The sequence below is a fragment of the Nocardiopsis sp. iso_40 genome (assembly GCF_056173285.1).
On record NZ_CM149666.1, the window covers coordinates 5159746 to 5217416 of the forward strand.

Sequence of the window (57671 nt, forward strand, 5' to 3'; positions counted from 1 at the left end):
ATATTCCATGGCATCTGCCGCATACACCCGGGGAAGAGAAATTCCATGCTGTCCCTCACTAGGGCAAGCCTTGCCAACAGACCTCTGTTAATAATCATCACCATCGCCCTAATATTCACCGGGGTTTATGCGGCAGCGAACATCCGACAGGATCTCTTCCCGCCCACCGAACCCCCGATGGCACAGATCCAGGTCTCGTTTCCGGGCGCCTCACCGAACGTCGTCGAGAGTGAAATATCCGCCCCCCTGGAGAGTGCCGCGCAAAATATCGAGGAGGTCCGAAACACCTCCTCCGTGAGCTCCAACAGCCATGCCGTCGTCAACGCGTGGTTCCTGGAAGGACGCGGCGGCAACGAAGGCGTGGAGGCTCTGGACGAAGCCGTGCGCGATATCGGCCTGCCCTCAGGAGCGCGGATGGAGATCGTTCCGGGCGGGGACGGCGATGCGCCGGCCGTGACCTTGGCTGCGACCGCCGACGTGGACGACATCGTCCTCACCCGCAATCTGGAGCGGCATGTGGTTCCAGGCCTTGAAGCCATCCCGGGCGTGCGAACCGCAGCCGTGTTCGGCCACCGGCCTGAAATAGTGCAAATAGTCCTCAACAATGCAAAGATGTCCGAGTACGGTCTGACTCCACAGGACATCAGCCAATCCCTGGACTTGAACGGTGTCGTGCTCCCCGGCGGGGAACTCGACAACAGTCAGCACTCGTTCTCCGTCGATGTGGGACGCGAGTTCGACACCTTGGACGAGCTCGGCGACCTCCGCCTGGCGGCGGCTCCCTCGGCTGAGGATCCCGGCCCGGTACGCCTGTCCGAGGTGGCCGAGATTCGCGAAACGGTGAATTCACCGCGTTCCATCAGCAGGGTCAACGGGCGCGAATCGGTCAGTGTCATGGTCTACCCGACCCCCGACGCAAACCCCGTCGAGGTCTCCACCGCGATCCGTCAGGCGATCCCGGGGCTCGCGGACGGCTTGGGCGAATCCGGAGAGTTGCTCATCACTCTCGACACGGCCCCCTATATCCAGGACTCCATCCGGAGCCTGGCCGAGAGCGGGGTTTTCGGACTCGTGATCGCCGTCGCGATCATCCTGCTCTTCCTGCTGTCCGCGCGCGCCACGATCGTTACCGCGGTGTCGATCCCCTTGTCGCTGTTGATCGCGATCGCCGGTCTCTGGGCAGGAGGTCAGACCCTCAACATCCTGACGCTCGCGGCCCTGGCGATGGCGATCGGACGCCTCGTCGACGACTCGATCGTGGTCGTGGAGAACATCAAACGCCACCTCGGCTACGGGGCTCCCAGATATGAGGCCGTCCTGACCGGGGTACGCGAGGTCGCGACATCCGTCTGCTCGTCGACCTTGATCACCATCGCGGCCTTCGTGCCGGTGGCTTTCCTCGGCGGCACGGTCGGCGCCCTGTTCCGTCCCTTCGCGATCACCATGATGATCGCGCTGCTCGCCTCGCTCATCGTGGCGCTCACCATCGTTCCGGTCCTGGCCTATTGGTTCATCACCGGTAGGACGGCTCCCGAAGGGGAAGCCGATCGTGTCCGAGCGGAGACCGAGGCCGCAGAACGCAGACAATGGTGGCAGCGCGGCTACATCGCTCTCCTCAGCTGGATCACGCGTCGCTCCGCACGGGGGTGGCGCACTTGGCGGCGTTGGAGCGTCGTCGCTATCGGCCTCGTGGTGTTGGCGTTCACCGTGCTGCTCTCCGAAGGGCTCCGCTTCACCCTGTTGGAGGATGACGGCCAGAACAACATCGTCGTTCAACAGGAACTGCCCGTGGGAACGTCCCTCTCAGTGACGAACGAGTCCGTCGAACGGGCGGAGGCTGTCCTCGACTCGATTCCGGACATCAGCTCCTACGAAGCGGTCATCGGTGGCGACGGGGCCCGGGAAGAGTCTCACAAGGCCTCCTACTGGATCAGCGCGTCGGCCGAAGCGGACATGCAAGAGCTTCGGAGCGACGTCCTGGAACGCCTTGAACGGGTGGACGGCATCGGAGAACTGAGGATGGAGGACCTGAGCGGCAACAGTGTCGGCGGAGGTTCCAGCACCTCCTCGGTCGAGGTGGTCCTTCGTTCCAACGACACCGAGGCACTGAGGGAAGCCGTCGACACGGTCTCGGACATGATGTCCTCGATCGGCGGGACATCGGACGTCACCAGTGACCTCACCGTCTCCGAGCCGGGTATCAAGGTCACCCCCCGTCCCGAGAAGGCCGCCGAACACGCCCTGAGCGACCACCAACTCGCTGAGGCAGTGGACCGACTGTTCCGAGGTCCGACAGACCAGACGGTGCTCATTGGGGAGTTCGAGCGCAACACCGCCATCGTGACCGGTGAGGACGTTCCGGTCTCATTGGAGGAACTGCGTGAAGCGGAGATCTCCACGCCCGTCGGCAACGTGAAACTCTCCGAAGTCGCCGTGATCGAGGAGGAGGACCGACCCGCCGAGATCATCCGCAACGGGGGCGAACGTAGTGTGACCGTACAGGCCGAGGTGGATTCAAGCGCGCTCGGCGAGGTCGCCGCGGAGATCAACCGCACGCTCCCCGGACTCGACACCCCCGCCGGAGTGTCCGCGGAGGTCGCTGGTCAGGCCGAGGAACTGGGGCAGGCCCAGGACGATCTCCTATTCGCCTGCCTGGTGTCACTGGTCATCTGCTTCCTGCTCATGGTCGCGCAGTTCCGGAGTATCGCCCAGGCACTCGTCCTGCTTGCCGCGGTTCCCTTCACCTTCACCGGGGTGATTGTCGCACTACTGCTGACCGGGACCCCGATGAGTGTTTCCGGTGGCATCGGCTTCCTCATGCTGATCGGCATCGTCGTAACCAACACCATCGTGTTGATCGACCTGGTCAACCAGTACCGCCAACGCGGTCTGACAGTCTCCGAAGCGGTGGTGGAGGGCGGTCGTCTGCGTGCGCGGCCCATCATCATGACCGCGATCTCGACCATCGGTGCCCTGACCCCCATAGCCCTCGGTCTGGGGTCGAACGGCATGCTCATCGCCCAGTCGCTGGCGATCGTGACCATCGGCGGGCTGGTGAGCTCGACACTGCTGTCCCTGGCCGTCGTCCCCGCCCTCTACACGGTGGTGGAGGAGACCAAGGAACGATGGTCCGCACGGCTCAGCGGACGCACGAACGCCGGGACCAGGACCGAAGCAGAGAACTCCTCGACAAAACCGCGGCCTGACCGGGGTCCGGATCAGAAGCGTCCTGCCGGGCAAGCCCGGGAGATGGTGAAGACCCCCTCCCACGACAGGGCGGCCCCGGACAAGGACGAAGGGTAGGTGACGGCCGAGACCCGCATGGGGTGCCGCACAGGCTCCATGCGGGTCTCACCTGTCCGCGGCTTATTCCTCCTTGCTCAGCAGGAGAACCGAGTTATGCCCTCCGAAGCCAAACGAGTTACTCATCACCATCCGAACGTTGTGCTCCTGGGGTTGGTGTGCAACGAAGTTGAGCGAGGGGTCAATGGGCCTGTCACAGTTGATCGTCGGTGGGACAATGCCTGTCCTCAGGGTCTGCACCGCTGTGATCGCCTCCACCGCTCCGGCGGCCCCGATCATGTGACCGGTCATCGACTTGATGGAGCTCATCGGCACCCTTTTCACACGGTTTCCGAAGAGACGATGCACCAGGGCGACCTCGGCCGCGTCGTTCAACTTCGTCCCGGTCCCGTGCGCGTTCACGCAATCGACTTGTTCCGGACTGATTCGCGCGTCCTGAAAGGCCTGGAGCACGGCCCTGTACGCGCCCGTGCCCTCCGGATGCGGTGCCGTCAGATGGTGAGCGTCAGAGGAACTGGCGTAACCGATGACCTCCGCGAGGACTGGCGCGCCTCGGCGAAGGGCGTGCCCGCGCTCCTCAAGGACCAGAGCGCCAGCTCCCGCACTCATCACGAAACCGTCACGGTCCTCGTCGAAAGGACGGCTCGCCCGCTCCGGATCACCCATCCTCCGAGACAGGGCACGGGCGTTGGCGCTGCCCGCGATGTCCACCGCGGTCAAGCAGTTTTCCGCTCCCCCGGCGATGACGACGTCGGAGCGTCCGTGGCGGATCCAATCGGCAGCCTCCCCGATCGCGTCGGTACCGGTGGCGCAGGCACTGCTGATCGACCGGCTCGGACCACTCGCACCGAAGTGCAGGCTCAATTCCACGGCGGCGCTGTCAATGGCCTCGGTGAGCGGACAGAAGGGGCTGATAGCCCTCGGTCCTCGTTTCCCAATCGCGCGAACGCTCTGCTCGATGGAGCGCACAGCACCGTATCCACTACCCATCAACACACCGGCCCGGGGCGCCGCCTCCTCGTCGATCTCCAGCCCGGACTGGTCGACCGCCTCCATCGCGGCCGCCAAGGCATACTGGGCGAACAGATCCAGTCGACGACTCACCTTCCGAGGCATCACCGTGTCCGCGACGAAGTCCTTCACCTCACCCGCGATTCGGACGGGCAGATCGTCAGCGGGCAGAGAGGTGATGCGGTCGACTCCGCTCCGTCCCTTGAGCATGGCCTCCCACGACGTGGCCACGTCGAGGCCGAGAGGGGTGACCGCCCCCATACCGGTGACGACGACCCGCCGACGGCCCAAGCGTGATTCATTCGGTTCCATGTCCGATGACCTCCTCGTCCTGTTCGATCTGACCTGCGGCCACCGGAAAGTCACCTGACATCTCCGATTCGGAAAACGGCACGTCCGCGATGTCGACCACGACGTTGAGCACGGCGGTCCCACCGTTGTCCACGTGTTTCCAAGCCTCACGCAGTCGTGGCCTCAGTTCCGCGAAGGTGCGCACGAAGGCCGAGTGCACCCCCGGCACCCGAGCCCACTCAGTGTCTACTCGCTCCTGCCTGGTGAAGGGGATGTCCGTGACCGTCGGCACCATCCCCTCCGCCTGGGAACGCAGCCATCCGTATCCACCGTTACGCAGAACCAGGTAGAGAACGGGCAATTCCGCGTCGACGGTGCTTGGGAGATCCGCCGCGGACATCGCGAACGCCCCGTCACCCACGAGCGCGACCACCGGCCGATCGGGACACGCCGCTTTGACACCGAGTGCCGCCGCTGCTCCGAAGCCCAGGCTCGTCTGTTCGGAGGGGACCAGGGACCCACCCTGCTCAGCACACACATAGGAAGGAAAGAAGTAGGACCACATGTCCTGCAGTCCGTTCTCCTGGACCAGGATCCGGGAAGGGGGAATCGTCTGTTCCACCTCGGTAAGCAGCTCGGTCACCAGGGGCGGCCGACTGCTCGCCATCGTCTCGGTCCGGTGTTGACGCTCCTTGAGCATGAGAGTCCTGACCCCTGCGACCTTTTGCGGCCATGCGTGCCCGGGGTCCTTCTCGGGGTCGGCCAGGGACCGGATCCACGCACGAACCATCGCGCCGACATCTCCCACCGCACACGGGCCGGCGAACTCCGCCGAGAGTTCCGCCGCGTCGATGTTGACCTGGACGACAGGTGTGGCGGTTCCGATCGCCTCAGGCCAACCGAACACCGCCGTCTCCTCCAAACGGCTGCCCAGGGAGATCAGACAGTCGCACTCCTCAAGCAGAGGGACGACGGCCGCGTGAGCGTACAGCCCCGAGAGCCCGAGAAAGAACGGGTGGTCCTCGGTGACGGTGCCTCTGCCGGAGGCTGTGGAGAGAATGCCGGCGCCGAGCACTTCGGCCAGCAGTTCGATTCCACCGTCCGCATTCACATGCCGACTCCCCCCTCCGACCAACAACATCGGCCTTTCACTCCTCCCCAGCACCGCCAACGTCTCCGAACCGGCGCTGGAGAGTTCAAGGGTTCTCCGATCGAGAACCGGACCGGTGTGGGCGGCATGGGGGATCGGTGTTCGGAGGAGGTGGTCGGGGATCTCCAGGTACACCGGTCCCGGTGTTCCGGCTGAGGCCGTGAGCAGCGCCCTCCTGAGCATGGGGATCACTCTCTCCGCTCGCTCAACCCGGAAGCCCGCCTTGACCAAAGGCCGGACCACGCTCAACTGGTCCAGCTCCTGGAACGCACCGGAGCCCAGAGCGGAACCGTCGGAGCCCGCCGCGAGAACAACGACGGGGGCGCACGACGAGCGTGCTTCGAGCAATCCGGTCAACGTGTTGGTGACGGCCGGCCCCTTGCCGACGATCACCACCCCAGGACGCCCTGCGGACATGGCGTAACCAGTCGCGCTGAAGGCCGCGTTGCGTTGGTCCCGGCACAGGACGAGCCGCGGTCCCCGTTCGCGAAAGGCCGCGGGGAGTCGCAGATCGTCGGCGGGCAGCCCGAAGACGATATCCACGCCGTTCTCTTCGAGCACTCGGGCAACGGCGCCCCAGGCCCCGTCGAAAACCGTGTTCGTACTTTCGCCCACTGTTCGTCACCCCTTCCGCTCGGTGTCCGCGGAGGCCAGGGTGAGGCCGGAGGTCCCGACGGCCTGCCCCAGGTGGTCGGCCACCGCCTGCGAGACCAGCAGCGGCTCCGCGACCCGTCGGCCACCGACCGCCGCATAGTTGGCGACGATCCCGCGCCCGCCGAACGGACGGTTGCCTTCGTCCGCGTCGAGCAGGGTCGTCTCCTCACACACGGTGTGCCGTTTGTGGAGGAAACGCGTGATCTCCTCCGAGACGCCGTAGACCATCGCCCCCATCGAACGCTCGCTGAAGTGCGAGGAGCCGAGTACGCCGAGGGCCTCGGCCTCCTCAGAGAATCGGCTGACGTTGAAGATCGGCGCGAACATCTCGTCGACCTCGCCCTTCGGAGGCAGGGGGATGTCCAGGACAGTGGGGCGCAGATGCCGGTCGGTGATGGACGCCTCGCCTCCGACGAGGATGTGTCGTGCGTTGTTGTGCAGGTACTGGAAGGCGCTGGTGAAGGCCTCCTCGTAGTACATGGACCCGTAGTCGCTCGCCGTTTCGGTATTGTCACCGTGTCGCAGAGCCGAGACCCGGCCGCACAACAGCTCCAGGAACGTGTCCGCCACCCGGTCGTCCACGAGGACGAGGTCGGGGGCGAAGCAGTCCTGCCCCGTGTTGTACATACGGATGCGTACGAGGTCGTCCACCGCGGTTTCGAGGTTCGCGTCCGCGCCGACCACGAAGGGGTTCACCCCGCTGCCGAAATAGAGGAACAACTGCTCCTCGTCCAGGCGGCGCCGGATCCTCTCCGCGTTCTCGTAGGCCCCCGTGAACACGACGAGTTCGGATCTCCTCACCGGACCGGTGAGGAAGGCCCGCTGCGAAACATCGCATTCCCCGATCGGCAGGTGGTGCCGGGCCGAGAGCTCCTGGTGCAGGGCCCTGGTGACGCGCGCGATTCGTTGGGAAGGGCGAAAGTGGATCCGCCCCGCGTAGAGGGAGGGGATGACGCAGTAGAGGACGTACCCGTACAGGGGAATGTTGGAAGGCATGAAGACCGCCGCCTCCGACACCGCGCGAGGCCGACCCCGTCTCATCTCGTCCGCGGCCCCCCTCAACGTGTGCAGGGAGCTGTCGATCTCGCTCTCGGCGGCCGTCCAGTGCATAACCTCGGTGAGGATCGACCTTATCCGGGCCCGCTCGGTCTCCAGGTGATCGATGAGGGACATGACGTTCGCCCAACGATCGGTGAAGGGCGTGTCGGGTGCGGTGACCGCGGGGCCGTCGTCGTTCGCGGCCCGGGGCGCCGCCGTGGCCGGTGCGGGCCTGGCCAGGTCCCGGAGTACTGCCATGTCCACCTTGCCGTTTCTGTTCAGGGGGAGCTCGTCGACCACGAGCACACGGTTGGGGTACTCGTGCGGTTCGAGGCGGTCGATGAACCTCCGCCGCCAGTAGCGATGGTCCCTCCCGTCCGGGTCGGCCACGACGAACACCAGCTCGCTACCGCTCTGGGCCCGTTCGAACGGCAGAATCTGGACTTCGCACCGTTCGTCCGAGACCCGCTGGGCGAGTGATTCGGGATAGATGGTGTAGCCCATACGATGCACCGCAGCCTTACGGCCCAGGACCGTCAGACACCCGTCCTCGTCGAGGAAGCCGATGTCCTTGATCCGGAAGCGACCGGCCGGCGCCTCGTGGATCTGCCCGTCCGCTCCGAGGACACCGGTCATGAGATCCGGGGTGTTGACGACGATCTCTCCCCGCACACCGGTCGGCACCGGGGCTCCCTCGGCATCGATGACCTCAACCGTCACCCCCGGCAGGGGGCGGCCGCAGCCGACCGGAGCCTCTTCGGAGGCGAGGGCGATGTTCCCGGTCTCGCTGCTGCCGTACCCATCCAGAACCGGTCGGCCGAAGACCTCGCGGAATCGTTCCGCGAGGATGTGACCGAGCGGGGCACCACCGGAACACCACATCCGAACCGAGGCGAGCTGGTCGGCGCCCAACCCCCTCGTGTCCAGAATGCGCAGCAGGGAGTGCAGTACCGGAGGTGTTGAGTCGACGACGGTCACACCGCGTCTGACGATCGTCTCCACCACCCGGTCGACCCGGCTGCCCGAGGAGATCACCAGACCCATGCCCCGCAGCCACCAGAGCAGAACCATGGAAAGCCCGTACTGGTGTGAGAACGGCAGGAGCGGCAGCAGAACGTCGGAAGCGCGGTAGCCCATTCGCTCCCGGGTGCGTTCCAGGTTGTCGAACATGGAAGCGCCCGAACGGACGATCCCCTTGGAATCCCCGGTGCTTCCCGAGGACCAGATGATGAGCGCGTCCCGACGCCGACGCCATTCGTCGAAGGACAGACGCGCCCCTTCGTTTCCTCCCTCGGCCGCGGACGGTGATGCACCGCAGTCGACCAGGTCGCCCAGAGGCAGACGGGTCAGCGTGTCCTGGGCGGGAGCCGATACGAGGGGACCGGGTTGTTCACCGGTGGGGCCGCTCCTGTCTCGGTCGTACAGCAACCACTCGGCCGAGGACATCGCCGTGACACGTCGGCGTTCTCTTTCGCTCACGCTCAGATCGAGGAGCACGAGCGACGTGTCCATGTGGATGAGGGCCAGGAGGGCGATGACGAACTCCGGAGAGTTCCTGGCTTGCAGGACGATCCGATGGCCGGGGCGAACACCCAGCCTGGTGAGCCTGTCGGACAGGGCGAGTGCGTGATGTTCCACGTCCGCTCGCGTCAGGAGGAGTTCGCCGCACATGAGGCGGCCGACGTCATTAGACATGTTCCATCCCTCAGTTAGCCGCCGAAGCGCTTTCCGTGTTCTTGCCGACCAGTGACAGCAGGTGCTCCTGAAAGAGCGGTTCCACCCCGATGGTGGTCAGATGGCGTCGCAGAATGCGGATGCTGGAGTCGAACAGCTCGTTCCCGGATCCTGGGATCTCCCTGCCGATGCCGAATGCCAGCGGTACCGCCTGTTCGAGAACCTCGTAGATGTCTTCCTGGTGGCCCTCCTTCATCCCGGTGCTCAGCGCGTGCAGCCCGAACCCGATGTGGCGTGACTCGTCCCGGCACATGGCGGTGAAGGCGGACTTGACCCCGGGAAGGAGATCCATGTCGCGCAGCGCCCGGACCATGACGCGCTGCCCGACGAGAGCGAGGACGCCCTCGGTGATGAGGTGGAACATGGTGACGGCCTTGAGCCACTGGCCGTAGCTCATCGGGGAGTCGTTCAGGTTCCGGACGATCCCGGCCTCCAGGAGACTGAGTTCCCGGTGCGACGGAGTGACCATCTGCCAGGAACGCTCCAGCATGCGCTTGGGGTCGGGGTCCATGTCGAGAACCTCCGCCCCCATACGGAAGACGGCACGGGTATGCCGGGTCTCGTCGGCGATCTGGGTGCCCAGGAACACGGAGTAGTGCTCGTCAGGGGATCCGGTCAGGATAGGACCCAACATGTCCAGACCCGTGTACTCACCGATGATGAAGGTCGCGATCGACTCCTCGACCAGCTTGCGGTACCGGGCGGGGAGTCTTCTCCGCAGTTCCTCACGGTCTCGGGCCAGGTTCAGGTCCTCGGCTGACCACTGCTGTCGTTCCCAGCGCTGGTAGAGCTCGACTGGTTTCGGGTTTCCGTCAATGACCGATTCCGCGTGACGCAGAACGGCCTCCGAGGGAAGCCCCGACATGTCGGAGAGCGTGGCCTCATCCAAGAGCAGAGGGGTCCAGCGTGTCACATTTTCTCCTCATGAATCCGTTGACGGATGCAGCACCAATGCCGGCGCCGACGATGCCAACTGACGCACCCCGGGTGCGGCTGAGGAAAGATGGACAGGCCAGAGCGGCCGATGCTAGCAGGGAGCGAACAGAAGAGTCAAAGGCCTCTCGCCGGCGGGCCCGGAAGGGTCTTTGAGTCCTCTCGTCAACGAAGTCTGCGGTCCAGGAAGGCAAGCCCTACCCGGGACGGATATTTCTCAGCATCCAGATACAACTTTTGTATGACCTGACGACCTCAGATCCCCCTCGCGTACATCCAACGAACTACGGCTGGGCCTGTAGGCCAAGCAAGGGAACTTTGCCTCCCCAACAAATCCGAATATCCCAATCCACCTTTTCATGTTCCCTGACAAGAAGCGTGATAATGCCGCCACACTCAGCAACAAATCCGCCAAACACGAGGAAATGAACCCGTCTTTCCCCAGAAAGCAGGCCCACGCGCCAGACTTTTTCAAGCGCGTGAACAGCACAGATACCAACTTCTCCGCACCGAGCAAGGAACAACGGAAGAAGCGAGCTTGCGCCCGAGCTCCCCTTCCCTATAGATTCCGACCTGCCAAGGCTGGGAAGATGGTCAGGCCAGACCTTCCCCACAGTGGTGAGCATGGCTTGTTCCGCAGCAGAACCTAGCCCCAAACCAGAGAGATCACCATTAGTTCATTATTGAACTAATGGCACCTGCGCCCCCTGCGGACACACACGAAACCATCGACCTTACTTGAGGCTGGCTGCAAACATGAATGAAACTCAGGTTCACCTGGAGAGCAACCAGAGACGAAGCTTCAACACGATCCTGCAGGGCGAACTGGTTTCCCTCGCCTGGCCTGGTGAACGCGACTACGCCACGATCGAGCACTGGCTCACCCCGACGAGTCACGCGGCGGTGCTGACCGGGGATACCTCGGAGGTGGTCACGGTCGACACCATCAGGAAGACCAACACCTCAGGTCGAGCACGCTTCTACATGATCGTGACCAACGCCGGCGAGGCGGTCGGCGTCGTCAACCACCGACAGGTGGGCGGCATCGGGAACTACGCCATCGGGGTGGCCGTCGGACCGAACGAGCTCTGGGACAAGGGCTACGGATTCGAGGGGAGCGCGCTTGTCGTGGAGCACCTCTTCCAGAACCTCAACGCCAACCGGGTCCAGTTCCAGGTCGCGATGTTCAACAAGCGAATGATCTCCATGGCGACGCGTGGCGGATTCATTCTGGACGGCGTCCTTCGCGATTACTACTTCCTTGACGGGGAGTACCATGACGCGACAATCTGGTCCATCCTTCGCAAAGAGTTCTACGAACAGGCTGAAAAAGAAGGCAATCAGAACATGCCCCCCGTCATCAATCTCATCCCCGAACGAGAGAAAAAAGCTGCTCGAAATATTTTTAAAAGCTATCTCGAATCCCTACCGATAACTTCGTTTTCCGAGTTTCCAGAGAGAGTGCGGACCTCACTCTAGGCAAAACATTCGACCACGAGCGAAGGCAGACCCGTAGACCATGAGCGCACATTCGGCACTTTACACCCTCCCCGGATCGGCCTTCTTTGAATCCCCCACCTACTGGGAGTACGAAGAGTCCGAGTTCGCCCTTGCCGCAAAAAATGCTCCAGCGGGATGGTCGAAGGCCGTGAAGGACGTGTGGCAACATCTCACTCCGAGTGGTTCCACCCTGCCCGACCAGGGCTGGAAGGTGCACGTCTCCGCCACAACAGGGAATGCCGAAGAAGTTCTCGATATCGTCTACAACTTTTGCCTTAGTGAAAAAGTAGCATTCAAGTTTCTGCGCACCAGACGACTTGTTGAGTCCCTGAGCATGAAGTATGCTCCCAGGTCAGCCAGTGGAAAGTTCATCGCGATCTACCCGGTCGGCGAGGAAAAGCTTCTGAAGACCCTGACCGCTCTCGGGGAGAGCCTCCGGGAATTCGAGGGACCCTACATTCTCAGTGATGTGCGCTGGGGGACCTCCCCTGTGTTCTTTCGCTACGGCGGCTTCACCTTGAAGTGGTCCTGGACCCCAGAGGGGAATCGTGTGCCCGCCCTGAACGCGCCGGACGGCACGCTCGTCCCCGACTCACGGAAACCGGGAGCCCGTCCGCCCTCCTGGGTGACCCCGCCCGATTTCCTGCGCCCGCACCTGGCCGGTCGTGACACCGGCGAGGGCGAGTTCCCCTACAAGGTCTCCCAGGCCCTGCACTTCTCCAATGCCGGAGGCGTCTACCTCGCCGCCCCCGCCGCCGGCGGCGCCTCAGTGGCCCTCAAGGAAGCCCGGCCGTACGCCGGTGTGGACCGCGACGGACGGGACGCCCGGGCACGTCTGTCCTGGGAGGCCGAAGTCCTGGAAAGTGTCGGTGACCTACCCGGATTTCCGGGGAATCTCGGTGGCTTCCGGTTCTGGGAACACGAGTTCCTCGTGATGGAGCACATGCGGGGAGAGACGCTCCAGACCTGGCTGGTCAGGAATCACCCTCTGCTGAACTGGCGCGACAGCCCATCAGCGCGCGTGGAGTACGTCCAGCGTGCCGAAACGCTGTGGCTGCGTGTACGGGAGCGTGTGGAGGAACTGCACGCACGCGGGTTCGTCTTCGGTGACCTTCACCCGGCCAACATCCTGGTCGACGACGAGGAGAACGTCTCCCTCGTGGACTTCGAGGCCGCTTCCCGGGCCGAGGAGTCGGAGGCCCAGATCATGGGCTATCCGGGCTTCCTCTCACGGTCCGCGAGGGGAACCGGGATCGACGGGTACGCGCTGGCCGTCCTGCGCCTCTGGCTGTTTCTCCCGGTGGTCACCGTGCTCGACGTCGCACCGGACAAGGCCGGGTCCCTGGTCTCGGAGGCCACCCGCCTCTTCGGTCTTCCCCCGGCCTTCTCCGACACGCTCCGCACCGCGTTCCGTTCCGCAGAAGACCGCCCCGAACACCGCGCGGGAGAACGGGTCGCCACGTACCCCCGGACCTCGATCCCCATCGAAGGCGCGGACTGGGACGGGGTGCGAACGTCGCTGTGCTCCGCGATTCAGGCCTCCGCCACCCCGGACCGCACCGATCGACTCTTTCCAGGTCATTTTCGACAGTTCAACGCCGAGCCCGGTTGCTTCGCCTACGACGCCGCGGGGGTTCTCTGGGCCCAGTCAGTAACCGGGACCTCACCCGATCCCGAACACGTCCAGTGGCTCGTGGATCGCGCGAACGAACCGACTGACCGGCCGGGCTTCTACGACGGTGCCCACGGGATCGCTTTCGCACTCGACCACCTCGGCCACAGGTCCACCGCGGAACAGGTCATCGACCGGTGCACCGGGGACGTCGACGAGATGACCGACGTGACCTTGTTCAGCGGTCTGGCGGGTGTCGGGCTCAACCTGTTCCACCTCTCCGGCGGAGAACCCGATCACCCCCACACGAGGCGGGCGCGCGAGATCGCTGCGCGGGTCTCGGAACAACTGACCACCGCGGAGCGAGCGGAAGTCGGCCATCACCGGCTACCGGACAGTCCCTGCGGGCCCACCGGGCTGTTCCGCGGTTGGTCCGGCCCCGCGCTCCTCCTACTGCGCCTCCACCAGGTCACCGGTGAGAGCGAGTACCTTCGGCAGGCCCTGCGTGCGCTGTACCTGGACCTCGACAACTGTTCGACCACCCTGGACGGAACATTGCAGGCGGGTACGGGCGGGGTTCGGCGACCGTACCTGGAATCCGGTTCGGCCGGCATCGCTCTGGTGGTGCGGGAGGTCCTGCGGCACATCGACGATCACCGTCTGAGTGAAGCCCTGCCCTCCCTGGTGCGCGCCTGCCGCAGCCCCCTGGTGGTCGATGCGCCGCTGCTCAACGGACGGGCGGGCCTGATCGCGGTGTCGCACGAGTTCCGGGACGGGTTCGGCGCGACCGATGTTGTGCGCGAACACCTGTCGCACCTGCACTGGCACGCCCTGTCCTACGACGGCCACCTGGCCTTTCCCGGAGACGGAGGGGTTCGACTGTCCATGGACCTCGCCTCGGGAAACGCCGGAGTACTGCTGGCCCTGTCCTACGTCAGGGGCATGAACCACCATCCCCTGCTGCCCTTCCTGGGCACCCCCAGAGCTCCCGGACCATTCCGGGTGAGTGAGCCATGAACACATGGTGCGCTCGGCCTCACGGCCACACAACACATCAAGAGAAGAAGGAGATCCACATGAGCATCCTCGACCTCCAGGAGCTGCCCACCCCGACCACCGAGGCGGAGATGCTGGTCAGCAGCGCCAGCAACCACTGCTAGTTCGGGAACGTGTTCCTCTGGACGCGTTCCGGTGCGTCCAACGGAACACCACCTGGGTCACGGAACGCGAAGGGTCGTCTGACTGACGGCCCCCGGTGAACCGTACGGGGGTGAGTGGTCGCCCTTAACGACCACTCACCCCTCGTACCGCACCGGAAGTTATCCGAGATCAGTATCCATAAGAAACCGGGAAACATGACCAGTCAACCTTCGTCCCGCGGTGAGGGACCGAACTCGACCGACGCCCGGAGGGTCTTTCCGTCGGTGGCCTTTGCCCACGGCCCCGCCGACGTTCTCGAATTTCTGCTGCCCCTCTGGGCCGGCGCGGCGCTGGCTGCCACACCCGCTCAGACGGGATGGCTGGTCGCCGCCGCCTCCGGGGCCGCGGTCATCGCACGGCCTCTGGCGGCTCGTGCGGTCGACCGGGGGCGCCGGCTGGGTTGGGCGGCACTGGGATCGACGTGCTTCACCGTCTCACTGCTCGGATACGCCCTGTCGGAAGCGATGTGGATGGCCTTCGTCGCCACCGTGGTGTGCGGTGTCGGCAACGCGTTCTTCTGGATCGCCGTTCGTAGCTGGGTGGGGACCTCGTCTTCGAACTCCATCAGCGCCTACGGCAGGTTGCTCCGGTACGAGGGACAGGGTTCCCTCGCCGCTTACGTCATGTGCTTCGTCCTGCTCGGACAGATCGGATACAGCTATGTCTTCGCACTCGGCGCCCTGTCCTGCCTGGCGGCGACGGTCCTGCTCCTGAAAGCCTCCTCGCGTGAGGGCGAACCAGCGTTTCCCGAAAGAGAACAGGCCGATACCCCGCTGAAGAGGACGTTCCCGTTCCTCACCCTGTGCGCGGTGACGGCGGCGGTCGAATCCGGTATTGCCCTGGTGCTACTCATCCACCTTCAGCAGGGCCTGGGTTTCACCGTGTACGAGGTGGCGTACGTGCTCGCCCCGGGGTTCCTCGTCTTCATCCTCGTTCCGGCCAAGGCCGAAGCGGTGACCAGACGTACAGGGGTGGCCGGAACGATCACGCTCACCCTGGCGATGAGCGCACTCCTCGGGTGGGCCCTGGTGTTCTCCCCGTCCCCCCTGGTCATCGCTGTGCTCTGGGCGGCGTACTGCGCCTGTCTGGGGTTGGCTATTCCAACGGAGCAAGCTGTCGTGTCCGGCACCAGCGGGCGCCGCATCGGCAGGGGGATGAGCCGCTACGAGAACTCCCAGCTCGTCGGTGCCGCGGTGGGGTCGGCCGCGTTCGGAGCCATGTACGGCGCGAACGGTCTCCCCATGAGCGGTCTTGTCGCGGGAACGGCTCTCGCGCTCTGTGCCCTGAGCGCACCTTACCTCCTAAAGCGCCTTCCCCGAGAAGTGCTCGAAGGAATGGCTCCCAAAAGAACCCTCGCCCAGAAAACGCGCAGGTCCGCCTACCGAGACACCAGCACGCAAACCTCCCCCACCCATGAGACAACGGACTCCCGGAAAAGATCGGCCAGGGATAACTTGAAAGACTACGCCCACGCCCGCAAAACCCGTGTGCACTGGCTCCAACACCTCGTGTTGTTCGCTGTGGGACAAGCGATCCTGTGGTTCTTCGATCTCTCTGCCCTTGCGGAGTACCTAACCGGAGAGGACGCCTCCGGCACTCCTCACATCCTGGTCACCCTGGGACGCCTCTGGATCATTGTTTTCGCAGTGGACACCGTCTGGTCATGGTACTTTACGTTCTTCCCGCGCGAGGTTCGGAATGAGAAGAGTGAATAATGCACCCTCCCGTGCTTCCGGAGCTCCCGGAAACAGGCAAGCTCTCTTTTTTCCCGGACTGGTCCCCTCCCGGTACTCGGCCGTAGCCGACTATGTCACGAACGACCCGTTCGCCCGCCGCCGCTTCGCCGAATTCAGCGAACTCCTCGGTTACCCCCTGGTGGATGCCTACCGGGAGGCGGAGATCTACGACTGGGAGACCTACGAGGCCGGGCACATCGCCATCTGCCTCGCTCTGGCGGACTTCGCCGTCGAGAGGCAGGGACTCCATCCCGGAACCGTGATCGGCCAGAGCTTCGGATCGTTCGTGGCAGCCATGTTCACTGGGGTGCTGAGCAGTGAGGACATGGTCCTTCTCGTGAAGGAGAGCACCCGTGTGGAGCTCGACTACTTCGAGAACCTGCCCCGACCGGTGGGATGCCTGTTCCTCTACAGGACCACGTCGGAGCAGCTGGCCCGACTGGTCCGGGAGGGGGCTGACGGTACTGACGACAGCTGGCTGGAGGTGTCCATCGACATGGACACCACGGTGCATGCCGTCTCCGGAACCCTTCCCGAGCTGCAAAGGCTTGAAAACCAGGTCAAGGAATCGGGCGGCTTCCCCTTCTACACGATGAACCGGGCCGAACACTGCTCCCGCGTGGCAGAACTTTGCAGGCGCCTGGACACCGAGGTCTACGAAAATCTGGAATGGCGTGACGCCGCCGTGCCGATGCTATCCGACGTCGATGGCAAGCTGCGTTGGGACGGCACCGAGATCAGAGAGGACCTGCTCAACGGCTGGGTGACCCCGGTCCGCTGGAACACCATCACCGACGGACTGCGTTCGGCGAACATCGAGAGGGTCCATATCCTCGGCCCGAGAAACTTCTTCTCCCGCATTACGGACAAGTACGCCACCACTTCGGTGATTTCCCCCAAAGCCGTCATGCATTTCAATAGCGAGAACTCCCACGAGGCGCACGGCGCCAACAGGAAATAACCGACCCGCACAGGCATGCCGCAGACCGGAAGGTAAATGATGGCATGAGATTACTGGAATCGAAAACCATTGTTGTCACCGGTGTACTGACCCGGTCCTCCATCGCCTACCACGTCGCCCGGATGGCACAGGCCGAAGGCGCGGAGGTCATACTGACCGGCTACGGTCGGCTCTCACTCGTGCGACGCGTCGCCAAGAGCTTCGATCGGCCACCGGCCGTGGTGGAACTCGACGTCACCTCGCCCGAGCACATCGCGACGCTCGCCGAACGGGTGGGCGAACACGTCGACCAGGTCGACGGACTCCTCCACTCCGTGGCCTTCGCTCCCCCCGAGGCACTCGGCGGGAAATTTCTCACCACGGACTGGGCAGATGCCTCCACGGCCTTCCACACCTCGGCGTTCTCGCTCCAATCCGTCACCACGGCGCTCCTGCCCCTGTTCCGCCCCCGGGGATCAGTGGTCGGGCTGGACTTCGACGCCACCCGCGTGTGGTCCGGCTATGACTGGATGGGTGTGGCCAAAGCCGGACTGGAGGCCTGTTCCCGTTACCTGGCTTCCTACCTCGGCCCTCGCGGAATCCGATCCAACCTCGTCGCCTCCGGACCGCTCAGAACGGTCGCGGCCGCCAACATCGAAAACAGGGGCACCGCGGCGGAATTCGCCGAGAAGTGGGATGCGCAGGCTCCTCTCGGATGGGACACCGCCGACGCGGAACCGGTCGCCCGGGCCTGTGTGGTCCTCCTGTCCGACCTACTGCCCGCCACCACCGGCCACATCCTGCACGTCGACGGAGGCGCGCACATGATCGGTGACCGGTCGGCCGCCCCGACATCCGATGCCATCAGCGTGCCTGCGACAAGAACAGCCACACCGAACAACCCGTTCACCACCCAGAAAGAAGTGGAGCCCACAAAATGACCGTTTTCACTCAAGAGCGCATCCAGTCCGAACTCTTCGAGATCGTCAACGAGGTGACTGGAATTCCCCTCGAGGAGATCGAGCCGGACAAGCTGATCGCCGATGACCTGGACATCGACTCGCTCTCACTGGTTGAGATCATGGTGTCCGCCGAGGAGCATTTCGGCGCCACTCTTCCAGAGGAGGAGATGGTCGAGTTCAAGACCATCAAGGACGTTGTCGCCTTCATCAGTGCCAGATCCTCCTGAAACACCGATCCGCTGCCAGGGATCCGGAGCCCGCTAAGGTCGGGTAGTGGGTGAGGGCCACCGACGATCACGCACAACTTCGCGCGACGCCGCACACAATGACGAAGGCAGGCGTAACCATGCGTTCTCTCTGGGTTGCCAGGAGCCTGGAGCAGTCGATCTTTCGGGAAACGCCACACCTGCCCTCGGCGTTGTGGTCCGTCACCCACTTCGGCCTCGGGTTGCTGCTCTGGCAGGCGGATATGTTCCTGGTGGAACCGATGGTCGACAAACAATGGCTTCTGGTCACTCTCGCCCTTGTCTGTGTCGCCATCGCCTTCCGGCGGGTCCTCCCCGGGGTCGCTGTGACCGTCGGAGGGGCCGCGGTCGCGGTCGATGTGGTCCTCGGAGCTTCCCTGTGGCTTCTCATCGCCCTCGGCGACCTCCTCTACGCCTCGATGGTGTGGGGAGGTCGCCGTCTCGCCCACACGATGCTGGGAATGACCGTGATCGGCCACGCTCTTCTCTTCGTACTTTTCCTCTACGCGTTGAGCCACGGGCTGTTCGCCCGGGGTGTCGCGGAGCTGGTCCAGCTCACGGCGCTCTGTCTCATGGTGTTCCTCACTCCGGTCCTGACCGGGATGACGGTCCGCGAGCACCGGGAGAAGGCCCGCATCGACCGCGAACGCGCCGAGCGTGTCGAGAAGCTCGCCGAGTTGGACCGGGCCAAAGCGGTGGCGGTTGAGCGCGGACGAATGGCCCGAGAACTGCACGACGTCGTCGCCAACCACCTGAGTGCGGTCGCGATCCAGTCCACCGCAGCCCTGGCGGCACGCGAACTCGACCCGGTCAAGGCTCGACGCATTCTCGAAGTGGTACGCGACAGCAGTGTCCAGGGGCTGGATGAGATGCGACGCATGATCCACCTCCTTCGATCGGACACCGACTCCGCCGACAGCGACATGACCCTGCCGGGCCTCAGCGGAGTGAACCTCCTGTTGTCGAGGGCACGACAGGCGGGGCTGGAGGTGAGGTTCACCGAGCGCGGCGAGTCCGCCCGTCTACCGACCAAGGTTGACGCGGCCGCTTACCGCATTCTCCAGGAGGCCCTGACCAACGCCCTCCGGTACGCGTCTCCTCCGCGGGCCGACGTGCTCCTCCTCCACCCCTGCACAGGAACTTCCCCGGAGTGTCCTTCGCTCTCGTTGGAGGTGGTCAATCCGGCCGCGGGATCCAGGACCCCCTGGGACTCCGACCTGGGTTCGTCCATGGGTTTGACAGGAATGCGGGAACGCGCGCTCCTGCTCGGCGGGAAGTTCGAAGCTGGCCCGGTGAACGGTGGGCGCTGGCGAATACACGTCCTCCTACCCGTCGGTGAGGACTCCGATACCGAGAAGATCACTTCTGAGGAAATAGAACGATGATTCGTGTTGTGGTGGCCGAGGATCAGTGGGCGGTCAGGGCCGGGCTGGTGATGATCCTCGATTCGGAACCCGATATTTCGGTGGTGGCCGAAGCCTCGGACGGAGCGGAGGCTATCGCGACGACGCTGGAAACCCGTCCCGACGTCCTGCTCATGGACATTCGCATGCCGCGCAAGGACGGGATCACGGCCACTCGGGAGCTCGTCGCATCGGAAGGACTGGAGACGGACATCCTCATCCTGACCACCTTCGAGATCGATGAGTACGTCTTCGGTGCGCTGCGTGCCGGGGCGGTGGGGTTCCTGCTGAAGAACATCGAGGCCTCCGACCTGCTCGAAGCCGTGCGTACGGTCGCGCGAGGCGAGGGAATCATCGCGCCGTCCGTCATTCGGCGGTTGATCTCCAAGTTCGCCTCCGTCTCCGAGGGGCCTGAGGAGTCGGACATCGGTCGCATGTTCCAGAGTCGGAGCGTCAAGGCTGGTCGGAGCACCCCCGACCCCAGGACCAAGCCCTCCTTGGAGAGTCTGACGCCCCGGGAAGTGGAGGTACTGAAATGCCTCGGGCAGGGGCTGTCGAACCGGGACATCGCACGCCGCCTGAGCATCGCGGAAGCGACCACGAAGACCCACGTCAGCCGACTCCTCGTCAAACTGGACCTGCGCAGCCGGGTCCAGGCGGCGATCCTCGCCCAGGAGAACCGACTCGTCGACTGAGTGCTCCCGGTCACCCGTCTCCGCCCGGAATCGCCGTTTTCCCCGCTCAGCGCCGCTTGATCACTAGTGTGGTCGACCAGTGACAGTGAGGTGATCGCGCGATCGGGGGACCGCCATGGCACCGGGCCAAGGACTCGGCGTGCAATCGGAAGGACGCTCGGACCAACGCCCGCGACGGCGCCCGGGAGTGCGCCTGTACGCGCTCCTGCTGGCGGCCGCGGTCCTGGTGTGCACGGCCCCCGCCGCGGCGGGGGCCGCGAGCGCGCCCGGGGCCGACCCCGACATCACCCGTTCGGGCCCCGTGGTCCTGGTGGGCGTCCCCGGCCTGCTGTGGGAGGACGTCACCCCCGAGCGCACGCCCGCCCTGTGGGAGCTGGCCGAGGTCGGCGCGATCGGCAACGTGTCGATCCGCACCGCCACCTCCCGCACCTGCCCCACGGACGGCTGGCTCTCGGTCTCCGCCGGGCAGCGCGCCCTGGCCGAGCGCGACCGCTTCACCGTTTGCGAAGCGGCTCCGGAGCCGGTCGTGGACGGCTCGGGGGCGGCCGTGCCCGGGTACGGGTCCTACATCGAGCAGAACGCGGGGGCGCCCTTCGCCGCGCCGGTCGGCATGCTCGGCCAGACCGTGCGCGACCGGGGCGGCCTCACCATGGCCGCCGGCCCGGGCGCCGCGCTGGGAGCCGCCGACGAGTCGGGCAGGGTCGACCACTACGTGGACACCGTGCGCGAGCTCACCCCGGAACGGCTCCGAGGCGTGTCCCTGGCCGTGGTCGAACTGCCCGAACTCACCCGCCTGTACCCCGAACTCCCGGCCGGGCAGGGGGCGGACGGGCGGGGGCCCGCCGAACCCGACCCCGACGAACCCGATCCCGACATGCCCGAATGGGAGCGTAACGAGGCCCTGGAGAGGATCGACTCCCGGCTGGCCGCCCTCACCGGGCTCCTGCCGGACGGCGCCTCCCTGACGGTGGTCGGGGTCGCCATGGACACCGGACCGTCACAGTTGACCGTGGCGATGAGCGGGAAGAAGGCCGACGGGGAGGTGACGGGCCCCGGAGCGTACCTGGCCTCGGAGTCGACCCGGCGCCCCGGTCTGGTGGCGCTGACCGACACGAGTGCGACCGTGCTGGCCGCCCTGGGCGTGCGTCCGGCCGAGCCCACCGGAGGCCGGGTCTGGCAGTTGGGCGAACGCCCGGGGGACACCGGGGAGGCCGTCGACCGGCTGGTGGCCTTCAACACCGCCGCCGTGGTCGTGGGTTCCGCCGTCCCCGGGTTCTTCAGCGGCCTGGTCGCACTCCAACTGCTCATCTACGCGGCGGCCGCCTACGCACTGCACCGGTACTCCGACTGCGAGCGGGGGAAACGGGCCCTGGTGCTGTCGGTGACCAGGGTCGTGGCCCTGGCGGGAGCGGCCTTCCCGGTGGCGAGCTATCTGGCCAACCTGATCCCGTGGTGGACGGCGGCCACCCCGCCGCTGGCGCTGTTGGCCTCGGTGCTGGCCGCGAACGCCCTGGTGGTGGTCCTGGCCGTCGCGGGCCCGTGGCGCAGGAGCATCCTCGGCCCGATGACGGTGGTGGCCGGCGCGACCACCGTCGTACTCTTCCTCGACCTCTGCTTCGGCGCGAACCTCCAGATGAACTCGCCCACCGGGTACTCGCCGATCGTGGCCGGCCGGTTCTACGGGATCGGCAACATCGCCTTCGCCACCTTCGCGACCGGCATGCTCATGGCGGTCGCGGGCGTCGCCCACGTGCTGATCTCCCGGGGCAGACGGCGCGCGGCGGTCGTCACGGCCCTGGCGGTCGGGGCGGCCTCGGTGCTGATCGTCGGCTGGCCGGGGCTGGGCACCGACTTCGGCGGGGTCATCGCCCTGATCCCCGGGCTGGCGGTGACCACCATGATGATCGCGGGGGCGCGGATCACCCCGGCGCGTCTGGCCGTGGTGGGCGTGTTCGCGGTGACGGCCATCTCCCTGCTGGCCTGGATGGACTACCTGAGGCCGGTGGCGGACCGGAGCCACTTCGGCGCGTTCGCGACCCAGGTGGTGAACGGGGAGGCCGGGACCGTGCTGGCCCGCAAACTGGGCGCGATGCTGGGAACCCTGGGCAACTGGCACCTGACCCTGTTGGCCGCCGGGGCCCTGCTGTTCCTCTTCGCCGTCCTCAACCGGCCGGGAAACTGGCGGATCGGGGCGCTCCAGCGAGCCTACGAGTACGCTCCGACCCTCCGCGCGGGTCTGACCGGATCCCTGGTGACCGCGCTGGTGGGCTTCGCCGCCAACGACTCGGGGGTGGCCATTCCCGCCCTGGCCCTGACCGTGGCGGTACCGCTCACCCTCTCCGCCTGTGTCTGGGCCCTCCAGCAGCACGACCAGGAGCCGGCTCCGGAGCCCGAACGGATCGGATGCACACAGCAGATGTGACCCCTACCTCACCACTCCCGGGAAAGGCAAGCCGCACGGGCACGACCCTGCGTCTCTCACGTCACGAAACGGCCACGGCGCTGTGGTAAAGTCCGAGGCTGGACGACCTCGGTGACTCAGAACCCGGTGCCGCGACAGGGCACACGGGAGGCCGAACCGGAGGGGACGACCGGCCCAGCCACACTCCCCGCCGACACCCACCGGGGAATGCCCGCCGCCGTAGGCGGGTTCTCACGAGCAGAGGGCCGGACACGGCACCCGAGCCTCCGGCGGAACCGCCGGGCGCGGAGGCAGCGCACTCCAGTCCCCGAACCCTCGAACGCCGTCATCATCGATGACACGCACAGCACCAGGAACTTTCGACGCAGTTCGGCGCGTTCCTCAAGGTGCCGTGCTTTTCCGAGCAAACCAGGCGAGAAAGGCGTTTCCTCCCCCGGTTTCCAGCCCGGGGCACCACGCAAGGAACTAGATGAACCATCAGCTTGGCTCACGCGGTAACGCAACCAACGCACCGGTCACCACGCGTCCCCGGTGGGGCGACGCGCGGCCTGCCTCGCCGACCCACCGGGCACGGCCCGAGTACGCCGGAGTCGCAATGCCCGACCTGACCATCTCCTCCACCCTGCACGAGTCCGGACACGTCCTGGCCCTGGACGGGGAGATCGACATGGCCACCGAGACCCGCTTCCAGGAGGCGGTCACGGAGGCGTTGACCACACAGCCCTTCGGCCGTGTCGTGCTGGACTGCTCCGATCTGCGGTTCATCGACTCCAGTGGGCTGCGCGTGCTCATCCGCGCGCTCAAGGCCGCCAAGGAGCAGCAGGCCCTCCTGGTGATCGCAGCGCCCGTGCCGCGGGTGGTACAGACCCTGCGTGTGACCGCGCTGGACACCCGGATCCCGGTGTACCCCTCGGTCGCCCAGGCGCTGGCCGCACCGCAGACCGCGAACTAGTCCCGGGCGGCACGCCCCGAGCAGTACACGAAGGCCCCGCGTCGGCACGCGGGGCCCGTCGTCGTGTCCGGGGCCGGTTCCGGGTCCGGCGGAGCTCCGGGGTCAGAAGAAGAGCATCCACACGCCCAGCACGGTGACGGCCGCGTTCACCAGCAGGAACACCATCACCCAGAAGGTGCCCGGCAGGCCGGTGAGGCGTGCCAGCTGGTCAGCGTCGGAGTGCGGTGAGGGGTTGCGCACGCGCTGCGACTGGAGCTCGATGACCGGGCGCACCCCGGCGAAGAGCAGGAACCAGATGAACAGGTAGGCGAAGGCCGCCTGGACCTCGTGCGGGGTGAACCAGCTGACGCCGAAGACCACCGCGCCGGTGACCACGATCGACAGCGCGCCGTAGAAGTTGCGGATCATCAGCAGCATGGCGGCGAGCACGACGATGCTCAACCACAGCAGCGCGGTGATGCGCCCCGACATCAGCATGAGGATGCCGAGCAGACCGATCACGGTCGGGGCGACGTATCCCGCGAAGACCGTGAGGATCATGCCGATGCCCGTGGGCCTGCCCCGGGAGACCGTCACACCGGACGTGTCCGAGTGCAACCGGATCCCGGTGAGCTGACGCCCGCTGAGCAGGGCGACGAGGGCGTGTCCGCCCTCGTGGGCGATGGTGACGACGTTGCGCGCCACCCGCCACGGCGGGCCCAGCAGGACGGCTGCCAGGGCGACCACCGCCGTTGTGACGACGATCCACTGCTCCGGGTCGGGTTGGACGGACAGCACGTCCTGCCACACGTCACCCAAGCTCGTTCCCACCACTGGACTCCCGACTCCCTGCGTCGACCGGACTGCCGTCAGCGGGCCCGCTCAGCCGGCACCGCGGCGTCCGGGAGGCGCGGAGAACACGGGCCCCTGCCGAACTTTAGGGCATTTCGGAGGGTGCCGTGTCGGGCGGTCGGCCGGGGTCCGATCCGAAAACTCTCCCCGTTTCGGAAGCGATGAACTGGCCAAACAAACCGACCCCACCTACAGTCACGACTGTAAGTAGCAATGTGACTACTAAGAGCAAGGATTTCGTGTGAAACGCTTCGCCGCTCTCAGCCTCATGACCCTGGCCACCGGCGCCGCCGTGGCCATGGCCGCCTCCCCCGCCGCCGCGGGCGGGGGGTACGAGGGCTACGACGGGTACGACCACGCCCACCGCGCCGTGGCCGAGCAGGGCCACGAGTACGGGTACGGCTACTGGCCCGAGAAGGACCGGGACACGGGTTGGAGCAGGGGCTACCACGGCTACTACTGACCTCCCGGCACCGGGCCCGTCCGCGGGGTCGGCCGGAGACATCCGGGCCCCGGTCGCACGACCGGGGCCCGGACGCATCGGGGCGACCGGTGCGGGCGCCGTCAGGCCGTCTCGGCCTCCGCCGCCGCCCGGAGGCGCTCCAGCGTCCGCTCGATGCCCCGGGCGTTGCGCGCCGGAGCACCGCTCAGCACGTAGAGGGCCGCCTGCCCCCGCGAGTAGTCGAAGGTCTCGGTGACGAGGGTCCCTCCCCCGGCCAGCTCCTCGAACTCGTAACGCCAGCGGTGCGACCCGACGTGCCGCCAGGCGATGAGCCGCCCCTCCTCGAACTCCACCACCCGGTTGGTCATCCGGTAGGGAAGCCCGAACATCCTCATGTCCATACCGAACTCGGAGCCCAGCTCCAACCTCTCCGGGCCGAAGTGCGCCTGCTGGACGGTGCCCGACCCGTCGAACACGGGGTGCTGGGAGGGCGCGGCGACGAGGTCGAAGATGCTCTTGGCCGGAGCGTCGACGACAACGCTCCGAGCCACCATGTGTTTGGCCATGACCGCATCATGTCACCGCTCCCCGCACCGCCCCCACCGGGGCCGACGGGCGCCTGCGGGGAACGCTCACTCCCGCACGGCGTGCCGTTCCACCCCGGCCAGCGCGCCGTCCGATGACACGTGCACGACCCAGAAGGACCCCTTGCGCAGGCTGCGCTGCTGGGACAGCGGTGCGCCCAACAGGGTGAGCGCCTCGGTCATCAGGTGGGGCACCAGTTCGCCGTGCGTGCACACCACGGTGGGCTGCCCCTCCGCCAGGATCCGCCCGAACGCCTCCCTGGCCTCCTCCACCTCGTACCCCTTCCCTTCACGGCCCACCGTGAAGGCGCGTTCGGTACGCATCGGAACGTCGCACTCGACCGTGTAGGGGAGGAGGGACTCGGTGCAGCGCGCCGCCGACGAGGACACCGCACGGGGTCGGCCGTAGGCGGCCAGCACCCGGGGCAGGGCCAACGCGTCGGTCCTGCCGGTCCCGTCGAGCGGGCGCAGCAGGTCGTCGCCGTTCCAGGCCCGCTTCTCCCCCGCCGAGAGGTGGCGTAGCAGGACGACCGGGAAGGTCCGGGCCGGGCCGGCCCGGAAGTTGTCGAGGACCCGGACGTCGTGGTCGTAGGTGAGCCGTTCGCGGGCCGCCCCGACGGGCACCCACTCCACGGCCTCCACCTCCTCGTTGGGTTCGTAGTCGATGATCCCGCCCGGTTGGGCCGGTGTGGCCGCCCACCACTCCACCTGCTTGGGCCAACCGTCCTTGAGGTAGCGCTGCGGCGGCAGGCGGCGCCCCATCACGGGGGTCAGCCCGGTTTCCTCCTCCACCTCCCGGACCGCGCCGGTGACGGGGTGCTCGCCGTTCTTGAGCTTGCCCTTGGGCAGGGTCCAGTCGTCGCGGTCCGGACGGCGGACGAGGACGACCTCCCGGCCCCGGGAGGAGTCGCGCCAGAGCACCGCCCCGGCCGCCCGGATCGGCTCCAGGTAACCGCCCACCGCCGTGTCCCTCGGGGGGAAGGCACTGGTCACTCGGATGTCGGAGCCGGAGGTTCCGGTCCCGGATTCATGGGTGTTCACCCGTCCACCACTCTCAGGTGCCGGTCGCCCCGCAGGGTGTCCTGGAGGTCGACCAGCGGTTGCCCCTCCTCGTCATGGGTGACCCGTGTCCACGTGCCGTCGGGTTCGAGTCGCCAGGAGGAGGTCTTGTCGGACATCGCCAGGTCCATGATGCCCACCAAACGGCGGCACTGCTCGGGTTCGGCGATCCGGACCAGCGCCTCCACCCGCCGGTCGAGGTTGCGGGGCATCAGGTCCGCGCTGCCGATCCACACCCTGGGCCGCCAGCCGTTGGCGAAGACGAACACCCGCGAGTGTTCGAGGAATCGTCCGAGGACGCTGCGCACCCGGATGTTCTCGGACAGCCCCGGAACCCCGGCGCGCAGCACGCAGCTGCCCCGTACCCACAGGTCGACGCTGACCCCTGCCTGCGAGGCGCGGTAGAGGGCGTCGATGACAGCCTCGTCGACCAGGGAGTTCACCTTGATGCGGATGCGGGCGGGCTCCCCCTTGAGACTGTTCTCGATCTCGGTGCCGATCTGCTGGAGCAACCCCTTGCGCAGGGCCGCGGGGGCGGTCAGCAGCCTGCGGTAGTGCTTCTTGCGGGAGAAGCCGGTGAGGCTGTTGAACAGTTCGCTGACGTCCTCGCCGACCTCGGAGTCGGCGCTGAACAGACCGAAGTCCTCGTAGATGCGCGCGGTGCTCGGGTTGTAGTTCCCGGTGCCGACGTGGCAGTAGCGGCGCAACAGCCCGTCGTCGTCCTTGCGGATGACCATGGACAGCTTGCAGTGGGTCTTGAGGCCGACGACCCCGTAGACCACGTGGCAGCCCGCGCGTTCGAGCTTGCGGGCCCACTGGATGTTGTTCTGTTCGTCGAAGCGGGCCTTGACCTCGACCAGGACCACGACCTCCTTGCCGCCTCGGGCGGCCTCGATGAGCGACTCCACGATGGGGGAGTCCCCGCTGGTGCGGTACAGGGTCTGCTTGATCGCCACGACCTTCGGATCAGCCGAGGCCAGCTCCAGGAAGCGCTCGGTGGTGGTGGCGAAGGACTCGTAGGGGTGATGGACCAGGATCTCGCGTTCCCGGATGGCCGCGAACAGGTCGCCGGAGGTCAGGGCGCGCGGTTCGACCGGGACCATGGGCGGGTACCGCAGTTCGGGCCGGTCGGTGTCGGCGATCTGGGTGAGGCCGGCCAGGTTGAGCGGGCCGGGGACCCGGTAGATCTCCTCCTCCTCCGCGCCCAGCTCCTCGCGGAGGATCGACAGCACCTCGTCACTGATGGTCTGCTCCACCTCCAGGCGCACGAGCGGGCCGAACCTGCGGCGCAGGAGTTCGTTCTCCAGCGACTGGACGAGGTCGTCGGTCTCGTCCTCGTCGACCTCCAGGTCCGCGTTGCGGGTGACCCGGAAGGCGTGGTGTTCGACCACCTGGATGCCCTCGAAGAGCTGGGGCAGGTGCGCGGCGATGATGTCCTCGACCGGCACGAAGCGGCCGCCGCCGTGTGTGGTGAGTTCGATGAACCGGGGCAGCGAGCTGGGCACCTTGACCCGGGCGAACATGTGCCGTTCGTCGTGCGGGTCCCGGACGGTGACGGCGAGGTTGAGCGAACGCCCGGAGATGTAGGGGAAGGGGTGCGCCGAGTCGACCGCGAACGGGGTCACCAGCGGGTAGATGGACCGGCGGAAGTAGCCGTGCAGGTACTCCCGTTCGGCGGTGTCCAGTTCGTTCCACCGGACGATGCGGATGCCCTCCTCGGCCAGGGCGGGGGCGACGCTGTCCTCGAAGCAGGAGGTCTGGCGCCGCATGAGTTCGTGCGTGAACAGGGAGATGCGTTCGAGGAGGTCCCGCGGGTGGTGGCCGCTGGCCGAGGCGACGGACAGCCCCGTGGCCAGACGGCGTTTGAGCCCGGCGACCCGGACCATGAAGAACTCGTCCAGGTTGCTGGCGAAGATGGCGAGGAACCGGGTCCGTTCGAGCAGCGGGATGTCCTCGTCCTCGGCGAGTTCGAGCACCCGCTGGTTGAAGCGGAGCCACCCCTCCTCACGGTCCATGAACCTGTCGGCTGGCAGTTCCGCGGTGCCGGGGCCCGCTGGCGTTGACGCTGATTCCGTGCTCACAGTGGGCAGACTCCCCCTTTTTCATGACCACCCGGTGACAACCCCATGAGGGGAAAATGACCGAAACGCGACCGGTATGGGGCTTGTCTACCCATGTCCTCCGCTCCCTCCGCGGATACCGGACAAATTTTCCGCACGGGGCGCCGCGCGCACCGGTCGGCCGGGGCGCGCCCAGGCGGGCGCGCACGGCGCCGGCACGCCCTCCGACCTGCTCCGACGGGCCTGTCACCGGGAGATCCCGACCTGGAGGTCCGGCGGAAGGATGAGGACGAACATCACCACGCGCATGAGGACGTTGATCCACGTGTTGCGGAAGCACGCCCACAGATAGCCGTAGAACAGGCTCGCGGCGCCGTAGGTGAGCAGGGCCAGCCCCGTGTCGTGCACGAGGTCGTGGCCGGGAAGCTGGGAGACGGCGTCGTAGGGCTGAATGAGCGCGTAGGTCATCGCGAACACCACCGAGGTCACCATGATGCCGCCCCACCGGCCCAGGAGCAGTTCCAGGCGGGTCTGCATCATGCCGCGGAAGAAGATCTCCTCGCACCCCGCGATCACGGCGAAGGCCACCAGCATCGCGTACAGGGCCAGCGAGGGGTCGGGCAGGCCGATGTGCGGCAGGATCAGGTAGCCGATCAGGCCGACCGAGACGGCCACGGGGATCAGCCCGAGCCAGCGCCAGGGCTCGACCGCCTTCAACGCGATCGACGGCATGGCCGTGCCCTTGCCCTCGACGGTGATCCCCGAGCGGTCCAGGAGCAGCAGCGGGATCGCGAACAGGAACAGCAGCCTGGACACCAGGGCGACCGACATCGCCAGGTCCGGAGCGATCCCGGTCTCGGCTCCGTAGAAGGCGAAGAGCATCGACAGTAAGACCATCGACACGACGAAACCGGCCAGCAGGAGCACCATCCAGCCCAGCTCCCGGTAGAGCGGATGGCCGTCCATGGCGGCGACGATCCGCCGGTCGAGCTCCGCGCGGCGGCCGAACGCCTGGACGAGCCCCCAGGCCATCACCCCGCCGATGGCCATCGGAAGCCAGGAGATGAGAAGCAGCACGGCCGAGTCGCCGAAGACGTCCTCCCGCAGGCCGGGATGGGCGAACAGCGTCCCCGCGATCAGGGCCGCGGCGAAGGCGGCCCCCCAGGCGAGCCCCCATCTTCGCACCATGGTCACAAGAGTCCCCCCTGTCTCAGAACACACATTCTGCCCCAGGGAAAACTAAAAGCGACTTAATGACTACGGTATGTCGTCACCCGGTCGTCGGGCGGGCCACGACCCGCGCGCACGGGCGAGGGCGTCGGCAGGGTCGCCGCGGCGACCCTGCCGACGCCCTCGCTGAGGTGTCACGGCCCGGGTACGGGAAGGGTCAGTGGCCGTTCTCCAGGACCGACTTGAGGAAGGACTTGGTCCGCTCCTCCTGAGGGTCGCCGAAGATCTGGTCGGGGTGACCCTCCTCGGCGATCTGGCCCTTGTCGAACATCAGGACGCGGTGCGACACGTCGCGTGCGAAGCTCATCTCGTGGGTCACGCACAGCATCGTGATGTCGGTGGTCTCGGCGACCTCGCGCAGCACGTCCAGAACACCCGCGACCAGCTCCGGGTCCAGGGCCGAGGTGACCTCGTCCAGGAGCAGGATCTCCGGTCGCATCGCCAGCGCGCGGGCGATCGCCACGCGCTGCTGCTGGCCGCCGGAGAGCTGGGTCGGGTGGGCGTCGATCTTGTCGCCCAGACCCACCAGGTCCAACAGTTCCTGGGCGCGCTCGCTGGCCTCGTCCCTGCTCAGGCCCAGGACGTGGACCGGCGCCTCCATGATGTTCTTGCGAACCGTCATGTTGGGGAACAGGTTGAACTGCTGGAACACCATGCCGATGCGCTTGCGCTTCTGGCGCAGGTAGCTCTCGCTGGCGGGCACCAGGCCGCTGCCCCTGGGCATGTGGCTGAAGGGCTCACCGTCGATCCAGATGTGGCCCTCGGTGATCTTCTCCAGCGTCATCAGCAGCCGCAGGATCGTGGTCTTGCCCGACCCGCTCGGCCCGATGAGCGTCACGCGCTCGCCGGGGGCGACCGAGAAGTCGAGGTGGTCCAGGACCGTGAGGTCGCCGAACCGCTTGACCACCTGGTCGAAGACGATCAGCTTGTCCTCTGCGGACCCGCCCTCGACACCCGGTGCCGTCGTGTTCTCGGGGGTATCAGACGGCGGCATATCGCTTCTCCAGTCGTCGGATAGCAATCGCGGAGGGGATGCTCACCAGGAGGAACAGGAAGCCGACCATGGTGAACGCCTCCACGTAACGGAAGCTGGCGCTGCCGACCTGCTGGGCCATCGCCAGCAGTTCGACCACACCGATGGCGAAGAGCAAGGGGGTGTCCTTGAACATCGCGATGAGGTAGTTGCCCAGTGCCGGAATGACCTTCCGGATGGCCTGGGGCAGCACGATGGCCCCCCAGGTCCGGGTGACGGGCAGGCTCAGCGCCTTGGACGCCTCCCACTGACCCTTGGCCACGCCCTCGATGCCCGAGCGGTACACCTCGGCGGTGTAGGCCGCGTAGTGCACGCCCAGGACGACGACACCGATGGTGAACACCGAGACGGTGGAAGGAGCCAGCGCGAAGACGAACACCAACTGGATCACGAGGGGCGTCGTGCGGATGAACTCCATCAGGAAGTGCACGATCGCTCCGAGGAACGGCGCCCGGCGGACCACCGCGATGAGCAGCCCGAGGGCCAACGCGATGGCGTAACCGAGCACGGTGGCCTGGATCGTGACCAGCAGGCCGCTCAGCAGGTCGGGCATGACCCGACCGGTGAACTCGAAGTCCCAGAAGCCGTTCACTTGGCCACCCCCACCTTCGTACCGACCGCCGGGGGTCGCAGCAGCCCGATGAGCCCGCCGCCGGACGGCGGGGTCCTACCCAGCTTGTGGTTGGCCCGGCGTTCGAGCAGCCGCACGCCGAAGATCAGGGCCTGGGCGATCAGGTAGTAGAGCGCGAAGGCCACCAGGAAGACCGGGATCGTCTCCCCGGAGAGGCGGCGGAGGTCGTCGGCCACCCAGGAGAGGTCGTGCAGACTCACCAGGTAGACCACGGCCGTGGCCTTCATCAGCTCCACGACGAGGTTGCCGAACGTGGGCAGCATCTGCGCCCACGCCTGGGGCAGGACGACCAGGCGCATGCGCTGCGGCCAGGACATGTTCAGGGAGACGGTCGCCTCGACCTGCGCCTTGGGCACGGCGTTGATCGAGGAGCGCACCACCTCGGCACCGTAGGCGCCGACGTTCAGCCCCAGCGCCAGGATCGCGGCGAACAGGTCCTCCAACTGGAAACCGGTCGCCACCGGCAGGGCGTAGATGAGCCAGTACATGACCACCAGCGCCGCGATGCCCCGGAACACCTCCACGTACACCGTGGCGACGGCCCGGGGCAGCCAGTGGTTCACCGTTCCCAGGACGCCGAAGAACATGGCCAGCACGAAGGCCAGGACGATTCCACCGAGCGTGAGCTGAATCGTGAGCCACGCGCCCTCGAGGAAGCGCGGCCACTGTTCGATCAGGAACTCCACGCCGGATCAGCCTTCGCAGAGTTCAGCGGTGGTCTTGTCGTCGGGGAGGTCGGCCTCGGTGAAGCCCCACTCCTCTCCCAGCTCCAGCAGACGGCCGCTTTCCTTGAACTCCGCGAGGACCCGGTTGATCTCCGAGAGCAGTTCCTCGTCCTCCTGGCGGACGCACAGCCCGCCCCAGCCCTTCTCCTCCTTGCCGTCCATGACGGGGTAGAAGGGCTCGGTGACGGTGTACTCGTCCTCCATCTCGTGCTCGATCAGCAGGTAGGTGTGGGACACCGCCAGCATGGAGACCGCGTCGACACGGCCGGACTGCAGCAGCTCGAAGCCGCGGGTCTGGTCCGGGATGAGTTCGAGCTGGTCCTCGGGCACGCCGAAGTACTCGGCGTAGTTCTGCTCCACCGACCCGTTGAGCACGGCGAGCGTGAGGTCGGGGTTGTCGACGAAGTCCTCGAAGTGCTGGATGTCGTGGGGGTTGTCCTTGTCCACCAGGAACGCCTCGGGGGACGTCGCGGTCGGTTCGCTGAACGCGACCTGCTCACAGCGCTCGGGGTTGATGAACACGCCGGCGGCGATGACGTCGTAGCGGTTGGCCTGCAGGCCGGGGATCAGGCCGTCCCAGGAGGTCGCCGAGGCCTGGATCTCCGGGACGCCCAGCTCCTCGAAGACGGCTCGGGCCACCGCCGGGGACTGCCCGGCCGCCTCACCGGTGGAGTCGACGAAACCGAAGGGCACCTCGTTGGCCAGGGCCACTGCCACGAAGCCCTGTTCACGCAGGCGTTCGAGGGTGGACTGGCCCTCCTCGCCGCCGGCGGAGTCGTCGACCCGGCTGCACGCTGCGAGGCCGGCCGTGGCGAGGCCGACGCCCCCCAGTCGGAGGGCGTCTCGACGTCCCCAGGTGCCCCGCCGACGCGCTGGTCCCTGATTCTTCACGACTGCTCCTCGAAAACTCGCGAGAGCGGAGCCTTCGCCCGAAGGACACAGGGCGAGGGCGCCGCGTATTCGGATGGTGGATTCGCCTCGTGCGGGCGCTTCCGCGGTGCGGTGCCGCGATCTCGGCCGCCGCCCGGGTGCTCGGGACGGCGGCGCTGGTACGGGGTTCTCCCTCCCCCTGCGCGCTCTGCAGTAACTGAACAGGTTTAGTCCGTTATGCACTGGTTATGAGTCATGTCTCGTCCAATGACCCGATGACGCACCCCCCGCGAGCTGGTCACCTGCGCTTGGTGACTGTGGGTCCCCGTGTCCGCCACCCAGGGATTCCCACCCCGGGAAGCCGAACGGGCGGGGTCCGGACACCCGGACCCCGCCCGCTCGATCGACACTCCGTGCCCGAGGGGCTACACGGTGGCGTCCTCCTCGACGACCAGCGGGTAGACGCCGTTCTCGTCGTGGACCTCGCGCCCGGTGACGGGCGGGTTGAAGACGCACAGCACGCGGAAGTCCGTCTTGGGCCGGACCGTGTGCTTCTCGTGGCCGTTGAGCAGGTAGAGGGTGCCCGGGGTGATGATGTGCTTCTCCCCGGTCTCCTCGTTGGTCAGCTCGGCCTCGCCCTCGATGCAGTGCACGAGCTCGACGTGGTTGGCGTACCAGAACGTCGACTCGGTGCCCGCGTACAGCACGGTCTCGTGGAAGGAGAAGCCCACCTTCTCCTTGGCCAGGACGATCCGACGGCTGCGCCAGTTCTCGGTCTTGATGTCGGCGTCGGTCTCGCTGATCTCGTCCAGACTGCGAACGATCACTTGGGTCTCCTTAGCGTGCTGTTGTGCTGGTCATGCGCTGGTTACAAGGTACGGGGCCGACCGACACCCCGGTAGGGATGCCGACCGGCCCCGAAGTCCTCGGTGGACGGTCTCCCGTGCGCCTAGGAGCTCTTGGCCCCCTTGACGGCGGCGCGGGCGGCGTCGGCCATGATGTCCAGGCCGGTGGTCAGCTCCTCCTCCGTCGCGGTGAGCGGCGGGAGCAGCTTGGCGACCTCGTCCTCGGGACCGGAGGTCTCGAGGAGCAGGCCGCGGTCGAAGGACTCGGCGGCGACCTTCTTGGCGAGGCCGCCCTCGGCGTCGAAGGCCAGGCCGCGGGCCAGGCCGCGGCCGCGCACGTGCGCGCCGAAGTCGGCGTGCTCGGCCGCCATCTCGGCGAGACGGGCCTCGACCATGTCGCCCTTGGCCCTGGTCGCGTCGGAGAAGGCGTCGTCGCTCCAGAAGCGGCGCAGGGCCTCGGCACCGGTGACCATGGCGGGGTTGAAGCCGCGGAAGGTGCCGTTGTGCTCGCCCGGCTCCCAGACGTCCAGCTCGCGCTTGAACAGCGTGAGCGCCATCGGCAGGCCGTAACCGCTGATGGACTTGGACAGGGTGACGATGTCCGGGGTGATGCCGGCCTCTTCGAAGCTGAAGAACTTGCCGGTACGGCCGCAGCCCATCTGGATGTCGTCCAGGATCAGCAGGATGCCGTACTCCTGGCAGAGCTCGGAGAGCCCGCGGAGCCACTCGGCGCTGGCGACGTTGATGCCGCCCTCGCCCTGGATGGCCTCGACGATCACGGCCGCCGGGGCGTCCAGACCGCTGCCGCTGTCCTCGAGGAGGCTGCGCAGCCACAGGAAGTCCGGGGTCTTGCCGTCGAGGTAGTTGTCGAACGGCATGGTCGCCACGTGGTCGAGCGGCACGCCGGCGCCGCCCCGCTTCATGGAGTTACCGGTGACGGCCAGGGCGCCCAGGGTCATGCCGTGGAAGCCGTTGGTGAAGTTGATGATGGTCTGGCGACCGGTGTACTTACGGGCCAGCTTGAGCGCGGCCTCGACCGCGTTGTTGCCCGCGGGGCCGGGGAACTGGACCTTGTAGTCCAGGTCCCTCGGTTTGAGGATGACGTCCTCGAACGTTTTCAGGAACTCGCGTTTGGCCGTGCTGTACGCGTCGAGGCTGTGGACGATCCGGTCGTCCGTCAGGTACTCGATCAGCGAGGTCTTCAGCTCGGGGTTGTTGTGGCCGTAGTTGAGCGATCCGGCCCCGGCGAAGAAGTCGAGGTAGGGCTTGCCCGACTCGTCGTAGACGTGACTGCCGACGGCCTTGTCGAAGACGACAGGCCAGTTCCGGCAGTATCCGCGGACTTCGGACTCGAGGCGCTGGAAGGTCTCCATCGTGATGTTCCTTGGTTCCTTTCCCCAACTTCGTGGGCTCATGGCTTAGACGAGGGGTGGGTCAGGATCGAGTTCGATCCGGTGCGGACGGTCAGTCGTCGGTTTCGGGCTGCGGGCCGAAGGGCCCGATGCGGACGAGGTCCTCGGGCTCGTGGGGCTCCTCGCCGGCCTTCGGGAAGTGCTCCTCGCCGAAGAGCGGGCTCCAGACGGCCTCGGTGCCCCTGCTCCGCGCGAATGAGGCGAAGAGGGCCCGGGAGGCCTCGTTGTCGGGAGTGACGGTCGCTTCGAGGTACTGAAGACCCTGCTCGGCGAAGGTGTCGCCGATGAAGTCGAGCATCCGGCGGGCGAGCCGCTGACCCCGGTACGCGGAGTCGACGGCCACCTGCCAGAGGAAGTACGTGTCCGGGCTGTCGGGACGGACGTAACCGGTGACGTAGGCCGCCACCCGGCCGTCGGTGTCCCGCGCCACGACGCTGGTCGCGGCGAAGTCCCGGCACCAGAGCGTATAGGCGTACGGAGAGTTGATGTCCATCCCCGTCTCGCCGGCCAACCGCCACATGTGTGGCCCGTCCTCCGGGGAGGGGTGCGTCAGGCGCACGCCCTCACGGCCCGCGGCCTCTGCGGTCTGGGAGCTCACAGCCCCGCCTTCAGTTCGGTCGCGTGCTTGGAGGTTCGTTCGTAGATGTGGCACGTCGATCGAATTTAGCGAACGAAGGTCAAATACGTTTCAGCGAGATTCCGCGTAGATGTTTCAAAGGATTCGGATCGGGTAGGACTCGTTCATTTAGCAGCTTGAGGCCACTCTGACCCGGGCTCACAGGTGACGCGCAGTAGCGGTCATCCGGGCCGTCCACGCCCTGCCCATCAGGGGGTTCGGCCCCGCGGACGGGGGCGTGCGACCCGGGGTCCGGACACATCCGCCGAGGGGCCGCCGACAGCCGTCAGGGTCAAACATAGGGCCTCAACGAGCAATATTAAGCGTGCGTTAAGTCACATCAATTCGGTGGAAACCTCGCGACATAACGCGTGATCGCACCCCCTCGCACGTCACACGCTACGCCCGCCTCCCCTCGGAAGCACCCGTGCGCAGGAGATTCCGCCGGTTCCCGGGCGGCCCACCGGGGCGCCGCCCCGGCCCGTGCCCGCCCGAGCCGGGGGAACACGGACCCAGGCCACAGTCGAACGTCCTTGATGAATCACCGATTTTGCAGCAGACTCTGTGTAGTACGACCTCATGTAGTACTACAATTAGTCGCACCGCTGAGCCGAAACCCGACAGGTCCCACACCCCGGGACGGCAGCGCGGCCACGAACTTCGCTGACCCGCCGTGGGACCACGGTGAGGACCACTGACCAGGGATCGGAGGCGCCCCCGTGAACCGCCTGTACCACGAGAGCGAGGACTGGGTCGAGCAGGGGAACTGCCGCTCCTACGACCCGGAGATCTTCTTCCCGGTGAGCAGCACCGGGATCGGCCGCACCGACACGGAGCAGGCCCTGGCCGTCTGCCGCAGCTGTACTGTTCGCCCGGAATGCCTGCGGTGGGCCCTTCGCGCCGGTGAAGCTCACGGAGTCTGGGGTGGCACCACCCCGGAACAGCGCCGCTACATGCGTCGCGAGCTGGTACCCGCGGGATAGGTCGGGAGAGGGCCCGCCGGGTGCGTGAGGGATCGCACCCGGCGGGCCTCCTTCGCTCCCGGCCCCCAGGCTCCGAGACGGACGAGCCGGTTCTCACGTCCGGAGATCTTGCGGCCCCCGGGGGCACGATCTAGGTTCACTACCGTGCGACCCGCTCACGGCACGCTCCGCCTCATCCGCACGGCGCTTCTGGCCGGTGCGTGCACAGGGCTGGCCTGGGTCGGACACAACCTCTGGGCCTCCGGCCCCGCCGGAGCCGGAGGCTTCCTCCTGGCCACGGTGTTCCTCTTCGCCCTCCTGTGGCGGTTCACCCGCCTCATGCGGGGCTTCGGCGACATCTTCGCCGTGCTGGCCCTGGCGCAACTCGCCCTGCACCTGCTCCTCCAGGGCGCGGCGGAACCCGGACTCCCCGCGCTCGCCCCCGGAGCCGACCACAACGGACACGGCCCGCTCCGCGCCTTCGGTTTCGCACCGGGAATGCTGTTCGCACACCTGTGGGCGGCCCTGCTCGCCGCCGCGCTGCTGGCCCGCGGAGAGTCCGCGCTCTGGTCGCTGGCGAGTGCCGTGTTCCGAGCCCTGCCGCGACTCCTGGGCGCCCCCGAGCTCGCCTTCGCGGCGCCCGGGCAGGCGCTCACCGCGCCTGTGCCCACCGCTCCCCCTCCCCCCGTACCGTCAACGCACGGACCCCGCGGGCCTCCCGGTTCGTCCGCGCTCCGCCTCGGCCCGCCCCCGGACCCCGACCGGTCCCGGACCGCCGACGCGAACCAGACGAGGAACCCGGACCGGCACGGACGACCCCGTGTCCTCCGGGCGTGAACCGCATCCGAACGGCCTGAGAGAAGACCATGAGAAAGTCCCGTACCGCAGCCCTGATCGCCCCCTTCGCCGCTGCGGCCCTGCTGCTGGCGCCCTCCCCCGCACTCGCCCACGACGTGCTCACCGGTTCCGACCCCGAGGACGGCGACACCCTCGACACCCTCCCCGAAGAGGTGGTCCTTTCCTTCAACAACGCACCGATGGAGGGCGGCAGCGGCAGTGCCGTCGTCGTGACCGGACCCGACGGAGCGGAGAAGCAGGAGGGCGACCTGGCCTTCGACGGCACCGACGTGTCCGTGGGGCTGGAGCCGCTGGAGGAGGCCGGTGAGTACACCATCGCCTTCCGGGTGGTCTCCTCCGACGGCCACCCCATCCAGGACACCCTGACCTTCTCGGTGACCGAGGAGGCCGTCGCGGCCGCCGCACCGGAGGAGACCGGGGAGGAGACCCCCGCCGACGGCGCCGAGGAGACCGAGGAGGCCGAGGAGGACCCGGTCGACGAGTCCCCGGTCGCGGCCGAGGAGGACGCCGCGGAGAGCGGGAGCTCCCCGCTGATGGTCCTGGCCGGCATCGTCGTGGCGCTCGCCGCCATCGGTGCCGTCGTGCTGGTCGTGGTGCGCATGCGCAACCGCCCCGGCTCGGGCGGGGGTTCGGCCCGGGACTAGGCGCGGACGGCCTCCGCCGACGGGTGCCCGCGAACGACGGAGGGGCCCGCACGCCGAAACGTGCGGGCCCCTCCCGGGTTCTTCGTGTGCCGTGTCAGCGGCGCCGTGCCAGCAGGATGCTGATGTTGTCCTTGCCGCCCGCTTCCATCGCGGCCTGCCACAGGGCGTGCACGGCCGCCTCGTCACTGCCCGCCTCGGCGATCATCCGTTCCATCTCCTCGGGCAGCACCAGGTCCGACAGGCCGTCACTGCACATGAGCCAGGCGCTGGGGTCCGCGGCCTCGTCCCGGCCCACGTGGGGGACCATCGAACCGCCCGAACTGCCGCCCAGGGACTGGGTGATGAAGTTGGTGGTGACGGGGCGCCCGTCCTCGGAGGGCGGAAGCGCGGGGGAGTCGTCCTCGGAGAGCTGGCGCAGGTGGCGGCCCTCCAGGCGGTAGGTGCGGGAGTCACCCACGTTGAACCAGAAGTTGCCGTCGCTGTTGAGCAGGACCCCGGCGACCGTGGTCCCCATGCCGGAGAACTCGGTGTGCTGGAGGGCGTGGTCCTTGATCTCCTCGTCGATGTTGTTGAGGAGCTGGGCGATCTCCTCCGGACCGTCGAGGCGGGGCCCCATCTCGGCCATCCGGTGCACCGCGTGCTCGGAGGCGATCTCTCCCGCTGCCTGGCCGCCGATACCGTCCGCGACCGCCAGGATGACCGGTTCGCTCACCGGCAGTACGCAGCGGACCGGGGAGGTCATGTTCGCACTGGCGACGGTGAGCGCACCCATGACCACGGAGTCCTCGTTGGCGGGGCGGATAGCGCCCCGGTGCGTGAGGGCCGTGACAATGACTTCCCCACCAGCGACACCCATACGCCCTTCCTCCCGTTTCATCGGCCGTGGCCGGTTGCCCGGCGCCAGGCGCCGGGTCTTTGGTCGAGTCCCGTACAACGTCTGGATTCTGCAACCGTACCGAGCCACTGCCGGAGTCGGTCAAAATCCGCGTACATCATGGCGGAAAACACCCGGATATGCAGTTCCCGCACCGGTTTTCGCCGCCAAAAGTGTTGTGGCCGTTGGGCCTGGGGCGTGTGTTGTGCCGTCGTCCGCTTCCGCTCCGACAGTAGCGGTGCCGGGAGCCGGCCGACAGGGTCTGGCTCCATGTTCGGTCAAGGCGCAGTACAGAGCGCCGACCCCAGGGGGCGGCCGGACCGGCGCCGGGGGCCCGGGGCGGTGGATCGGCGCCGGTGACGGCCCGGACCCACGTTGTCGGCTCGCTCACCGTCTGGCAGAATAGGTCCCGTTGGGTGTCTAAGACGCAGACACACACGACCCCGCCCCACGCGTGATCCTCGGTTCCCCAGGCACGCCCGGTGGCTCGATTCCTCTTTCGACGGTCGTTTGGTGTGGTCTTGTCGTGCGTCGCTCCCCTCTCCTTCACTCTCCGGTACCCGCCGTCCGCACACTTCGCGTGCGTGCGGTGCCCAGTGCTGCCCAGCGCCCCCCTCCACCGGTTCGCGGCCACTCTCCCCCGCGCCCCTGAGCCCCCGCGCCCCACCGCCCGGAACCCGGCGGTCCGGTGCCCGTCCACGGCACCGGCCGGGGACCAACGCACCCAGTCCCGCCCGGTTGGATTCCGATTCCCCGCTCCGGAGTCCCCCGGGCCCATCCACAACGGACACCACGGCGGTGTCCAAGGAGTTCAGCCCAGTGAAGATCGCCATGGTCGCCGAACACGCCAACCCCCTGCCCGCCCACCGGGGCGAACCGGCCTGCCCCGCGAGCCTGCACGTGTGCGCCCTGTCCCGCCAGCTCGCCAAACGCGGTCACAGGGTGACCGTCTACGCACGCCGCAGCGACCCCGAACAGCCCGACGGCCGCACCCGCATGGCCCGCGGCGTCTCCGTCGCCTACCTGGACGCCGGACCGGCCCGGCCGCTCTCCGAGGACGAGCAGGCCGAACACACCGGGGCCTTCGGCACCGCCCTCGCAGCCGTCCTCGACGAGGACAGCCCCGACGTCCTGCACGCCGTCGGCTGGACCAGCGGGCTGGCCGCCCTGCACGCCCAAGCGCACAGTGAGAAGGACCAGAGCGGTACCCCCCTCGTCCAGACCTTCCACTCCCTCAACGCCAGCGAACAGCGCTCCGGTCTCACCCACCGGCCCGACCGCGCCCGCATGGAGACGATCCTGGCCTCCCGGGCCGACCACGTCCTGGTCAACTCCACCGACCAGCAGGGCGAACTCGCCCGGCTCGGCGTACCCCGCCACCACGTGAGCGTCGTGCCGTTCGGGGTCGACACCGACCACTTCAGCGTCGAGGGCAGCGCCTCCGCCGAACCCTGGCAGGCCCGCCGCGAGGAACGGCCCCGTCTGGTCTCCGTGACCTCCCTGACCGAGGCCGGGGGCGCCCAGCGCCTGGTCGAGGCGATGACCCGGCTGCCCGAGGCCGAACTGCTGCTCGTCTCCACCGCGGACGACCAGGACGTCGCCATCGACGAGAACGCACGGCGGATCGAACTGCTCGCCAAGGAGGCCGGGGTCGACGACCGGGTGCACCTGACCGGGCCGGCGGAACGCAAGGAGCTCCCCCGCCTGCTGCGCTCGGCCGACGTCTACGTCTCCGCCACCGCCTACGATCCCTACGGCGGTGCCGTGCTGGAGGCCATGGCCTGCGGTCTGCCCGTGGTGGCCACGGCGACCGGAGCGGTCCCCGGTGCGGTGCTGCACCGCACCAGCGGCGTACTCATGCGTTTCGGCCGGCCCGACGAGGTCGCCCGCTCCGTGCGCGCCGTCCTGAACACGCCCACCATGAGCACCGCCTACGGCATCGCCGCCGTGGACCGCGCCCGGTCCCGGTTCACCTGGCAGCGCATCGCCGTGGAGACCGAACTCGCCTACCGGCGCTCCCGTCCGCAGCAGGCCGAACGCGACGACACCGAGGAGGAGGAGACCGACCTCCTCCTGTCCGGAGTCGTGAACTGAACGGACTCCCCCACTGATGACGTTCGAACACCAGGGTCTGCTCTTCCGCCGGGAGAGACGGTTCCACGAGGTGGCCGGAGAGCGGTTGCGGTCGGCCGTACACGAGGACGCGCACGCCGTGCTCGCCGTCGCCGACCCGGCCGCTCTCCTGGAGGCGCTCACCCCGCACGAGCGCGGCCGGGTGCACGTGGTCGACCGGGGCACCCTCTACGACGCCCCCGGCCGCACCATGGCCGCCCTGCACCGCCTGGCCCTGGTCCACGACCCCGTACCGGTCAGCGTGGTCGCCGAGCCGCCGCTCTTCGGCGGTGCGTTGGAACGGCGTGAGTGGCACCGGTTGGAGTCGGTGCTGAGCACGGCGCTGGCACCGGTCCGGATGCGGCTGCTGTGCGTGCACGACGAACGCCCCCTGGGCCCGGGCGCCCGCTCAGCGGTCCGTGCCACCCACCCGGCGCTGGTGGAGGCGGACGGCCCGCACCCCAACCCGGTCTACCTGGGCGTCCAGGCCTTCGGCCGCCGCCCCCGGACGCCGGAGCCGCTTGCCGTGCAGGGGCCCGTCCACGGCCTGGAGATCGGCCAGTCGCTCCCCCGCCTGCGCGGCGAGCTCACGGCGCTCGGCACCGCCATCGGGCTGGCCCCGGACCGGCTGGACGGCCTGGTGGTGGCGGTGAACGAACTCGCCGCCAACGTGCTCGAACACGGGGCGGGCAAGGGGAGCGTGAGCGTGTGGCGGGCGGCGGACCGGTGGGTGTGCGACGTCTTCGACGAGCGGGGCGACCTCTGCGACCCGCTGACCGGGTACCGTCCCGCCGACGGCCTCCGCTCGCGCGGCTACGGGCTGTGGATCACCCGGCAGACCTGCGACTACCTGGAGATCTGCGGAGACGGTGAGGGTTCGCTGGTACGGCTGCACTTCCTCGACGAGCAGGCGAGGCTGGACCGCAGGGCGCGGCTGGAGCGGCAGGCGCGGTTCATCTCCTGAGGGTCTCCACCGCGGTACCGGTACTCGCGCTGATCGGGATGACCTGGTCGATCCCCGCGATCACGAACAGGCGGTTCACCTGCTGCTGGGGTTCGGCGACGATGAGGCCCAGCCCCAGGTCGCGGGCCTGGCGGAAGGCCGAGACCAGAACGCCGATGCAGCGGGAGTCGCAGAAGCCCACCTTGGCGAGGTCGACCACCACCCCCGTCGGGAGGGGGGCCGTCAGGACCCCGTCCAGGGCCTGCGCGAGCGCGGGCGAGGTGACCGCGTCCATCTCCCCCACGGGTGTCACGACGACGACGCCATCCTCGCGGCGGATCGAGATGTCTGACGTCACGCTCGGCTCTCCTTGTCGTTCGCCTGCCCCGGAGCGGCGGCCCCGGGCGGACCGACCGCCGTCGCTCACGGCGACGGCCCCGAGCCCTCATCATGACGGCTCCCGGTCACACTCGGGACTCAGCCCGAACCAGCCCCGGCACCGGTGCTCAGCGGCCGTCCGCCCGTGGTCCCCGCAACCGCTGTGACCGCTGCGGCCCGGTGTTCTGCTCCACCAGGTCCCGGGCCACGTCCACGACCTTCTTCCGGTTGCGCTGGGCCACCTCCCGCAGGGCGGCGAAGGCGGTGTCCGCGTCGCAGCCGCGCGCGTGCATGATGATCCCCTTGGCCTGGTCGATCACGGTGCGCGCGGACATGGCGCGGCGCATGTGGGCGGACTCACGGGCCGCGTCGGCCTGGCGGCCCGCCGTGTGCAGGGCCATCGCCGCGTGCTCGGCGAGCAGCGCGGTGAGCTGGGTGACGACCACCTCGTCGAAGGCGTAGGCCCTGCCGGAGTGCACCCCGAAGGTGAGGATCCGGTCCTCGTCGCCGTCACCGTCCCCGGAGAGTTTGCTGGGCTGGGTGACCGAGGAGCGGTCACCGCACTGGACCGCCATGCTCGTGTACCGGGGCCAGCGGTGCTCGCGCAGCACGTCGGCGACCCGGACCTGGCGCATCTCGCGAACCGCCTCCACGGTGGGGCCCTGGTCGGTCGTGTACTGGTGCTCCAGCGCCTCGGAGAGATCGGAGTGTGACGCTCCGTAGTCGGTGACCACGTGGCGGATGGCCCCGTCCGCACCGACCACCTCGCGCCAGACCACCACCAGGGCGGCCGAGCACCCCGGGACGCCCAGTGCGGCGGCCCTGCTCATCTGATCCAGGGCGCGTTCGAGGGTGGTGTTCTCCGTCTGCCCCAGCGCGGCGATGTCACGCGCAAGGTGTTCGATCCACACCGTCCGAACCTCCTCCAGACGTCCCGGGTTCCAGCACCAAAGGTAACCTTCGGGAGACCCTCGACCGGACGACAGTCAGCTTCGGCCGGGAGACATCGGAGACAACCGTGTCAGGCCCCACCCGTACGGGTACTGGCAAGACGCCCTCGAAGATGACCGGGAGACCGTGAGCGTGCCGGAGAACCTCGCCGATCTGCAACGCGAGATCGCTGCGCTGAGTGAACGCATAGCCGCGTTGAGCGACACGCACGCCATGTACCCCGACGACGCCCGGGGCACCGCCGAGGCGGCCCTGGCCGAACTGGAGTACGCCGAACGCCTGCTGGGGTCGGTCGGCGGCGAGTTGGCCCGCGCCCACAGTGGGCCGCCCGGACCGCGACGGCCCGCGGAGGACGGCGACCGCGCCCTGCTGCGCGCCGTCTTCGGCGAACTCAGCGTGCCGGTGGTCCTGCTGGACCACGACGGCTACATCCGCAGGATCAACAACGCCGGAGCCAACCAGCTGGGCAGCGCCCCCGGCTACCTCACCGGCAAGCCCTTCTCCCACTTCGTCGACCTGCGCAAACGGGCGGCCATGCAGTCGTGGCTGGCCGCCGTGCTGCGCGGGGACGGCCCCGCCAACCTGGAGTCGCGGCTGGCCCAGCGCGGTTGGGCGGAGGACGTGCACCTGACCCTCACCCGCCTGGAACTGCCCACCGAGGCACAGCCGCTGGTCCTGGTCGCGATGTCGCCGCCCATGAACGGCACGGAGGAGGAGGGCCCCGCCCCGTTGGAGTCGGAGGTGGAGGACCAGGTCGTGGTGCTGGCCGCCAGGCGGTTGGACGTACTGACCCGGATGACCAGGCTCCTGCTCCGCGGCACCACGCCCACCAGGGGGCTCGCGCTGACCGAGGCGGCCGACCTGCTGGCCGACTCGTACGCGGACTGGGTGATCATCGACGTCCGCGACCTGCCCGGGGACCCCGAGGCGGCCCGCCGCGCAGCCGTGGTCGGCCCGGCCGACGCCCCAGCGGGCCAGCGTGAGGAGGTCGCCGGACTCACCCCCGGGGACTCCGACATCCCGGGCGAGGTGCTGGGGAGGGGCCAGTCGCTGCTGTTCCCGCTCATCGAGGACGAGACGGTCCTCGGCCGAACCGGGGCTGGGGCGCCGCTGCTCTCCGTGCTCGGGGCGGGTTCACTGCTGTGCGTGCCGCTACGGGGCAGCCGGGGCGTACGCGGCGCGCTCACCCTGATCCGCCGCAGCAACCGGGGGAGTTTCCGCCTCGCCGACCTGGGCCTCATCGAGGAGATCGGCGAGCACATCGGCCTGGCCCTGCCGCCCCGGCCCTGAGCTGTGTCTGCTCGGGGCCTCCCTGTGTTTGTTTGGGGCGTTTGTTTGGGGCCTCCGCTTCGCTTCGGCCCGTGAACGAAAGAACACCCCCTGGGGCGAAGGTCGGCAACCAGGGGCCACCCCCTGGGGCCGGGACGAGCAGACAGGGGTCGCACCCCGGGGCCGGGACGAGCAGACAGGGGTCGCACCCCGGGGCCGGGGGCCGACAGGCCCTACTCCTCGGGGCCGTGCAGGGTGTCGACCAGGGTGGACAGCCGGGAGGCGGAGCGGTCGACGCGGCGGACGGCGTCCACCAGCGGCTGGTCGACCTCCTGGTAGTTGTCCACGATGTGCTCGCGCAGCGAGGCCAGGTCGGACTGGACCTGGCGGGAGCGCTGGGCGAGCTGTTCGGCGAGGACCCTGCCGGGTTCGCCGGTCTCCTGGCCGAGGACGCGCTGGAGCGACCTGGCCTGCTCACGCATCTGCGCCTTGAGCTGGTGCAGCTCCACGAACACCTCGACCTTGGAGCGCAGCACCCACGGGTCGAACGGCTTGATCAGGAAGTCCACCGCGCGCGAGGAGTAGCCGCGGAAGACCTGGTGCCGGTCGACCTCCTGGGCGGTCAGGAAGATGATCGGCACGTCCTTGGTCTTCTCGCGCTGCTTGATGTGCGCGGCGGTCTCGTATCCGTCCATGCCGGGCATGATCACGTCGAGCAGGATGACCGCGAAGTCGGTGCCCAGAAGGTGCTTCAGCGCCTCCTCACCGGAGTTGGCCCGGACCAGGTTCTGGTCGAGGGAGGTGAGGGCCGCCTCCAGAGCGATGAGGTTTTCGTCGCGGTCGTCGACGAGGAGGATGTTGGCCTTCTGAGTCACTGCTTGCTACTCCGAGTCTTCGGTCGGGGTGCTACCGGTGCTGCCAGCTGCCCCGTTCGCTTCGCTGGCGTCCCTGGTGCCGCTGTGGGGTTCGTCGCCCGTGGCGCCATTGTGCCCGTCCGGGGGCGCCGCCGTCTCACCGGCCTGCGCATCGTCCGCCGCGGCACCGGCCCGGGTCTCCTCCGGTCCGGCCGTGAGCCACCTGCGCATCACGTCCAGGAGGTGGTCGAGGTCGACCGGCTTGGTGACGTAGTCGGTGGCACCCGCCGCGAGGCTGCGCTCCCGGTCGCCCTGCATGGCCTTGGCCGTCAGGGAGATGATCGGCAGGTCCTCGAACTGGGGCATCTCCCGGATGCGCTGGGTGGTCTGGTTGCCGTCCAGTTCGGGCATCATCACGTCCATCAGGACGAGCGAGATGTCCTCGTTGGCCTCGAGTTTCTCGATCCCCGTGTGGCCGTTGTCAGCGTAGAGGACCTCCAGCCCCTGGGCTTCGAGCGCACTGGTCAGCGCGAACACGTTGCGCACGTCGTCGTCGACGATGAGCACGCGCTGGCCGGCGAGGACGGCACGCCGCTCCGGGTCGGGCCGGGCCTCCGCGGTCTCCCGGGACGACTCGTCCTCTGCGGGCTCGGGCGCCTTGAGCACCTGCACCATCGGCAGTGGTTCCTCGGGCTCCCCGGAGTCGGTCAGGGCGGCCACGACCGCGTCGAAGTCCTCGTCGGGCAGGTCGAGGTCGTGGTCGAGGTCGGTCAGCGGCTCGTGCTCGCCGCGGCCCGTCTCCAGCGCGGGGACCGGTTCCATGGCGGAGAGCTCCTCGGCCGTCTCCCCCGCGTCGTCGGGCAGGCGCACCGGCAGCAGCAGCGTGAACGTCGAACCCTGGTTGGCCACGCTCTGCACCCGGATCTCACCGCCGAGCAGGCGGGCGAAGTTCCGGCTGATGGACAGGCCCAGACCGGTGCCGCCGAAGCGCCGGGAGGTACCCCCGTCGCCCTGGTGGAAGGCCTCGAAGATCACCTGGAGCTTGTCCTCGGCGATCCCGATGCCGGTGTCGGCCACCGTGAACGCGATGACCTCCTCGTTCTCCACGAACATGTCGAGGTCGGTGTCCTCCAGCGCCCAGGCGGGCTCGATGAGCAGCCGGACCTCGCCCTGCGGGGTGAACTTGACCGCGTTGGAGAGCAGGTTCCGCAGGATCTGCTGGAGCCGCTGCTCGTCGGTCCACAGGGTGCCGGGGATGTCCGGCGAGACGTCCACCGCGAACGCCAGCCCCTGCTCCCCGGTGACCGGACGGAAGGTGGCCTCCACGTAGTCGACGAGCTGCGCGATCGAGACCTCGCTGGGCTGCACCTCGGCGCGGCCCGCCTCCACCTTGGACAGGTCGAGGATCTCGTCGATGAGCAGCAGCAGGTCGCTGCCGGCCTTGTGGATGGTCTGGGCGAACTCGACCTGCTTGGCGGACAGGTTCTGCTCGGCGTTGTCGGCGAGCAGCCGGGCCAGGATCAGCAGGCTGTTGAGCGGGGTGCGCAGCTCGTGCGACATGTTCGCCAGGAACTCGGACTTGTACTTGGACGAGACCTGGAGCTGGTGCGCACGCTCCTCCAGGGCGTTGCGGGAACGCTGGATCTGCTGGTTCTGGAGTTCGATCGCGCGGTTCTGGTTGGCCAGCTGGGTGGCCTTCTGGCGCAGTTCCGCGTTCTTGCCCCGCAGCTCCTCCTGCTGGCGCTGGAGCTCGTTGGAGCGCTCGCGCAGCTGGCTGGTGAGCTGCTGGGACTGTTCGAGCAGGTGCTCGGTGCGGTTGTTGGCCAGGATGGTGTTGATCGTGGTGCCGAGGAGGGCGACCAGCTGGCGGAGGAAGTTCTTGTGGATCTCGCGGAACTCCTCGTAGGAGGCGAACTCCACGACGCCGAGCGAGCGCCCCTCCGTCACGATGGGGAGGATGTACAGGTTGCGCGGCGCGGCGGCGCCCAACCCCGACTCGACCGTGACGTAGCCGGGCGGGATGTTGGAGATCTGCTGTTCGACCTGCTGGGACAGGGCCTCCCCGGCCAGACCGACACCCATGCGGATGCGTCGGCGCTCCTCCGAGGGTTGGAAGCCGAAGCCCGCGTAGAGGCGGAAGATGTCCTCGTGGTCCTGGTCCTCGGGCAGGTAGCAGGCGCCGTGCTGGGCGTCGATCAGCGGCGTCACCTCGGTCATGATCAGGCGGGCGAGCTCGTTCAGGTCGCGGTGGCCCTGGATGTGACCGGAGATGCGGGCCAGGTTGGACTTGAGCCAGTCGGCGTCGCGCTGGTCGGCGGTGGTCTCGCGCAGGTTGGACACCATCAGGTTGATGTTGTCCTTGAGCTGTTCCATCTCACCGCGGGTGTCGACCTGGATGTTGCGGGTCAGGTCGCCCTTGGCGACGGCGTTGGCGACCTCGGCGATCGCGCGCACCTGCGTGGTGAGGTTGCCCGCCAGGCCGTTCACGCTGTCGGTGAGCTGCTTCCAGGTGCCGGTGACGCCCTCAACCTTGGCCTGGCCGCCCAGCTGCCCCTGGCTGCCCACCTCGTGGGCCACCCGGGTGACCTCGGTGGCGAAGGCCGACAGCTGGTCCACCATCGTGTTCACCGTCGTCTTCACCTCCAGGATCTCGCCCTGGGCGTTGACGTCGATCTTCTTGGTCAGGTCGCCCGCGGCGACCGCGGTCGTGACCTCGGAGATGTTGCGCACCTGCGTGGTGAGGTTGTGCGACATCGAGTTCACGTTCTCGGTGAGGTCGTTCCAGATGCCCGAGACGCCCTTGACGCTGGCTCGGCCGCCCAGCTTGCCCTCGGTACCCACCTCACGGGCCACCCGGGTGACCTCGTCGGCGAACGCGGACAACTGGTCCACCATCACGTTGATGGTGTCCTTCAGCTCCAGCATCTCGCCCTTGGCGTTGACGGTGACCTTCTTGGTCAGGTCACCGGCGGCGACCGCCCGCGTGACCATGGAGATCTGCCGTACCTGGTAGGTCAGGTTGTTGGCCATCGAGTTGACGTTGTCGGTCAGGTCCTTCCAGACCCCGGACACGTCGCGCACGTGGGCCTGACCGGCAAGCTTGCCCTCGGTACCGACCTCGCGGGCCACCCTGGTGACCTCGTCGGCGAAGGTCGAGAGCTGGTCCACCATCTTGTTGATGGTGTCCTTCATGTCGAGCATCTCGCCCTGGGCGTCGACCGTGATCTTCTTGCTCAGGTCGCCCTTGGCGACCGCGGTCGTCACCTGGGAGATGTTGCGGACCTGGTAGGTGAGGCTGTTGGCCATCGAGTTGACGTTGTCGGTCAGGTCCTTCCAGATGCCCGAGACGCCCTTGACGTTGGCGCGGCCGCCCAGCTTGCCCTCGGTACCCACCTCACGGGCCACCCTGGTGACCTCGTCGGCCAGGGAGTCGAGCTGGTCGACCATCGTGTTCACGGTGTTCTTCAGGGCCAGCATCTCGCCCTGGACGTCCACCTCGACCTTGCGGGTCAGGTCGCCCCGGGCCACCGCCGTGGTCACCTTGGAGATGTCGCGGACCTGGTTGGTCAGGTTGTCCGCCATCGAGTTCACGTTGTCCGTGAGGTTCTTCCAGATGCCCTGGACCCCCCGGACGTTGGCGCGGCCGCCCAGCTTGCCCTCGGTACCCACCTCACGGGCCACCCGGGTGACCTCGTCGGCGAACGTGGAGAGCTGGTCCACCATCGTGTTGAAGGTGTCCTTGAGCTCCAGCATCTCGCCCTGGACGTCGATGGTGATCTTCTTGCTCAGGTCACCCCGGGCGACGGCGGTCGTGACGGTGGAGATGTCGCGGACCTGGAGGGTGAGGCGGGAGGCCATCTGGTTGACGGACTCGGTGACCTCGCGCCAGGCACCGGAGACGTCCTCGACCCGGGCGCTGCCGCCCAGCTTGCCCTCGGTACCCACCTCGCGGGCCACCCGGGTGACCTCCTCGGTGAAGCCGCTCATCTGGTCGGCCATCCGGTTCACCGTGTTGGCCAGGCGCAGCAGGTCGCCCTTGAGCTCGCCGCGGCGGCCCTCGGTCGAGGCCCTGCGGTTCAGTTCGCCCTCGGCGACCGAGTCCAGGACGCGGGCGACGTCGGTGACGGGCTCGGCGACCTCGTCCAGGAGGACGTTCAGCGCTCTGGCGCTGTTGCCCCAGGCGCCCCTGGCGGGATGGACGTTGACCCGCTCGTTGAGCCTGCCCTCGTCGCGCACCACGTCGCCGACCCGCTGGAGCTCGGTACTGAGCTGTTCGCTGTGGTCGATCACCTCGTTGAACACCGAGGTGATCTCGCGGAGCTTGCCGCTGCCCCGCGACCTGAGCCGGACGCTGAAGTCACCGTCGCGCATCCGGTACAGGGCACTCAGAATCTCGTCGAGCTGGTCGTCGGCCAGTTCCGTGACCGCCTCGGGCATGAAACCCCTCCTCAATCCCGCACGCCATCTCGGCTACCGGACCCGCACGCCTCCACCGGGCCGACCCACGCCGGGGCGGCCCCGCACGAACCGCACGCACGGGACACGGGGGCGCGCGTGTAGCCACGGACGCCCTTGGTGACACTCCGTCACGCTACCGTCGCGAAGTACCACCCGAAAGAAGCGGATGTGTCGTCTTACACTAACCGGCCGCGCCACCGAGCACAGGAGGGTTCGCCATGTTGGGCACGGGAGGGCCGACCGTACCGGTCTCCTGCCCGCTGCCGGGGCCCGTCAAGCCCGCCCGCCCCGGAGCGCCCGCACCGTGGTTCGGGAGGGAACGCGGCGACCAGGCGGGCGGCACGCGTATCGTGGCAGTGGCCACTACTCCCACACCCGCGCCCAGTGACGAAGGACACCGACGGCTTGGCAGCACAAGACGCGTTGAAGGTCGCTCGACGAGAGTTCCCCCCTGCTCCCGAGACCGCGGCGGCCGCCCGAGAGTTCGTGCACGACACCCTGCTGACCTGGGGTGTGCCCGACCCCTTCGACGACATCATCCTTCTGGTCAGCGAACTGGTCACCAACGCCGTCATCCACGCGGACTCGGCGCTGGAGGTGGCCGTGCGCCGGTCGGAGGGTTCGACCGAGGTCATGGTCACCGACTCCGCACCCGAGCGCGCCGTTCCGCAGGCCGGTCCGCTGGCCGTGGACACCTCCCCCTCCAACGGGGACGAGCGCAACGGCGGCCTGGGGCTGGCCCTGGCGTCGGCCATCGCCTCCAGCTGGGGTGTCAGCTACGGGCGCAACGACAAGGCCGTGTGGTTCCGCATCGAGGACAGGGCCGGGGCGCACCCGTCGCTGGAGTCCCCTCCGGTGCGCAAGGGCCCCTCCCGGGCCGTGCGCCCACCCGTGTGGTCGGCGCTGGACGCGGCGCTGAGCTCCCGGTTGTCCCTGCCCCAGCTGCTGGAACGCACCGTGGAGTACGCGACCTCGGCGCTGAGCGGGGACGCCGCCTACATCGCGCTGGCCACCTCGGACGAGACCATGTGGGAGGTGCGCTCGGCGGTCGGCCTGACCGGCGGGGCGCCCTGGCGGCCGCTGCGGGTGCGAACCGAGGAGATCTTTCCGTCGGCCGCGCCCGAGCCCGGACCGGTGATCAACGACGACCTGATGATCGCCCGTGCCACCCGGGGCGCCCTGGCCAGGGCCGGGATGCGCTCGCTGGTGACGGCGCCGCTGATCGTGGACGGCCGGGTGACGGGGCTGCTCGGGGTGGCCTCCGCCCGGGCCCGGCACTTCGGCCCGGGGGCGGCCAAACGGCTCCAGGAGGGCGCGGACCTGATCGCGCTGCCGGTGGAGCGGTCCCGGCTGGCCGAGGTCGAGCTGAGCCGCCGTGCCTCGCTGAGCTTCCTGGCCGAGGCCAGTGACCTGCTCGCGGGCACCCTGGACGAGCGGATGACGGGTGCGCTGGCCGCGCAGCTGATCACCTCCCGGCTGGGACGCTGGTGCGCCATCCACACCATCAACGAGCTGGGGCTCTCCAAGCTGACCCACGTGGTGCACGGCGACGAGAACCTCAACGACATCCTGCGTTCGCTGCTGACCGCCCTGCCGCCGCGCGAGCAGCGGGAACCGGGGCCGTTGTGGACGCACGAGGAGCTGGTCCGGGAGGGGCTGGACGAGCAGCTCACCGGAATGATCGCCCGGGGCCCGGCGATCAGCGTCCCGCTGGTGGCGCACGGCCGGGCGCTGGGCCAGATGACGATCGGCAAGAACGAGTCGGACGACTTCACCCGTGAGGAGGCCGACGTCGCCGACGACCTCAGCCGCCGGGTGGCCTCGGCTATGGAGAACGCGCGGCTGCACGAGCGGCACACGGCGATGAGTACGGCCCTGCAGCGCAGCCTCCTGCCGGCCAAGGACAAGGAGCCGGTGATCCCCGGGGTGGACCACGCGGTCTACTACCGTCCCTCGGACGAGCGCAGCGAGGTGGGCGGCGACTTCTACGACGTGTTCTCCGCGAGCGGGCGCTGGTGCTTCGCCATCGGCGACGTGTGCGGTACCGGCCCGGAGGCCGCCGCGGTCACCGGCCTGGCCCGGCACACCCTGCGCGCGCTGGCCAGGGAGGGCTTCACCCCGGCGCACATCATGCAGCGGCTGAACCTGGCGATCCTGGACGAGAACACCTCGACCCGGTTCCTGACCATGCTGTACGGGGAGATGACCCCGGCCACGGACGAGGCCGGAGGCATGCGGGTGCGCATGGTCTGTGCCGGGCACCCGCTGCCGCTGCGCCTCAACCAGAAGGGCGAGGTGCAGGCGTTCGGCAGCTCCCAGCCGCTGCTGGGCGCGTTCGAGGACGTCGGGTTCAGCACGGAGAGCGTGGACATCCGTCCCGGCGAGGTGGTGCTCGCGGTGACCGACGGCGTCACCGAGCGGCGCAGCGGTTCGGACATGCTCGGCGACGAGGGGTTGGAGAAGATCTTCTCCCATGCGGCCGGTCTGACCGCCCAGGCGGTGATCAGCCGGATCGACCGCGAACTGGAGGAGTACGCCCCGGGCGGCAACGTCGACGACACCGCGATGCTGGTGCTGCGCTTCCTGTAGGGCGGTGCTCGCCGCGGTCCGGTTCCGCGGGGCCCGTGGGCCCGCTGCCGGGCGGCCCGTTACGGAAACCGGGGGCTCCGAAGCGCTGCGGAGCCCCCGGTCCCGTTGGTGACGGGCGCCCTCAACAGGCGTTCCGTGTCAGTTCAGCACGTCTGGGGGCGTCAGCGCAGCGGACCGCACGCGGCCGGGTTGGTCGCCTCCATCGGCAGGTCCGGGTCCAGGTCGCTGGGGCCCAGGACGTCGCCGTAGGTGCCGTCGCCGTCGTAGTCGATGCCGTGGATGACGATGACCGCGTTGCCCGCCCGGATCGCGTCCGCCGCGGCGTCGCTCAGTTCGAGGGTGCGGTCGTAGGAAACGCTTCCGTCCGGGGCGGTGGGGAAGCGGTCGACGGCGAGTCCGCTGGCGGCGCTGGTGTCCCCTTCGGTGGTGAGGGAGGTCTCGACCCCGCCGTAGGCGTCGATGCCGTCCAGGGTGCTCAGCGCCCGCCGGCCGTTGTGGATGCCGGCGTCGTAGTCGGTGGGGCACTCGCCGCGCCCTCCGACGTGGATGTGCTGCGCGTGCGGGTTACCGGCGAGGACGTCGTCGACGCGGATCCGGATCCGCGCGTCGTTGTCGGCCAGCCACACCTGTGCCGTGCCCGCGGCGTCGGAGTTGTTGACCGTGACCGGGTCGAGCCGGGCCGTGTACTTCTCGACGCCGTGGTAGCCGGACCAGTCGTCGGCCTGGGCGGGCGCGGCCATCATCGGCAGGGCGACGGCCGTCGCCGCCATCACGCTGGCGATGCTTCGGGCGTGCAACATAGGACCTTCTCACCTAGAGGTAGTTACCCTTAGTGAGTATCCAGACACGAAGGGATATGGCAAGGACATCGGCCCCGCCCGGCCGAGGCCGGTCAGAGCCAGCCCATGTCCTGGGCGGTACGGATGGCGGCCATCCGGTTCTCGGCCCCGGTCTTGCCGATGGCGTTGGACAGGTAGTTGCGCACCGTGCCCTCGGTGAGATGCAGGCCCCTGGCGATACGGGCCACGGTGGCCCCGTCCGCGGCGGCGCGCAGGACCTCGGCCTCGCGGTCGGTGAGCGGACTCTCCCCGCCGACCATCGCGGCGGCGGCGAGTTCGGTGTCGATGTAACGGCCGCCTCCGTGGACCTTGCGGATGGCCCCGGCGAGCTGCTCGACGGGGGCGTCCTTGGCGAGGAATCCTCGGGCGCCCGAGGCCAGGGCGCGGCGCAGGTAACCGGGTCGGCCGAAGCTGGTGAGGATGACGACCCCGCAGTCGGGCGCACGCTCGCGCAGCTCGGCGGCGGCCTCCAGGCCCGTGGCACCCGGCATCTCGATGTCCAGGACGGCGACGGCCGCGCCGTGTTCGACGACGGTGTCCACCACCTGGTCGCCGCGGCCGACCTCGGCGACGACCTCCAGGTCGTCCTCCAGGCCGAGGAGCGCGGCGATCGCTCCGCGCACCAGGTGTTCGTCGTCGGCGAGAACGAGCTTGATCACGGGGGCCTTCCCTGTCGTACCGCGCCCCGGGGCGCGGGCACGGTATGGTTCCGGACATTGTGTCGCATAGGACCCCTGATTCGCGCGGGAATCTCGGGTGGGACGGGGCGCGTTCACGTCTGCGGGAGCGCGACCGGCCAGGGGCGGAGCGAACTCGAAACCACGCTGTACCGGGCTCTCACCCTGTTCTAACCCACGCGCCCCAAGATGAAGCATGTCAGTACATCGTCCCGCAAGCCGGAGGATGAGTTGCACCCCAACGACCCGAGTGACGGTCCGGAGACCGGTGCGAGAGCCGAGCACGGCGACGCCGAGCACGGTCGTGCCGGGTCCGGTGCCACCGACCGCCCCAACGACACCGAGGCGGGCCCCGGCCGGGGCCCCCTCGCCGACGACGGCCCCGCGGTGAACGACACGCCCGCGGCGAACGGCGACGGCGCCGCCGAGCAGGCGGCGCAGCCCTCCCCGAACGCCTCCGAGGCGCCCGGGGACCGTCCCGCGCCGCGCTTCTCCCCGCCCGAGGGCGCCGAACCCGGGTGGGCGACCGGCCCCAACGACACCGACCGGGCCTCCTACGTCTTCCCCGGGCCCGAAGGCCACACCGGGGGGTCCCCGGGGTTCCCCGGGGCCCAGGGCCAGGGCGGCCCCCGTCCCGGCGGCCAGCACGGGCCCCACGGTGCCCCGCAGGGTCCGCACACCGCGGCCTTCGCGTCCGCGGGCCACGGCGGCCAGCCCGGCCAGCCCGGCCAGCAGCACGCATTCGGCGGCCCCGGCGGCCCCCAGGTGCCCGGTACCGGGCACCAGCCGACCGGCTCCCACCAGATGGGCCCGTTCGGACAGCAGCCCTACGGCCAGTTCGGCCAGGGCCCCTTCCCCGGCCAGCCCCAGGAAGCGCGCAGGAAGCGCGGCATGGGCAAGGTCGTGGGCATCGCGGCGGTGACCGCTCTGGTCACGAGCCTGATCGTGGGCCCGGCGGCCGCGCTGGGCACCGCCTACCTCCTGCCCGACGGGCCGAGCTCGCCGGTCAGCTCGCTCACCGGTGAACAGGGGACGAGCGCCACCGAGGGGGCCGTGGGCGACGTCGCCGAGCAGGTCCTGCCCAGCGTGGTCTCCCTCCAGGCCGGGTCCGGCGGCGGCAGCGGGGTCATCATCTCCTCCGACGGACAGATCCTCACCAACTCGCACGTGGTGGAGGCGGCCCAGGGCGGCCCCCTCCAGGTGCAGTTCAACGACGGGAGCGCGGCGGAGGCGGAGGTGCTCGGTTCCGACCCGGTCTCCGACATCGCCGTGGTCAAGGCCCAGGGCCGCAACGACCTCACTCCGGCCACGCTCGGCGACTCCGACCAGGTCGGCGTGGGCGGCGACGTGGTGGCGATCGGTTCGCCGCTCGGCCTGTCCGGCACGGTGACCGCGGGTGTGGTGAGCGCGCTGAACCGCCCGGTGAACACCGGGGTGACCGAGACCGGTGAATCCCAGACGTCGACGGTGATCAACGCGATCCAGACCGACGCCGCGATCAACCCCGGCAACTCCGGCGGCCCGCTGGTGAACATGGCCGGCGAGGTCGTCGGCATCAACACCGCCATCGCCGGCCTGTCCCAGGAGAGCGGTTCGGTGGGTCTGGGCTTCGCCATCCCGATCAACCAGGTCCAGCCCATCGCCGAACAGCTGATCGAGGACGGCAGCGCGAGCTACCCCGCCATCCAGGCCACCATCGCGCCCAGCCGGGTCGGCGGGGCCGAGATCATGGGGCTGACCGAGGGCGGTGCCGCCGAGGAGGCCGGCCTGGAGGTCGGTGACGTGGTGGTGTCCGTGAACGGTGAGAGCGTGTCCTCAGCCGACCAGCTGATCGCGCAGATCCGCGCCCACCAGCCCGGCGACGAGCTCACCCTGGGCGTGCTGTCCGGCGGCAGCGGTTCACCGGAGGACGTCGATGTGACGCTCGGCGAGCAGAGTGCGAGCTCCGCCGAGGAGGAGACCTCGGAGGTCGAGGAGGACTGACGGGGGCGTTCTCCCTCACGGTTCTCCGAAACGGGGGCGGGGGCGGACCGGCCAGCTGGCCGGTCCGCCCCCGCCCCCGTTGTGCTGCCCCGGGCCGGTGACCGGTGCTCCCGGCCGGGAGCCGCCCCTGGGCAGTCACCTGAGTCGCCCGGGCAGACACGGAGAGCGTCCTCCTGGGCGCCGTGTGCTGTACCGCCGGTCGCCTCGGCGTCACCGGGAGGTCGGCGGCGGTCCACGACCGTGGACCACACTCGGGGTGGACCGCGCCGGACCGGAGCACGGCCCAGCCGCTCGACGCCCCCAGGAGAACCGGTATGTCCACGTCCTTCGCCACCCGGTCCCCGGCCGTCCCCCGCGCCCCGGGCAGGAGCGGCGGGGGACGGCCCGCCCGGGTGCTCATCGGCACCGACACCTACCCGCCCGACGTGAACGGCGCCGCCTACTTCACCGCGCGGCTCGCCCGCGGCCTGGCCGGGCGCGGGGCCGACGTGCACGTCCTGTGCCCCTCTCCCAGCGGCCGACCACACGTGGTGGAGCGGGACGGGGTGGTCGAGCACCGGTTGCGCTCCCTGCCGTCCCTGGTCCACGAGAGCGTACGCCTGGCCCTGCCGCCCGGGGTGCGCGGCCACCTGAACCGGCTCCTGGACCGGCTGCGCCCGGACGCCGTGCACATCCAGAACCACTTCCTGGTCGGCCGGATGCTCGCCGGCGCCGCACGTGTCCACGGCATCCCGGTGGTGGCCACCAACCACTTCATGCCCGAGAACCTCTTCGACCCGATGCGGGTGCCCGGGGCCCTGCGCCCGCACGCGGCCCGGCTGGCCTGGTGGGACCTGGCCCGGGTGCTCTCCCGGGCCGAACACGTGACCACGCCTACTCCCGCCGCCGCCGGACTCCTGGCCGACCGGGGGTTCGCGCGGCCGGTGGAGCCGGTCTCCTGCGGCATCGACCTGGTGCGCTTCCGGCCGCTCCCCGAGGGCGCCCCGGCAGCGGAGCGGCGCCGTACCCGCGACCGGCTGGGCGTCCCCGACCGCACGACGATGCTGTTCGTGGGCCGGTTGGACGAGGAGAAACACGCCGACGAGCTGGTCCGGGCCGTGGCGCGCACCCGCGGCGTCCAGCTGGTGCTGGCCGGGCGCGGCACGCACCGGGCCAGGCTGG

The 57671-nt window shown here is 68.4% G+C and carries 45 protein-coding genes (1 of these 45 running past the window's edge); 22 read left to right on the plus strand and 23 right to left on the minus strand.

Annotated features, from left to right (window positions below; translation table 11 throughout):
- Positions 1–45: 45 nt before the first annotated feature.
- A complete protein-coding gene (locus AC0VYD_RS22325; protein ID WP_475477350.1) occupies positions 46–3303 on the plus strand; it encodes an efflux RND transporter permease subunit in 3258 nt (1085 codons plus the stop codon).
- A 63-nt stretch (positions 3304–3366) separates the two neighbouring features.
- On the opposite strand, the gene fabF is transcribed toward AC0VYD_RS22325, so the two are convergent.
- Genes fabF through AC0VYD_RS22345 form a run of 4 tightly spaced genes read right to left on the minus strand, consistent with a single transcriptional unit; the run spans position 3367 to position 10094 of the window.
- Positions 3367–4626 (minus strand): beta-ketoacyl-ACP synthase II, encoded by a 1260-nt coding sequence (gene fabF / locus AC0VYD_RS22330; RefSeq protein ID WP_475477351.1) that lies wholly within the window; start codon positions 4624–4626, stop codon positions 3367–3369.
- Entirely contained in the window at positions 4613–6316 is a 1704-nt protein-coding gene (locus tag AC0VYD_RS22335) for a thiamine pyrophosphate-binding protein (protein WP_475477352.1), read from the minus strand. The genes fabF and AC0VYD_RS22335 overlap by 14 nt, the downstream gene beginning before the upstream one ends.
- A gap of 60 nt (positions 6317–6376) precedes the next feature.
- Entirely contained in the window at positions 6377–9142 is a 2766-nt protein-coding gene (locus tag AC0VYD_RS22340) for an aldehyde dehydrogenase family protein (protein WP_475477353.1), read from the minus strand.
- A 10-nt stretch (positions 9143–9152) separates the two neighbouring features.
- Entirely contained in the window at positions 9153–10094 is a 942-nt protein-coding gene (locus AC0VYD_RS22345) for a ribonucleotide-diphosphate reductase subunit beta (RefSeq protein ID WP_475477354.1), read from the minus strand.
- 776 nt (positions 10095–10870) lie between these two features.
- Here AC0VYD_RS22345 and AC0VYD_RS22350 point away from each other — a divergent pair.
- From AC0VYD_RS22350 to AC0VYD_RS22400, 11 genes are all read left to right on the plus strand, one after another.
- Entirely contained in the window at positions 10871–11593 is a 723-nt protein-coding gene (locus AC0VYD_RS22350; RefSeq protein WP_475477355.1) for a GNAT family N-acetyltransferase, read from the plus strand.
- A 40-nt stretch (positions 11594–11633) separates the two neighbouring features.
- Positions 11634–14243: a class III lanthionine synthetase LanKC gene (gene lanKC / locus AC0VYD_RS22355; protein WP_475477356.1), complete on the plus strand. Its 2610-nt coding sequence runs from the start codon at positions 11634–11636 to the stop codon at positions 14241–14243.
- On the plus strand, positions 14240–14386 hold the full coding sequence (locus tag AC0VYD_RS22360; protein ID WP_475477357.1) for a hypothetical protein: 147 nt from the start codon (positions 14240–14242) through the stop codon (positions 14384–14386). The genes lanKC and AC0VYD_RS22360 overlap by 4 nt, the downstream gene beginning before the upstream one ends.
- Positions 14387–14581: 195 nt before the next feature.
- Positions 14582–16141, plus strand: coding sequence for an MFS transporter (locus tag AC0VYD_RS22365; RefSeq protein ID WP_475477358.1), 1560 nt, complete (start codon positions 14582–14584; stop codon positions 16139–16141).
- Complete coding sequence (locus AC0VYD_RS22370) at positions 16134–17123, plus strand: hypothetical protein (RefSeq protein WP_475477359.1); 990 nt, start codon at positions 16134–16136, stop codon at positions 17121–17123. The genes AC0VYD_RS22365 and AC0VYD_RS22370 overlap by 8 nt, the downstream gene beginning before the upstream one ends.
- A 44-nt stretch (positions 17124–17167) precedes the next feature.
- Positions 17168–18043 (plus strand): enoyl-ACP reductase FabI, encoded by an 876-nt coding sequence (fabI, locus tag AC0VYD_RS22375; protein ID WP_475477360.1) that lies wholly within the window; start codon positions 17168–17170, stop codon positions 18041–18043.
- On the plus strand, positions 18040–18291 hold the full coding sequence (locus AC0VYD_RS22380) for an acyl carrier protein (protein WP_475477361.1): 252 nt from the start codon (positions 18040–18042) through the stop codon (positions 18289–18291). Before fabI ends, AC0VYD_RS22380 begins: the two co-directional genes overlap by 4 nt.
- 50 nt (positions 18292–18341) lie before the next feature.
- Positions 18342–19694 carry a sensor histidine kinase gene (locus AC0VYD_RS22385; RefSeq protein WP_475477362.1) on the plus strand — a complete coding sequence of 451 codons (1353 nt, stop codon included), beginning with the start codon at positions 18342–18344 and terminating at the stop codon, positions 19692–19694.
- A complete protein-coding gene (locus AC0VYD_RS22390) occupies positions 19691–20407 on the plus strand; it encodes a response regulator (RefSeq protein ID WP_475477363.1) in 717 nt (238 codons plus the stop codon). Before AC0VYD_RS22385 ends, AC0VYD_RS22390 begins: the two co-directional genes overlap by 4 nt.
- 205 nt (positions 20408–20612) lie before the next feature.
- Positions 20613–22829 carry a hypothetical protein gene (locus AC0VYD_RS22395; RefSeq protein WP_475480341.1) on the plus strand — a complete coding sequence of 739 codons (2217 nt, stop codon included), beginning with the start codon at positions 20613–20615 and terminating at the stop codon, positions 22827–22829.
- A 595-nt stretch (positions 22830–23424) separates the two neighbouring features.
- Positions 23425–23781: an STAS domain-containing protein gene (locus tag AC0VYD_RS22400; RefSeq protein WP_475477364.1), complete on the plus strand. Its 357-nt coding sequence runs from the start codon at positions 23425–23427 to the stop codon at positions 23779–23781.
- Positions 23782–23883: 102 nt separating this feature from the next.
- On the opposite strand, the gene AC0VYD_RS22405 is transcribed toward AC0VYD_RS22400, so the two are convergent.
- Positions 23884–24579 (minus strand): M50 family metallopeptidase, encoded by a 696-nt coding sequence (locus AC0VYD_RS22405; RefSeq protein WP_475480342.1) that lies wholly within the window; start codon positions 24577–24579, stop codon positions 23884–23886.
- A gap of 274 nt (positions 24580–24853) precedes the next feature.
- Between AC0VYD_RS22405 and AC0VYD_RS22410 the strand changes: the two genes are divergently transcribed.
- Positions 24854–25075, plus strand: a complete 222-nt coding sequence (locus AC0VYD_RS22410; protein ID WP_475477365.1) for a hypothetical protein — start codon at positions 24854–24856, stop codon at positions 25073–25075.
- Positions 25076–25176: 101 nt separating this feature from the next.
- On the opposite strand, the gene AC0VYD_RS22415 is transcribed toward AC0VYD_RS22410, so the two are convergent.
- From AC0VYD_RS22415 to ectA, 11 genes are all read right to left on the minus strand, one after another.
- On the minus strand, positions 25177–25620 hold the full coding sequence (locus AC0VYD_RS22415) for an SRPBCC family protein (protein WP_475477366.1): 444 nt from the start codon (positions 25618–25620) through the stop codon (positions 25177–25179).
- Positions 25621–25686: 66 nt separating this feature from the next.
- Complete coding sequence (locus AC0VYD_RS22420) at positions 25687–26679, minus strand: NUDIX domain-containing protein (protein ID WP_475477367.1); 993 nt, start codon at positions 26677–26679, stop codon at positions 25687–25689.
- Positions 26676–28778: an RNA degradosome polyphosphate kinase gene (locus AC0VYD_RS22425; RefSeq protein ID WP_475477368.1), complete on the minus strand. Its 2103-nt coding sequence runs from the start codon at positions 28776–28778 to the stop codon at positions 26676–26678. The genes AC0VYD_RS22420 and AC0VYD_RS22425 overlap by 4 nt, the downstream gene beginning before the upstream one ends.
- A gap of 225 nt (positions 28779–29003) precedes the next feature.
- A complete protein-coding gene (locus AC0VYD_RS22430) occupies positions 29004–29945 on the minus strand; it encodes a lysostaphin resistance A-like protein (protein WP_475477369.1) in 942 nt (313 codons plus the stop codon).
- A gap of 199 nt (positions 29946–30144) precedes the next feature.
- Positions 30145–30981, minus strand: a complete 837-nt coding sequence (gene ehuA / locus AC0VYD_RS22435; RefSeq protein WP_475477370.1) for an ectoine/hydroxyectoine ABC transporter ATP-binding protein EhuA — start codon at positions 30979–30981, stop codon at positions 30145–30147.
- Complete coding sequence (gene ehuD / locus AC0VYD_RS22440; RefSeq protein WP_475480343.1) at positions 30968–31573, minus strand: ectoine/hydroxyectoine ABC transporter permease subunit EhuD; 606 nt, start codon at positions 31571–31573, stop codon at positions 30968–30970. Before ehuD ends, ehuA begins: the two co-directional genes overlap by 14 nt.
- A 35-nt stretch (positions 31574–31608) precedes the next feature.
- Positions 31609–32337 (minus strand): ectoine/hydroxyectoine ABC transporter permease subunit EhuC, encoded by a 729-nt coding sequence (ehuC, locus tag AC0VYD_RS22445; RefSeq protein WP_475477371.1) that lies wholly within the window; start codon positions 32335–32337, stop codon positions 31609–31611.
- A gap of 6 nt (positions 32338–32343) precedes the next feature.
- The gene (gene ehuB, locus AC0VYD_RS22450) at positions 32344–33207 is read right to left on the minus strand and encodes an ectoine/hydroxyectoine ABC transporter substrate-binding protein EhuB (protein WP_475480344.1); all 864 of its coding nucleotides are present in this window, start codon (positions 33205–33207) and stop codon (positions 32344–32346) included.
- 464 nt (positions 33208–33671) lie between these two features.
- Positions 33672–34073, minus strand: a complete 402-nt coding sequence (locus tag AC0VYD_RS22455) for an ectoine synthase (RefSeq protein ID WP_473038088.1) — start codon at positions 34071–34073, stop codon at positions 33672–33674.
- A gap of 122 nt (positions 34074–34195) precedes the next feature.
- On the minus strand, positions 34196–35464 hold the full coding sequence (ectB, locus tag AC0VYD_RS22460) for a diaminobutyrate--2-oxoglutarate transaminase (RefSeq protein ID WP_475477372.1): 1269 nt from the start codon (positions 35462–35464) through the stop codon (positions 34196–34198).
- 91 nt (positions 35465–35555) lie between these two features.
- Positions 35556–36062, minus strand: coding sequence for a diaminobutyrate acetyltransferase (ectA, locus tag AC0VYD_RS22465; RefSeq protein WP_268249150.1), 507 nt, complete (start codon positions 36060–36062; stop codon positions 35556–35558).
- A gap of 776 nt (positions 36063–36838) precedes the next feature.
- On the opposite strand from ectA, the gene AC0VYD_RS22470 reads away from it, so the two are divergent.
- The 3 genes from AC0VYD_RS22470 to AC0VYD_RS22480 all read left to right on the plus strand — a co-directional run bounded on the left by AC0VYD_RS22470 (position 36839) and on the right by AC0VYD_RS22480 (position 38583).
- On the plus strand, positions 36839–37102 hold the full coding sequence (locus tag AC0VYD_RS22470; protein WP_191266404.1) for a WhiB family transcriptional regulator: 264 nt from the start codon (positions 36839–36841) through the stop codon (positions 37100–37102).
- A gap of 144 nt (positions 37103–37246) precedes the next feature.
- Entirely contained in the window at positions 37247–37918 is a 672-nt protein-coding gene (locus AC0VYD_RS22475) for a copper resistance protein (RefSeq protein WP_475477373.1), read from the plus strand.
- A 29-nt stretch (positions 37919–37947) separates the two neighbouring features.
- The gene (locus AC0VYD_RS22480) at positions 37948–38583 is read left to right on the plus strand and encodes a copper resistance CopC family protein (protein WP_475477374.1); all 636 of its coding nucleotides are present in this window, start codon (positions 37948–37950) and stop codon (positions 38581–38583) included.
- 94 nt (positions 38584–38677) lie between these two features.
- Here the strand turns inward: AC0VYD_RS22480 and AC0VYD_RS22485 are convergent, their stop codons facing one another.
- Positions 38678–39439, minus strand: coding sequence for a PP2C family protein-serine/threonine phosphatase (locus tag AC0VYD_RS22485; RefSeq protein ID WP_475477375.1), 762 nt, complete (start codon positions 39437–39439; stop codon positions 38678–38680).
- An 837-nt stretch (positions 39440–40276) separates the two neighbouring features.
- On the opposite strand from AC0VYD_RS22485, the gene AC0VYD_RS22490 reads away from it, so the two are divergent.
- Together AC0VYD_RS22490 and AC0VYD_RS22495 are read left to right on the plus strand one after the other, a co-directional pair.
- Positions 40277–41551: a glycosyltransferase gene (locus AC0VYD_RS22490; protein ID WP_475477376.1), complete on the plus strand. Its 1275-nt coding sequence runs from the start codon at positions 40277–40279 to the stop codon at positions 41549–41551.
- Between the two features lie 16 nt (positions 41552–41567).
- Positions 41568–42533: an anti-sigma factor RsbA family regulatory protein gene (locus AC0VYD_RS22495; protein WP_475477377.1), complete on the plus strand. Its 966-nt coding sequence runs from the start codon at positions 41568–41570 to the stop codon at positions 42531–42533.
- Here AC0VYD_RS22495 and AC0VYD_RS22500 read toward each other — a convergent pair.
- Both AC0VYD_RS22500 and AC0VYD_RS22505 read right to left on the minus strand, forming a co-directional pair.
- A complete protein-coding gene (locus AC0VYD_RS22500; protein ID WP_475477378.1) occupies positions 42523–42870 on the minus strand; it encodes an STAS domain-containing protein in 348 nt (115 codons plus the stop codon). The genes AC0VYD_RS22495 and AC0VYD_RS22500 overlap by 11 nt on opposite strands.
- Positions 42871–43018: 148 nt before the next feature.
- A complete protein-coding gene (locus tag AC0VYD_RS22505; RefSeq protein ID WP_475477379.1) occupies positions 43019–43801 on the minus strand; it encodes an ANTAR domain-containing protein in 783 nt (260 codons plus the stop codon).
- Positions 43802–43973: 172 nt separating this feature from the next.
- Here AC0VYD_RS22505 and AC0VYD_RS22510 point away from each other — a divergent pair, with 172 nt between their 5' ends.
- Complete coding sequence (locus tag AC0VYD_RS22510) at positions 43974–45131, plus strand: PAS domain-containing protein (protein ID WP_475480345.1); 1158 nt, start codon at positions 43974–43976, stop codon at positions 45129–45131.
- 212 nt (positions 45132–45343) lie between these two features.
- Here the strand turns inward: AC0VYD_RS22510 and AC0VYD_RS22515 are convergent, their stop codons facing one another.
- Positions 45344–45985: a response regulator gene (locus AC0VYD_RS22515; RefSeq protein ID WP_473038080.1), complete on the minus strand. Its 642-nt coding sequence runs from the start codon at positions 45983–45985 to the stop codon at positions 45344–45346.
- A gap of 6 nt (positions 45986–45991) precedes the next feature.
- Entirely contained in the window at positions 45992–50401 is a 4410-nt protein-coding gene (locus tag AC0VYD_RS22520) for a HAMP domain-containing protein (protein WP_475477380.1), read from the minus strand.
- Between the two features lie 444 nt (positions 50402–50845).
- Here AC0VYD_RS22520 and AC0VYD_RS22525 point away from each other — a divergent pair, with 444 nt between their 5' ends.
- Positions 50846–53011 carry a SpoIIE family protein phosphatase gene (locus AC0VYD_RS22525; protein ID WP_475480346.1) on the plus strand — a complete coding sequence of 722 codons (2166 nt, stop codon included), beginning with the start codon at positions 50846–50848 and terminating at the stop codon, positions 53009–53011.
- A gap of 161 nt (positions 53012–53172) precedes the next feature.
- On the opposite strand, the gene AC0VYD_RS22530 is transcribed toward AC0VYD_RS22525, so the two are convergent.
- Together AC0VYD_RS22530 and AC0VYD_RS22535 are read right to left on the minus strand one after the other, a co-directional pair.
- Complete coding sequence (locus AC0VYD_RS22530; protein ID WP_475477381.1) at positions 53173–53811, minus strand: hypothetical protein; 639 nt, start codon at positions 53809–53811, stop codon at positions 53173–53175.
- Positions 53812–53903: 92 nt separating this feature from the next.
- Positions 53904–54509 (minus strand): response regulator, encoded by a 606-nt coding sequence (locus AC0VYD_RS22535; RefSeq protein WP_475477382.1) that lies wholly within the window; start codon positions 54507–54509, stop codon positions 53904–53906.
- Positions 54510–54758: 249 nt separating this feature from the next.
- Here AC0VYD_RS22535 and AC0VYD_RS22540 point away from each other — a divergent pair, with 249 nt between their 5' ends.
- Both AC0VYD_RS22540 and AC0VYD_RS22545 read left to right on the plus strand, forming a co-directional pair.
- Positions 54759–56510: a S1C family serine protease gene (locus AC0VYD_RS22540; protein ID WP_475477383.1), complete on the plus strand. Its 1752-nt coding sequence runs from the start codon at positions 54759–54761 to the stop codon at positions 56508–56510.
- Positions 56511–56824: 314 nt separating this feature from the next.
- Positions 56825–57671, plus strand: the 5' portion of a protein-coding gene (locus AC0VYD_RS22545) for a glycosyltransferase (protein WP_475477384.1). 410 nt of this gene lie beyond the right edge of the window; 847 of the gene's 1257 nt are visible here — the first part of the coding sequence; it begins with the start codon at positions 56825–56827; the stop codon falls past the right edge of the window.

Bases quoted from the DNA above. Each gene is read 5' to 3' on its own strand.
- AC0VYD_RS22530 (WP_475477381.1), bottom strand. From the start codon at position 53,811: ATGTTGCACGCCCGAAGCATCGCCAGCGTGATGGCGGCGACGGCCGTC.
- AC0VYD_RS22360 (WP_475477357.1), top strand. From the start codon at position 14,240: ATGAACACATGGTGCGCTCGGCCTCACGGCCACACAACACATCAAGAG.
- AC0VYD_RS22390 (WP_475477363.1), top strand. From the start codon at position 19,691: ATGATTCGTGTTGTGGTGGCCGAGGATCAGTGGGCGGTCAGGGCCGGG.
- AC0VYD_RS22380 (WP_475477361.1), top strand. From the start codon at position 18,040: ATGACCGTTTTCACTCAAGAGCGCATCCAGTCCGAACTCTTCGAGATC.
- AC0VYD_RS22485 (WP_475477375.1), bottom strand. From the start codon at position 39,439: ATGGGTGTCGCTGGTGGGGAAGTCATTGTCACGGCCCTCACGCACCGG.
- AC0VYD_RS22415 (WP_475477366.1), bottom strand. From the start codon at position 25,620: ATGGCCAAACACATGGTGGCTCGGAGCGTTGTCGTCGACGCTCCGGCC.
- AC0VYD_RS22495 (WP_475477377.1), top strand. From the start codon at position 41,568: ATGACGTTCGAACACCAGGGTCTGCTCTTCCGCCGGGAGAGACGGTTC.
- lanKC (WP_475477356.1), top strand. From the start codon at position 11,634: ATGAGCGCACATTCGGCACTTTACACCCTCCCCGGATCGGCCTTCTTT.
- ectB (WP_475477372.1), bottom strand. From the start codon at position 35,464: ATGGAGACCTTCCAGCGCCTCGAGTCCGAAGTCCGCGGATACTGCCGG.
- AC0VYD_RS22430 (WP_475477369.1), bottom strand. From the start codon at position 29,945: ATGGTGCGAAGATGGGGGCTCGCCTGGGGGGCCGCCTTCGCCGCGGCC.
- AC0VYD_RS22365 (WP_475477358.1), top strand. From the start codon at position 14,582: ATGACCAGTCAACCTTCGTCCCGCGGTGAGGGACCGAACTCGACCGAC.
- AC0VYD_RS22325 (WP_475477350.1), top strand. From the start codon at position 46: ATGCTGTCCCTCACTAGGGCAAGCCTTGCCAACAGACCTCTGTTAATA.
- ehuA (WP_475477370.1), bottom strand. From the start codon at position 30,981: ATGCCGCCGTCTGATACCCCCGAGAACACGACGGCACCGGGTGTCGAG.
- ehuD (WP_475480343.1), bottom strand. From the start codon at position 31,573: ATGCCCGACCTGCTGAGCGGCCTGCTGGTCACGATCCAGGCCACCGTG.
- AC0VYD_RS22480 (WP_475477374.1), top strand. From the start codon at position 37,948: ATGAGAAAGTCCCGTACCGCAGCCCTGATCGCCCCCTTCGCCGCTGCG.
- fabF (WP_475477351.1), bottom strand. From the start codon at position 4,626: ATGGAACCGAATGAATCACGCTTGGGCCGTCGGCGGGTCGTCGTCACC.
- AC0VYD_RS22520 (WP_475477380.1), bottom strand. From the start codon at position 50,401: ATGCCCGAGGCGGTCACGGAACTGGCCGACGACCAGCTCGACGAGATT.
- AC0VYD_RS22340 (WP_475477353.1), bottom strand. From the start codon at position 9,142: ATGTCTAATGACGTCGGCCGCCTCATGTGCGGCGAACTCCTCCTGACG.
- fabI (WP_475477360.1), top strand. From the start codon at position 17,168: ATGAGATTACTGGAATCGAAAACCATTGTTGTCACCGGTGTACTGACC.
- AC0VYD_RS22400 (WP_475477364.1), top strand. From the start codon at position 23,425: ATGCCCGACCTGACCATCTCCTCCACCCTGCACGAGTCCGGACACGTC.
- AC0VYD_RS22350 (WP_475477355.1), top strand. From the start codon at position 10,871: ATGAATGAAACTCAGGTTCACCTGGAGAGCAACCAGAGACGAAGCTTC.